The following is a 57504-nucleotide window of genomic DNA, read 5'->3' on the forward strand; positions in this document are numbered from 1 at the left end:
CAGACGGGATGTCGGTGGGCGCGGCCCAGGGGGGGGCGCCCCGGCCGGCACGGCGGACGACCGGCGCGCCGGGCCGCGGTGCGATCGTCGGCCGGCCGCCGGCCGCCAGCGTCTCCACCGCGCGATCGGCCTCCGCCTCCAGCCGCGGGTCGTCCACCACCGTGGCGCGCGGATCGGCTCCCGTGCACGCCTGCACCACGTGGGCCAGCTCGTGCGCGATGAGGCCGCGCCCGGCGGGAGTGTCGGGGCGGTACTCCCCGGTGCCGAAGACCAGGTGCTGTCCCAGGGAGAAGGCGCGGGCGTCGAGCGCGGCCGCCGCGAGGGCGGCCGACGGCCCGTCGTGGATGCGGACGTGGCCCAGGTCGCGGCCGAAACCGGCCTCCATCTGCCCGCGCACGGACGGGGGAAGAGGACACCCGGGCTGGGCGACCGCGGCACGTACGTACCGCGGGCCGTGGTGCGGGGGCGCGGTGGCCGCGGGGTGGGCCCGGGTCTCTGCCGACGGAACAAAGGCGGGTGCCGGCGGTGCCGCCGGGCCGATCCGCGGAGCCGGTGCCGACTCCGCGGAGTGCGGCGTGGTGAAGGCAGGCGACGGCGCCCGCCAGTTGTCCGCACGCGGCCCGGAGTCGCGCCGGGCACGCGCCGCGGGCCCGTGCCCCTCTGGCCGCACGGCCCGCGTCAGCGCCCTCATCGCGCCCCACCGCCGTTGAGCCGGTCCCGCACCGTCGCGATGACGGCCGCGGCTACCTCGTCCGCCCGGCGGTAAGCGGCGTCGGACCGCGGGCCCGGAACTGCCGGGGCGGCCGGCCACGACCGCCACGCGCGTTCCAGCGCCGCCGGGAGCGCGTCGGCGAGCCGCCGCGCCTCGATCGCCGAGCCGGCGGTCACTCGGAGGGCGCCGACCCGGAGCCGGACCGACGGCGGGAGCGCGCTCACGCGGTAGCCTCCCAGGCCACATGGGGAACTGGAAGGTTGTGCTTGCGCAGCTCCTCGGCGAGTTCGGCCTCGATCATCGTCCGGTCCACCGGACGCCCCACCTCCGCGGCGAGGAACGCGGCCCCCAGCGCGACGTTGCGGATCGAGCCGCCGGTGAGCGGAAGGGCGGCGAGGGCGTCCCAGCGCACCGCTTCGACCGGGGCCTGCGGCGGGAACGCCGAGCACCACAGACGGCGCCGCTCGTCCACCGACGGCAGGGGGAAGTCCACCACGAACCGGAAGCGGCGCATGAACGCGGGGTCGATGGCCTGCCGTAGGTTCGTGGTGATGACGGTGAACCCCGAGAAGGTCTCGATGCGCTGGAGGAGATCGCCCACTTCGGCGTTGACGTGCCGGTCCGTCGCGTTGGCCACACCGCCGCGGGTCCCCCAGACCGCGTCCCCCTCGTTCCAGACCATCATCGACCCGGAGCGCTCGGCCGCGTCGAAAACCGCCGCGACGTTCTTGGACGTCTCGCCCACCCACTTGGAGATGATCCGGCTCAGGTCGATCACCATGACCCGCACGTCGAGCGCCGACGCCAGCACCTCGGCCGCCATCGTCTTGCCCGTCCCGGACGGCCCGCAGAACAGCGCCGCCACCCCCCGCCCGCGCCAGCTGCCCCGCCCGCCCACCCGGGCCGCGAAACCCCAGTCGTCGAAGACCCGGGCCGCGTGGCGCACGTGCGACTCCACCCGCCGCAGCGCGGCCTCCGTGGCCGGCGGGAGCACGATGTCCTCCCAGCCGTAGGCGGGTTCCACCAGATGGACGCCGGGCAGCGGGGACGGAGTGAAGGACCGGGCGGCCACATGCCAGAGCGCGGCCGCCGCGCCCGCGGCGTCCGGGGCGGCGTCGACGGCCTCCGCGGCCTCGGCCGCCGCGGTGGCGATCCCCTTGGCGTCGAGCCGGAACTGCGCGGCCACCCGGTCCACTTCGCGCCCCAGCCGGGCGGCGCGGTTCGGGCCCAGCGCTGCGGCCCACCGACGGGCCGCGGCGGCGGGGCCGTCCCCCGGGGCCGGGACGACGTGGACGCCGCGCGCGATGCCGTCGGGGACCTGCTGTCCTGTCAGCAGGACGTGCCCCAGCACGCGGTCGGCGAAGGCCGCGACCGGCCCTTCCGACGGGCCGTCGACGGCGTCGATCACCAGGGCGGCGCTCTCCAGCATGGCGTCGCGGCTCCACCGCGCGGCCAGAAGGTCACGTGCCCCGGCGTCCTCGGGAACGTCGTTTCCCGACATGCGCCACGGAGTGAGCCCCAGCGCCGCCAGGGCCGTCGCGATCTCTTCCGGCGGAACGCCGGGCACGAGCACCAGCGGCGGCAGACCGAGCGGCCCCCGGGAGGCCAGGGAACGGCCCAGCGCGGCCGGCAAGTCCCCCTCCTCACTGGGACCGGCGGCTGGTACGGGCAGCGGAGCCATTCGGGCGGACACCAGCGGGTCGCGCACCGGCCGGCCGAGCAGGCGGTCCAGCACCGGCGCGGCCAGCGTCAGGCGGGCCTCGATCCGCGGCGACGCCGGTTCCGGCTCGACGATCCCGAACCGCACCAGCGGCAGGGCCGCCGCCAGCAGCGAAGGACACAGCCCGGCAACCGCCCGGCACGCCAGCCACACCGGTAGCCCGCCGCCCACCACACCGCCGTGCGCGCTCGTCGCCTCTGCCGCCGCCCGCGCGACCCGCTCCGACGTGTCCGTCGCCAACAGCAGGACGACCACCTCCAGTTCGGCGCGGGACAGGTTGAAGCCCTCGGCCATGCGCCGCAGCGGGGACGCTGGACCCGCCCCCTCCAGCCACTGCCTTAGCGGGGCGAACCCGTCGGCCGGCACCTCGCCCTGGGCGATTCCGGTCAGGACCGGCAGGGCCATCGACTCGGCGAGCACGGCGAGGTGCGCGCGGGCGTGGTCTCCCTGCGGCTCCGGGCCGGCCGTGGCCGTGGCGTCGGACGGCGGTGCCGACATCAGGCACCACCCCCGACTGTCACGGTGTCGTCCGCCGGCAGCGTGACGGCCGGCGAGGGATCCGGCCGCACACCGACCCGTGCCTTCTCCACTTTCCTGGCGGGCGGGTAGGTGTCGCCGACGTCGAGGAACACGGTCGTCACCAGGAAGTGCGCGCAGGGGCGAAGCGGGGACTGCAGGGCGGACCAGATCTTCGTCGACAGGTCGACGTCGACCGGTGCCTGCGACACGGTGATCTGCTCCGGCTGGTGGGCCGGGTCGTGGAGCGGCTCGGTGGTGAGCCGGTCGAGCATATGGGTGGGCGTGTCCGGCTCGTTGATCTCGTCGAGGATCGCCTTGATGAGCTTGCGCGGGACGATTCCGTGCCGGTTGAGCGCCGCGACGCCGAGGCCGAGCAGCACCTCGCGTTCGAGGTCGGCGCCCGTGGCCGCGAGCAGGTAGTGCAGATCGACGGCCAGCGGTGACGGGGCGACCCGCCGGCCGCTCGCATCCACGTGCGGCTCGTGCATGCTGCGCCAGGCCGGGTTGGGGCCCACGTGGTGGAGGAACAGGTACAGGCCTGCCGGTTCCGGCTGCCGCGGGGCCGCCGGCGTGGAGGGCGTCGACGGAGGACGCGGCGGGGGCTCCACGGAGACGGTCGGCGGAGTGAGGGGGTCGTACGCGATGTTGACGCGCCGCTGGAGGACCTGCTGCAGCACGTAGGTCGTCGCGGGGACGGCGAACTGCGCCGTCATGACGCCCCCTGGTGCGCCGCGCCGGTCGGGCCGGACTCCAGCAGGTACTGCCCCAGGGACGGGCCGGTCCCCGGCCGCGGCCGGCGCTCCCTCGGCGGAGCCGGTGCCCTGTCGGCGACGATCCGCACCTCGACCCGTCCGATCTCGACGACGACCGGGGCCGGTTCCGCCTCCGCCTCGACGGCCGGAGGCGCCCCGGAGTCCGGCTCCACCGGCAGGGGTTCGGCGCGCACCACCTCGGATACCGCCACCGGTTCGGCCGCGGGCACCGGGTGCGCGGGGGCCGCCGCCGCATGCGACGGCACGGCGTCACTACCGGCCACAACGGGTCCCGGGGCGGGGCCGGCGGGCGGCGCCTCGGGCGCGGGCGCCGGGCACGTGACCGGAGCGGCCGGCGGCGGGGCGGCGTCGGCCCGGGACGGCCCTTCCGCACCCTGCAGGGAGGCCGACGGGGCAAGTTCCGTACGGGCAGCGGGAAGGGGCCCCTCCCTCTCGTCCCGCGGCCGCCCGCCGTCGCCGGCGGGCGCGTCCGGGCGCCGCCGGCGCTCCTCCATGCCCCCGGGCAGGTCCTGCCCCGGCCGGGGCGGCCTGCCGGGAGCCGCGCGGACCGGTGACGGATCGTCGACGGACGTCTCATGCATCCACGGCCGGAGGACCGCGGGAGCCACGGGCGGCGGGACCGGAGCGTCGTCCACCGGGCGTGGGAGCGGACCGGGGAGCGCCTCGTCCTCTGTCTCCTCGAACAGGGAGCGCGGTCTCGGCTCGGCGGCCACGGCGGACGCGTCCTCGTCCCCGGCCGGGCCGCCCGTCATCCCGCCCGCGCGCCGGATCGCTTCCGCGTACGCCGACCGTCGCACCGTCATCGGCCCACCGCCGCACGCCGGGCCGGGGCGAGTCCCCCGGTGATGAGTTCCACGTAACGGCGGCGGCGCGGCGCCGGCAGCGCCAGGATGGCCTCCTCCGACCAGCCGTAGCCGCCCGCGATCACATCTACCTCGCGCATCAGCCCGTCGACGAGCACGTCGAGGTCCCGGGCCACGAAGTCGGCGGGATCGGCGTCCGCGGCGACGGCGTGCCCGCACTCCGCGCACGACAGGCCGACCCGCAGCGAACCGGCCGGGTCGAGGGCCTCCCACGCGTCGACGAGCCGGTCGAGATCGTCCGGGCCCAGCCGTGGGGCCTCGTCCAGGCAGGTGCGCGAGGCGAGCGCGCGCAGCCCGTCGGACGGGGACCGGCCCGCCACCGCCGTCAGGTCCGCCAGCAGCGGCAGCCTGAACGCCGGTTCCGCGTCGCCGACGACGAGATGCGCCACCGCATCCGCGTCGGCGCGGGGCAGCCCGGTCACGTCCTCCACGGGCAGCACGAACTCGTTGTCCGTGCCGCAGGCGGGACACCGGACGTGCGCCTCGACCGGCCGGCCGACCAGGCTCCGGTGCACCAGGAGCAGGCGCTGGTTGCGGGTGCCCAGCGGGTAGCCCAGGGCGTCCGGCCCGTCGACCGCGAGCAGGAGGTCGACGACACGGTCCCCGGCGGAGCCGCGCCGCGATAGCGGCCAGAGCCGGACGATGTCCTCCGGGCTCGGCATGGGGGCGGGGATGGGGGTGGGTGGGGAGTCCACGGTACGGATCACGGCTCGACGAAGCTCGGTTCTTTGGGCTCGGCCACGGACAGGTCGCGTTCCCAGCCCTCGTTCTCGAGCTTGAGCTTGGCGATGGCCACGGCGTTGGCGTTGGCGTCGAGGTCGGGGAGCGCCTGGTACTCCGACACCCAGCACCGGTGGACGACGTAGCCGAGCACGACCTGTCCGGCCTCGTTGAGAAGTTCGAGGATGACGTCCTTGCGGAAGTCGGCGAGCGACACCTCACCGCCCGCGGAAGCCTGGAAGTTCCACGTCTTATTCGCCCACTGCTCGAACTCGGCGTCGTGGGTGACTCCGCGTTCGAGTGTGATCGCGTCGTACTCGCTGCGGCCGGGTGACTTGTACGACGTGGAGGGGTCCCCGCCGGAACGGTGCTTGACGACCTCGGTCGTCCGCTTCAGCAGGGAGACCTTCGAGACGCCCGCCACGTAACGGCCGTCCCACTTCACCCGGAACTTGAAATTCTTGTAGGGGTCGAGCCGCTGGGCGTTGACCGAGAACTGTCCCACGATGTGCTCCTGTCTCAGACGGCCGGCTGCACGATCTGCTTGAGGCTGATCACCACGAACTCGGCCGGTTTGAGGGGCGCGAACCCGATCACGATGTTGACGATTCCCTGGTCGATGTCCTCGGGGGTGGTGGTCGACGCGTCACAGGCGACGAAGTAGGCGTCCCGCGCCGAGACGCCCTTGAAGGCGCCCTGCCGGAACAGCCCGTGCAGGAAGACCGTGCAGTTGACCCGCAGCTGGGACCAGAGCTCTTCGCCGTTCCGCTGGTGGACCGCCCAGCGCAGGGAGTCCGACAGGGAACGGAGGATGTGGTTCGCGGTCCGCCGCACGGGGATGTACTTCCACTGGCTGGCCAGCGCGTCCGCGCCGTCCACGGTGCGTGAGCCGAACGCGACGGTCTGGTACAGCGGGAAGCGCCGGATGACGTTCAGCCCCAAGGGGTTCAGGAGGCCCTGTTCCCCGTCGGACATCTCCACGGACGGACCGTAGACGCCCGCCAGGAAGGCGTCGGTGCCGGCCGGCGCCTGCCAGACGCCCACCTGGTTGTCGGTCCTGGCGATGACACCGGCGACGGCCCCCGACGGCGGGTGCGACACGATTGTTCCCGGGTGCAGCGGATCATCGACCCTGATGTTCGGGAACCAGGCACCGGCGTGCGTCGACCGGAGCCCCAGCTTGGTGGACTTCCACGACGACGCCGATTCGATGTCGACGGCGGACGGCGGCGGATCGACGATCAGGAACGCGAACTTGCGCGCGCACACCCGGGCCGCCTCGGCGTACACGGTCGACGCCCCCGCGTGGTGCGGCGACTTCGGATCGGAGAGCGAGGGGCGGACGAGGTCGGGCAGGCACAGGAGATTGAAGAACGGGTCGAGCGCGTCGAGCGCGGTGACCGCGCTCTTGAAGGTGTCCGTCGACGGCTGCCCGTCGGCGTCCCCGTCGAGGCCGGACCTGGTGTCCGAGACGAGGAACTGGTCGTTGTCAGCGAACACCACCTTCTCGTACGGGTGACCAAGCCGGTAGCGCGAGGGGTTGGCGGCCAGAACCGTCAGCTTGTACTCCTCCAGGAGCGAGGCGCCCGAGGCCGGGGCCTCGATCGTGACGGTCGCGTCGTGGACGCGCTCGGCGCCGGGCGCCTGGTCGGGGCGGCTGATGGTCAGGCGCAGGAACGCGCCGTCCTCGCAGAGCTCTCCCTCCACGGAGGCACCGGCGAGCTTGGCCAGTCGGTCGGGGTCGGCGCGGATGGCCCGGTTGAGCGCGACGACGAGCTGGTTCACCAGTTCTAGGCGGCTGGCCGGCCGCCTGGTGTCCTTGTTGAAGACGGTGACCGCCACGTCCTTGACCGAGGACGCGGCGTCCTCCTTGCCGTCGGCGGCCCTCCTGGTCACCGTCAGGTTGACGGCGTAGTCCTTGTCGAAGGTACCGGCCACGGCATCCTCCTCGATGCGGTAGACGGACCCGGTGGTCTGCGGGCCGTCGGCCCCCGCGCCCAGCAGCCTCACCTCAAGCAGCCGGGAACCGGTGTCCGGGTCGCCGAGCACGGTGTCGGCCGTCCGGGCGTTGCCCGCCTGGGTCGTGAGGTCCGCGAACCGCTCCACCGAGCCGGTCACCGGATCGACGACCGTGAGGTTGAAGCGCTTCGTGTCGTGCGGCGGCGTGGTCGAGTAGGGGTGCGCTCCGATGCCGAACGGATCGATCTCCAGGAAGAGCGATCCGCTCGCGGACCCCGAGCTCAGGGCGGTCACGGCAAGGGAGGGGTTGGCCGTGGTGACGCTCTGCCTGATCCGCGATTCGGCCTTCCTGGCGTTGTTCACGGGGAGCCGCATGACCTCGGCCCGGCCGCCGCCGTTGGCGAAGAAGTGCAGGACGGAGTACGACAGCGAACTCTTGCCGTACAGCCCGCCGAACTTCCGTTCGAAGTCGGCGAAACTCAGACACGTCGTCACCCGCTGGTCGACGCCCCGCAGGGTCGGCCCCATGAACAGGGCGATGGACGTGGGCGCTCCGGTGACGGTCCGGACTCCGGAGTCCAATTCGCGCGTGTAGACGCCGGGATAGGTGAGGTTGAGCATCTCATGGCCTCCGTGGGCCCGGGGTGTCCCGGCAGTGGCAGGGGGACGCGACAAGGCGCGCGGCCGGCGCGGACAGCGGACCGGCCGGTTCCAGGTTGGACGAGTACGTGCAGCATCATCGACGTCGGGCCGGTCGTACGGAGTGTCCGTCACCGCTGACACGCGGTAGACGTGGCAAATGGTTGATCCACAGGCGGCGGAATGGTCCGTACGGGATGCGGAGGGTGCGGTTCTCTGCACCGCACCGGCCAGCTCTACGGCTCCCCCGGGAAGGCGGCCAACATGTTCGCCGACGGCGCAGGCGGCCGGGCTCGGGCCGCCCTGCACCTCGCAGGCGAGCAGTTGGAGTACGACCGCCACGACGTCGGCGAACAGCAGCGCATCATCGCCGAACGGTTCGCCGGTGAGGGCTGGGAGATCCCATGGCTGTTGACGGAGATGCGGGCAGCCGAGGACTTCTTGTTCGACACCGACGCCCAAGTCGTGATGGACACCTGGGCCAACGGCAGGGTCGTCCTGCTCGGCGATGCGGGCTGCTGCGCGGCCCCGACGTCGGGACGTGGCACGTCCCAGGCGTTGGTCGGCGCGTACGTGCCGGCCGGTGAGCCGGCGCGGGCCGACAGCGACCACACCGCGGCGTTCATCGCCTACGAGCAGGCGATGCGACCCTTCGTCACCGAGCACCAGGCCGTGGGGCGCGAAGCCGCGCAGCGGTTCTTCATGCCCGCCGCCAGTCAGGAAGTGCTGGACATGCTCGCCGCCAACGCCCCGGAGAACACTGGCACAGAAGCGTCCGTCTCCCCGACTGCGCTCCACGCCGACCTGCTCGGCGGGCTCGCCCGTCGCGGGACTGGCGAAGCGAACCGCGACAGCGACCGGACGATCAGCACTCGCGTCACCCGGCTCGGGAATTGAGGATGTACATCGGTTGCGGGCCTGGGCCTCGGTCAGCCGTCGGCAGGCGGGGGTTTTTCGTCAGACGCGGTGCAGGGCGCTTGCGTAGGGGCTGGTCGCTGGTCGCCCCTGATCTGTTCCGCGGCGGTCCCAGGGGCCCGCAGCCGGCGTGCGCGGCGCGCGTTACAAACAGCCGCATCCACCATCATCGCTGCCTATTGGCAGGGAATCAGTTCAGCCCAGCGAGTCGAACCGCCGTCGTATGCGACGGTGCCGTGCCGGCTTGCGAGGGCGGCGACGATGTACATTCCGCGGCCGTGTTCCTCGTGCGGATCGGTCCGGGGCGGCTGGTGGGACTGTGGACCGCCGTCGGTGACTTCGATGCGGAGTGCGGGGCGAGGCGTGCATCGGATCCGAAGGGCTGCTGGTGGGAGGGCATGGGTGACAGCGTTGGTGACGAGTTCGGAGACGACGAGCAGGGCGTCCTCGCGCATCGATGGCGGCACGTGGTGGCGCGCGAGGAAATCGTGCGCCACCTGGCGTATCCGGCTCACGTCTTCGGAACCCGCGCACCCGACGGTGAGATGCCCGTCTGCCGCGTCACAGGGGCCGGCCCCCGGTCGGCTGCGGTCAGGCCGACAGGGATCCATGACCACGGCGCTACGGTCCGCCGCGAGCGGTTGTACCGGCCCGGTGGGTTCGGGGAGCGCCTCAGTGGTCATGGCAACCTCGCCTTGTCCGCGGATGCGCCGGGCGGTGCACCGACGCCTCTACTGGTAATAACCAGATATGACCAGTTTCGCGCCGTGTGCGGTGGCTTGTCAATGAAGTCCGACCAGGATCTGCGCTGAATGCACTGGGGGATCATCGGTTGGTGTGTCTGTTCCTTGCCCGGAAGGAACGACGGTGCTCCTTCTGGATTTGCTGGAGCGGGTCGCCGTCGAGTTCCCAAGGCCAACTGGTGGCGACTGCCGAGATCGCCTCGAAGACGGGCCATGCCTCGCGCGGGCGCGCGGCGTGCATCAGCACGTAGGCGAGGAGGTTGAGGTCGGCGAATGCGGCTGCGTGCCCGAGGAAGCCCGGTTCCAGCCAGGTCTCCAGGGCCTGGTCGACGAGCGCGAGCTCCTGCTGCATGCTCCAGTGCCGGCGCGCGGTCAACGCCGGGATCCCGCCCTCCGTAAGGACCCTGCGGTACCGGTCGAGGGAGGAGGTGAGGGCGAGCGCCGTCACGGGGCTCCCCAACGGCGCGGCGATGGTGACGGAGTCGAGGAATTGCACGGTCAGGGCGTTGGAGCCGCATTCCTCCGGAGAGACGTAGCGCAGCATCTGCCAGTGAGCTTCCCGGTTCCAGCGGTCTCGTTCCTTGGCCGCTTCCCACACCTGCTGCACAGCCCTCCCCGGCGCTCTCTGCAGCCGTTGGCAGCTGAGCAGGGCGACCCAGGGGGCAGGGTCCGCCGGTGCGAGCTCCGCCGCGTGCCGGCACAGGCTGACGGTGCCCTCGATGTCGAGGGCGGCTCCGGTCGAGCGGGCCCGGTGGATGTCGGCGAACACCTGAAGGAGCAGGGCGTCGGCGTTGGTGCGGTCCCGGTTTCGCCACTGCTCGGCGAGGACGGAGGCTTCGGACATGGCGCTGAGCACGACCAGGCGGTGCATGCGCCGGTCCCAGTCGTGGCCGGGGTCGCGCAGTGCCTGTTCGATGGGGTAGGTGAGGGCGCCTCGATCGTTGGCTTCGGCCAGGTTGTCGCCCTGGGCGGCGATCTGGGCCTCAAGGTGCGTCATGGTGCGGGCAAGCTGGCTGTCGTCCAGTGCCGGGCTCAGCCGGCGGGGCGGTCGTGGGCGCCTTCGGGGCCACATGGTCACCTGCTCCTTCCGTCCGGTCGTGTGGTGCGGGCGGCTGCGGGGCCGGATGGCCGCCTGCCGCACGGCGATGCTCCGGCCGTGTGTGGGCCTGGGGGCGTCCCCGCGAGGCTCAGTTCCCCCTGGCCGGGGCCGCCCCGATGGCTGTGGCTGCGTGCAGGGCCGCTCCGAGGAGCCCGGCGTCCGCGCCGAGGGGGGAGATCTCCACGGCTGGTGCGGTACGCCAGGCCAGTCCTCGTTGCAGGCTCTGTCGGACGGGCGTCGTGAGGTGTGCTCCGGCTGCTGTCATTCCGCCGGCCAGGACGATGCGTTGGTGGTCGAGCAGGAGGGTCGAAGTGGCCAGGGCCCGGCCGAGGGCGTCGGTCGCCTCGGCCCAGACGCGGTCGGCGGCGGGATCGATGTCCAGGCGGGCACTGATGTCGGCGGCGGTGTCCGCACGGTTGCCGGTGCGGCGGTAGCGGCGGAGAAGGGCGCCGGCCCCGGCGTATGCCTCGACGCATCCGCGCTGGCCGCAGGCGCACGGTTCACCGTCGGCGTGGACAGGGATGTGGCCGAACTCCCCGGCGATGCCGCTTCCGCCTCGTATCAGTCGGCCGTCGCTGACGATGCCGGCGGCCAGGCCGGTCCCGAGCACGACGACGAGCAGGTCGCTCACGTCGGTGCCGAGCCCGAGTCGCCGCTCGGCGAGGCAGGCGGCCCTCACATCGTGTTCGAGCGTTGCGGGCAGGCGCACGGCGTCGGCTACAGCCGCGGCGAGGGGCGTGTCGCGCAGGCCGAGATTGGCGGCGTAGCGGATGACGCCGGTCTGCGTGTCGACCAGCCCGGGCGCGCAGAGGCCGACGGCCCGCACACCGGGACGGATGAGTGCCGTCGCTGCCTGTACGACCGAGGCGACGACGGCGTCCTGTCCCTTCGAGGACGGCGTGGGCAGGCGCAGGGTTTCCGCGGCGATGCCGTGGGCGTCGTAGCGGGCTGCTTTGATCGTGGTGCCGCCGAGGTCGACGGCGACCACATGTGCGAGGCGTGTCATCAGTACCTTTGGCTGACGGGCTTGTGACGTGCGATGCAGCGGTAGTAGGCCTTCTGTTCGAGCCGGGAGGCGGCCAGTTCGTCGACCACGACGGTCACGTGGGGGTGCAGTTGGAGCACCGAGGCGGGGCAGGCCGCCGTGACGGGGCCTTCCACGGCTGCGGTCACCGCGCCGGCCTTGTGCGGACCGGTGGCGATCAGTACCAGGTGGGCCGCCTGGCCGATCGTGCCGAGCCCTTGGGTGATGACGTGGCGGGGAACACCGTCGATACCGCCGAAGAAGCGTGCGTTGTCGCGGCGGGTGTCGTCGGTGAGGGTCTTGAGCCGGGTACGGGAGGCGAGTGAAGAGCCTGGTTCGTTGAAGCCGATGTGGCCGTTGACGCCGATGTCCAGCAACTGCAGGCCGACCGGCCCCGCTTCGGTCAGGCGCTGCTCGAAGCGGCGTGCTTCGGCGTCGGGGTCGGGTGCCGTGCCGGAGGGCCGGTGGAGCCGTGCGGGGTCGAGGTCGACATGGTCGGCCAGCTCGCGCTGTACCACCTGGGCAAGGGTTCGAGGATCCGAGGCCGCAAGCCCTACGTACTCGTCGAGCAGGAAGGCGTCGACGCCGCTGAAGCCGAGCCCTTCGTGGCGGTGGCGGCGGGCCAGGTCGCGGTAGACCTGAAGGAGCGAGGAGCCGGTGGCCAGTCCCAGCGTGGTCACACCGTCGGCCAGCGACTGCTGGACGATGCCGGCGGCCGTGCGGCCGGCCGCGTAGGCGTCGGGGCGGATCACCACCTCCATGTCACAGTCCCTCCCGGTCGTGGGCGGCCTTGTGGAATGCCTCGCTCATGTCTCGGGTGGTGGCACGTGCGACGGCGGGCGTGGGGGCGTCGAGTGCGGCACCGGCGAGGCTGCGGCACTGCTGGAGTGTGAGCTGGGCCAGTGCGTCGCGGACGGCGGCGACGGCCGCGGCGGTCATCGACAGGCTGCTGACTCCGAGGCCGGCCAGCACGGGGGCGAGCAGCGGGTCCGCGGCTGCTTCTCCGCACACGCCCACCGGGCGCTCCAGCGCAGCGCCGGCGCGGCACACACCGGCCACGAGGGTGAGCAGAGCATGCTGCCACGGGTCCAGGAGGCCGCCCAGGGTGTGGGAGGTCCGGTCGGCGGCCAGGGTGTACTGGGAGAGGTCGTTGGTGCCGATGCTGGCGAAGTCGACGTGCTGCAGGAGGCGGTCGGCGTCGAGGGCGGCGGACGGCACTTCGATCATGATCCCTACGGACTCCACGCCGAGGCCGCGGGCGAGGTCGGCGAACTGGGCGGCTTCCTCGGCGGTGGAGACCATCGGCGCCATGACCCGCAGCCGTGCGCCGGTGCGGCGCTGGGCCGTGACGAGTGCCTGAAGTTGAGTGACCAGGATGTCGGGGCAATGCGCGGCCGTACGCAGTCCCCGGATTCCCAGAGCTGGGTTGTCCTCCCGCGGCAGCGACAGGAACGGCAGCGGTTTGTCGGATCCCGCGTCCAGGGTGCGCACAGTCACCGCGCGCCCTTCGAAGGCGGTGAAGACCTGCGCGTACGCCTGGATCTGTTCCTCGAGCGTGGGGGGCTCGCGGCGGTCAAGGAAAAGAAATTCGGTACGGAACAGTCCTACGCCTTCGTTGTCGGCCTGCGCCGCCCGGGCCGCGTCCGCGAGGGTGCCGATGTTGGAAAGGAGCGTCACGGCGTGCCGGTCGGCCGTACGGCCGGGCCCCCTGGCCTGCGGCTGCCTGCGAACGAGCGAGGCTTCGACGGCCTGCTGCCGGCGGTGGGCCGAGGGGTGCGGCTCGACGGTGCCGGCGCTGCCGTCGAGGAGGACGAGTGTGCCGTTCGGCAGGGTCCCGGCCTGGGGGCATCCGACCACGGCGGGCAGGCCGAGGCTGCGGGCGAGGATCGCGGTATGCCCGGTCGGGCCGCCCATCTCGGTCAGCAGGCCCATGACGTCGCGTCCGGCCAGTTGCGCGGTGTCGGCCGGGGAGAGGTCCTCGGCAGCGAGGATGAACGGATGCCCGGGCGTGGGGATGCCAGGCATGGGCACGTCCAGCAGGAGCGCGACGGCCCGGTTGCGGATGTCGCGCAGGTCGGCCGCGCGTTCGGCCATGTAGCCGCCGGATTCCTCGAGGAGGGTGCAGTAGGCGTCGATCGCGAGGGAGAGACTGTGGGCGGTGGGCATGCCCTCGCCGATGTGGTCGGCGGCAGCCTGGACGAGAGCGGGGTCGCGGGCCATGGTGGCGCCCGCCTCGAGGATCTCGCCTGCGGTTCCGCCGGTCGCGATGGTACTGAGCTGCGCTGCCACCTCGCTGAGCGCATCACGGACGCGCTGTACTTCGTGGGCGGGGTCGGCCCCCGGCTCTTCCTCGGGGTCGGTGACGGCGGGCGGCGTCATGCGGACCATGGGTGCGCATGCCAGTCCGGGGCTGACGCCGTAGCCGGTCAGGGTGACGGAAGCAGGGTTCACGCGTCGAGCTCCTTGCCCAGCAGGTCGGCCAGTTCGTCCAGGACGGCGTCGGCCTGTTCGCCCTCTGCGGTCAGGGTGACCTGGTCGCCGTGACGGGCGGCGAGTGTCAGGACGCCCAGCACGCTGTCGGCGGGCACCGGGTGCCTGCCTTCGACGGCGATCGTGACCGGCAGGGGCGCCCGGGAGGCGGCCTGGACGAAGGTGGCGGCGGGCCGTGCGTGCAGGCCGCTGCGGGAGCCGATGGAGACGACGCGCTGCGCCATGAGCGGTTCCTTTCGAAGGGGATGGGGGTGACGAGCGCAGCCGGTCAGGCCGCGGGCTGGGGCCGGAGGTCCTGATCGGTCTCCGGGTTGTCCTGGTTGTCGTCCTCGCGGCCGGGGGTGCGCAGGTTCCAGCGGCGGATGACGAAGCGGAACAGCACGTAGTAGAGGAGTGCGTAGCCCAGGCCGATCGGGATCAGCAGCAGTGGGTGGGTGGCCTTGCCCCAGTTGAGTACGTAGTCGATGAGTCCTGAGGAGAAGGTGAACCCGTGGTGGATGTCGAGGGCGTTGACCAGGGCGAGCGACGTTCCCGTCAGCACGGCGTGGGCCAGGTACAGGGGCCAGGCGACGAAGAGGAAGGCGAACTCGATGGGCTCGGTGATGCCGGTGAGGAAGCTGGTGAGTCCGGCGGAGAGCATGATCCCGCCGACCGCTTTGCGGTGTTCGGGGCGGGCCTCGCGCCAGATGGCCAGGGCGGCGGCGGGAAGGGCGAACATCATGATGGGGAAGAACCCGGTCATGAAGATGCCCGCCTCGGGATCGCCGGCGAAGAACCGGTTGAGGTCGCCGTGGGCGCCCTGGTAGTCGCCGATGATGAACCACACGACGGAGTTGAGGATGTGGTGCAGGCCGAGCGGGATCAGCAGTTTGTTCGCGGTGCCGTAGATGCCGCCACCGATGATGCTGTTCTCGTCGACGGCCTCGCCGACCGCGGTGAGGCCGCTGTTGAACAGGGGGTAGACCAGGCTCATCAGGACCCCGACCACCAGTGCGGTGACGGCGGTCAGGATGGGTACGAGCCGACGGCCGCTGAAGAAGCCGAGATAGGGCGGCAGCGCGGTGCGGTAGAAGCGCTGCCAGAGCATTGCGGCGAGCAGGCCGATGACGATGCCGCCCAGGACCCCGAAGTTGACGACGGCCTGCTCGCCCGCGAGGTCCTTCTCCCCCTCCAGGACGACCGGGGACATCGCGGTGAAGACGCCGTCGAGGACGAGGTAGCCGACCACCGCGGCCAGTGCTGTGGAACCGTCCGCCTTCTTGGCGAACCCGATCGCGATGCCGACGGCGAAGATCAGCGGCAGGTGTGTGAAAAGGGCTCCGCCGGCGGCGGAGATCACGTGTGCGGTGTCCTTCAGGGCGGAGAACCTGCCCAGGACATCGTCCTGCCCCAGCCGGAGCAGCAGCCCCGCGGCGGGCAGTGTGGCGATCGGCAGCATCAGGCTGCGGCCGAGTTTCTGCAGGCCGGCCAGGCCCGGACGGCGGCCTGCGGATGTGGACGTGTCGGTGCTCATGACGAACCTCGAAGGGTGAGCGGAGGGGCGCGGACAGCCGGGGAATGCGGCAGCTCGGACTGCTGGACGAGTCGAACCCCGGCCGGGATGACGCTGGTAGTGTCTGGTAATGACCAGTTGCCCCACAGGATGACCCCGGAGTCGGGGCATGTCAATGCCCTTCGGGAAGAGCAGTGCCAGCCGACACCGAGACCCGACCCACCTCCGGTCGCGGGAACCTGCCAGGGAAAGCAGGCAGCCGCGTGCTGCATACTGGTAATAACCAGCCAGGAGGCGCGCCAAGGCCTCGGAATCGAGAGTGGGGTCGCAGTGACTGCGAAGCAGATCGCCGGCAAGGGCATGCTGCCCAAACACGCGCAGCTGCGCGCGATCCTCGTCGACATGTGCACCAACCAGCTCTCCCCCGGCGATGCCCTGCCCAGCGAGCGGCAGCTGTGCACCGATCACGGGGTCAGCCGGGTGACGGTGCGTGAAGCCCTGGGCCAGCTCGTGGCGGAGGGCCTGGCCGTGCGGGTACACGGGCGCGGCACCTTCGTCGCCGAACGGACCCACCGCTCAGAACTGGGCCTGGCCTCCTTCCATGAGGACATGCGCCGGCTCGGCCTGGAGCCGGGCACCGTGGTGCTCTCCATCAACAAGGAGCCCCCGACAACGGCCGCCGCCGCAGCCCTGGGAATGGCCGAGGAAGAGCAGGCCTGGCACGTCCGCCGCCTCCGGCTGGCCGACGGGACCCCCATCTCCGTCGAGGACGCCTGGTACGACGCGGAGCTCCTACCCGAAATGGACTCGGTCGACTTCACGGCGTCGGTGTACGACACCCTCGACTCCCGCTTCGGGCATCCCGTCGACCGGGCGGAGCAGACCGTCGGAGCCGGCCCGGCCACCACTGAGACAGCGGCGCTGCTGGGCATCCCCAAGGGCACGGCCGTCATGACCTTCGACCGCATCGCCTACAGCGGCGAGCAGCCCGTCGAGCACGCATACTCCTGGTTCCGCGCCGACCGCTACCAGCTGCACATGACCCTCTCCGACCGCTGACCTACTCGCGCGCCTGATACAGGCCGAGGGACGACAACACCCCCTCCGCCCGCAGGCGACCTCAGCATCCGCCTCCCGGGCCACCGCGCATTCGCCCCTCACCGAGCGGCACCGAGCCCAGACTCTGCGCGGCCGTCGCCGACCGCATCGGCTTCAGCGGCCTTTCACTCACACGGGCACCGGCCCCTTCCGCTCCTCAGCCACCCAGAACGAGCGCGGCACCCGCGGACGACAGGGACGGGGGCCCGAGCACTCAGCAGAACGGCCGGCGCTCGTCTCTGCCGCACCCGACCCGCCCGGTATCTGCCGCTCGGCACCGTGCCCGGCGTCGCGATCATCGCCCTCGCCTCCAAGCCGGCGCTGCGAACACCGGCATGGAGGGACTCAAAAGAGCAGGTCGGGGACGCCCGCATCCCAAGTGACCACCCGGCCGGGCTCTCCACCGCTCGCCGATCGCCACAGCCCGTCCGGGCCATGCACCTCTCGAACAAATCACTGGCAAGCCCATGACTCATTTGCCACCAGACCTGCCAGCCGCTATCTTCTGGTCATTACTGGTAATGACCAGTAATGACTGAAAGCTCAGGCGCTCCGCGAAGCGCCGTTCGGCACGCTCGTCCATCGAGGAGCACACATGTCAACAAAAGCGCAGCTGATCATCGAAGGGCTCGGCGGTGCCGGGAACATCGCCGACATCGAGGCATGCATCACCAGGCTTCGCACCGAGGTGAACGACACGGATGCGGTCGACGCCGGCGTTCTCAAGAAGGCAGGAGCTCTCGGAGTGCTCGTCTCGGCCGGTGTCGTACAGGTGGTCGTGGGTCCCGAGGCGGACTCGCTGGCCGAGGACATCAAGGAGCTGCTGTGAGGCTCGCGGTCTACGCCCCGCTGTCCGGGACCCTCGCAGCGCTCGGCAAGGTCCCGGATCCTGTCTTCGCCGCTCAGATGGTGGGCTCGGGAATGGCCGTGGAGCCCACCGGCGACGCGGGGCCCATCGGTGTCGCAGCCCCGGTCTCCGGTCAGCTCGCCACGGTGCGCCCGCACGCGTTCGTCATCCGCACCGGCTGCGGTGCGGCCGTACTGGTGCACCTGGGCATCGACACCGTCCGACTGAACGGGGAGGGATTTTGCACCCATGTCGCCGAAGGGGAGCAGGTCGAGGTCGGCCAGAATGTGATCACGTTCGACCCGGGCGCCGTTCGCGCGCGGGGTCTGTCCGCGATCTGTCCCGTCGTCGTCCTCGACAGCGCGCCGGGATCCGCGCAGGCGCCGTCGGTCACCGGCCCGGTGGGGGCCGGGGCCCTGATGTTCAGCTGGGCGGCGTCGTGATGTCCGCCGGCCGCGGTTCTCCGCACCAGCAGGGCGCACAGAGTTCACGCTCCCGGGGCCCGTGCGAGGCGGTCCTGCTGGACCTGGACGGAACCCTCGTGCTCAGTGAAGAGGTTCACCGCCTCGCCTGGCAGGCGTTCTTCGACACATGGGGCGTCACAGTGACCGACGCCGACTACGAACAGCACTACATGGGGCGACGGCCCAGCGATGTCATCACCGGCGTTCCCGGGCCCTGGACGGGCACCGACGTCGCAGCCGTGCTGTCCACCATGACCACCTTCACCCTGGAAAACGCCGGCAGTGTCGAGGTCGTGCCCGGCGCGGCAGCGCTCATCCAGCAGATGCGTGTGAAGTACCCCGTGGCCGTCATCACCAGTGCCGGCGCCCCTTGGGCGCAGCACCTCCTCGACAAGGTCCTCGGTGTACGGCACCTGGTCGACGTGGTCGTCACCGCGGAGGACACGACTACGGGCAAGCCCTCCCCCGAGGGCTATCTGAAGGCCTGTGCTGCCCTGCGTGCCCGGCCCGAGCGGTGCCTGGCGTTCGAGGACTCGCCGTCCGGTGTGCGGGCTCTGGTCGCCGCAGGTGTGCGGGACATCGTCGGCGTCACCACCACCAGCGATGCGGCCGACCTCATCGACGCCGGAGCGTGCTGGACCGTTCCCGACCTCACCTCCGCCCGCGTGCGCAGCGTCGGTGGCGCCGTACGTGCACCCGGTGCGGCTGGACGAAACGACGATGAGGAGAACCGAGCATGAGCAGTCTCGATGTCGCCGTGATCGGTGCCGGGTTCATCGCCCGCACTCACGTACCGGCCTGGATCGCCCTCGGGGCACGTATCCGCATCTTCTCCACCGACGGCCAAGCAAGCCTGCTCGCCGAGGAGTTCGGCCTCACCGAAGCCGCCTCCCTGGGGGACGCCCTGGACGGGGCGGCGGTCGCCGACCTGTGCACCCCCACCACCACCCACCACGACATCGCCCTGGCCGCGTTCGAGGCGGGGGCTCACGTTCTGTGCGAGAAACCGCTCGCCCTGACACCGCAGAGCGCCCAGCACATGGCCGATGCCGCCCATAAGGCAGGACGCCTGCTATTCCCCGGACACGTCGTGCGGTTCTTCCCCGCCTACGTCCGCCTGCGTGACGCCGTCGTGTCCGGGGCGCTCGGGCGCGTGGCCGTGGCCCGCTTCACCCGCGCCGGCCGCTATCCCACATGGAGCAACTGGTTCGCCGACCCCGCCCTGTCCGGCGGCATCGTCACCGACCAGATGCTCCACGACATCGACATCGCCCGATGGCTCTTCGGCGACGTCGTCAGCATCCACGCCACCCAGCGCGGCAACCCCACCGCCCCCGACGGCCCCGTGGCCGCAGGAAGCGCCACTCTCACCCACCGATCCGGCGTGATCTCCCAGGTCCTGGGCGTCTGGGGCCCGCCTGCCACGCCGTTCCGGTACACCTTCCACGTCGCCGGCTCCGACGGCACCCTCACTCACGACTCACTCGCCCATCCCTCGCTGCGCGTGAGCGGCCACCCGGCCGCACAGGGCGACGGCGTACCGACGGGGGACTTCGGTGAAGACCCCTTCGCCACACAAATACGCGAGTTCGCGACCGCGTTCCAGGGCGGCCCGCTGCCTCGGGTCAGCGCCCGCGACGGCGTCGCGGCCGTCCGTATCGCCGCGGCAGCGCGGCAGTCCGCCGCCACCGGCCTGGCCGTCGCGGTCGACCACACCTACCCGCACCCGCTCGTGGAGGAAACCCACTCATGAAGGTCGCCGTCCTGTCCTTCGCCCATGTCCACGCAGCGACATACCTCCAACTGCTGCGCGAGCGCCCCGACATCGAACTCATCGCCGCCGACCCCGACGCCGAACCAGAAGACCCCACGCGCGGCAAGGCACTCGCCGACGAGCTGGGCATCCCCTATCGCTCCAGCTACGAAGCAGCCCTCGCCGAACAGCCCCGAGCCGTGATCGTCACCAGTGAGAACGCCCGGCACCGGCACCTCGTCGAACAGGCGGCAGCGGCAGGTGCCCACATCCTGTGCGAAAAGCCCCTGGCCACCACCGAGACCGACGCCCTCGCCATGATCGAAGCATGCGAAACGGCCGGCGTCAGTCTCATGACCGCCTATCCCGTACGCTTCCATCCGGCCTTCGCCTCACTGCGCCACGCCCTGACCGACGGCTCACTCGGCCGGCTTCTCAGCGTCCACGGCGTCAACAACTCCTCCCCGCCCTCCCTGGAGCGTTCCTGGTTCGCCGACCTGGCCCTCGCCGGAGGCGGCGCAGTCATGGACCACACCGTCCACATCGCCGACCTCCTCGACGTCCTCCTCGACGGCGAACAGCCCACCCACGTCTACGCCGTCGCCAACAACCGCCTCTCCCCCGCACCCGACACGGCAACGAAAGACGTCGAGACCGCCGGCCTGATCACGCTGACCTATCCGCGGGGCCTGACCGCCACCATCGACTGCAGCTGGAGCCACCCCGCCACCCACCCCACCTGGGGCGGCCTGAGCCTCACCTGCGTCACCGAACGCGCCCAGGCCGAATTCGACGCCTTCCCACCCCTCCTCACCGGCTACAACACCCCCGAGGCCTCACCCCGCTGGGAACCCTCCACCGTCGACCTCGACGCCGCCATGCTCAACAGCTTCCTCACTGCCGCCCGCACCGGCCAACGCGCCCACCCCGACGGACACACAGGACTACGCACCCTGCGCATCGTCCTCGCCGCCTACGAATCCCTCACCACCGGCCAACCCGCCACCATCCCCAACACCACCTGACCGACCCGCGACGGCCACCACCCCGGAATCCTGCACTTCATCAACCTTCCCCGCCCTTCGGCCCGTGAGGGCCGGGGGCGACTTGTCATCGACCTGGGTCGTCGCAGCAGACGAGGCCGACCCGGTCGGCCGGCCCACTGCACCGCAGCGTCAACATCACTGGCGTGGTGCCCGCCCACAAGGCGGACTTCCGCCGCGAGCCGAATCCGGCGAACGGGACGAGCCAAGGAGTGCCGGCCGGTCGGCCCGCCATGCTTGCCTGGTTCTCCAGCAGGGCCCCGCGCCAGCCTGCTTGTGGAACCCCGTGCGACGACCTCCCTCCTGAAACCGAGAACGGGAACGCGGGGCGAGCCAAACGGATATGCGTTCGCCCAGCCACTTGAGTCGAGTTGCCATCCAGAGAGCATCGAGAAGCCGACTTCGTAAGCAGAGCCAGGCCCCGAGCGCCGCCATGGCGCCTGCACCTGGGGGCCATGTCTCCTTCACCCAGCCAGTGACGGCTTCCTCGTCGCGCTCGATCTAGCGGCGGGGGGACCTGGTGGCTGAAGCCGTGCCGGTGGAGCGTCTGGGCGATGGCCGACAGTGTCATGGTCTTGTTGAACCGACGTCCGATCAGCGTCTTGGCTCGAGCCGGCGTCCAGGCCTGGTCCGGCCAGCCGTGCGCGACAGCTGAGCCAAATGAAACAGAATCAAACGCTCGCTACGAGGGCTGCATGCATCATGCGCCAGGCCGGCCTGGCCGGACTGCGGCTGCGCAGGAAGCACCGCACCACTATTGCTGATCCGGCCGCCTCGAAGGCCGCCGACCTCATCGGCCGCGACTTCACTGTCGCGGCGGTGAACACGAAGTACGCCTGCGACATCACCTATCTCCCGCTGGCCGGCGGAAAGTTCCTGTATCCGGCCACGCTCATCGACCTCGCCTCCCGGCGCCTGGCCGACTGGGCGATCGCCGACCACATGCGCGCCGAACTGGTCACCGACGCCCTGGCCGCCGCCCAGCGCTGCCGCGGCAGCATCGTCGGCGCCATGATGCACACCGACCACGGCGCCCAGTACACGAGCCGGGCCTTCGCCCGACGCCTGCCGACGAGCGGGCGTAATCCAGAGCATGAGCGCCGTCGGCAGCTCGGCCGACAACACACTCGCCGAGTCCTCAACTCCACCCGCAAGCGAGAGACGCTCCAGGCCCGCAGGGCCTGGGCCGACGAGCGGGAAGTCCGCCTCGACCTGTTCCGCCGGCTGGCTCCACCGCTGCAACACCCGTCGCCGCCACTCCGGTCTCGGACAACGCAGCCCCATCGCCTACGAGACAGCACTCGACACAACATCGACTACCTCGGCCCCAGCGCCGCACAGCCCGTGTCCGAGATTCCGGGTCAAGGCCCGTCAGTGACCGCCCCCTGCCCCGGTTCTCGACCCAAGCAGGGGGCGGATCCCTGTCGGGTGATTCCGGACTGCTCCGACTGGCGCCCACGACTGGTGGGCGTCCACCCGCCCGCGCAGGCTGATGTACGCCATGCCCGCCGAAGCCTCTGTGCCGGCGGGCGGCGCCGCGCGGCGTCGTCGACGTCGACGTGTCACGTGTCAGGGACGTCGGAGAAACGGGATCACATGGCGGAATGGGGCAGCAGGGCGGACCGCGTGCCGCCCGGTCACGGGAGCGGCGGGTCCGTACGAAGGCGGACACGGCACGGGCACGCGCGAAGGCGCGGACGGCAGGCGCGTACCGTAATGGGAGTGGGCGCGGCAGGGCTGGCCTTCCTGGCCGTGCTCGCCCCGGCACCCGGCGGTGCCGTCGCGGCGCCCCTCGGCGGGCCACGGCCGGTATCTCCCGCACGGTTCGTGCCGAGTCCCTGCCCGGCCGTGCCCGAGCCGATTCCGGGGCGGTGCGGGGTCCTCGAGGTCCCTGAGAACCGGGCACGGCACGGCGGACGGACGATCCGGCTGACCGTGGCGATCATCCCGGCCGCGTCGGCGAGGCCGGCCAAGGACCCGGTGGTGTTCATGACAGGGGGTCCCGGTGGCGACGCCATCGGGGACATCCCCTTCCTGATCGACTCGGGCCTGAACCGGAACCGCGACCTGATCGTCATGGCCCAGCGCGGGACGCTCCACGCACGGCCGAACCTCGCCTGCCCGGAGATCGACCGCTTCTACGCCGATGCCGTGGGCCTGCGCTACGACGCCCCGTCGACCGGACGGCTCCTGGTCCGCGCGACGAAGGAGTGCCGGCACCGCCTCACCCGCGTCACGGCCCGCGGAGTGGAGCTGAGCGCCTACAACACCACCGAGAACGCGGCGGACTTCGCCGACCTGCGCAGGGCGCTGCGCATCGACCGGTGGAACGTCTACGGCTACTCGTACGGCACCGACCTGGCCCTCACCTACCTGCGCCGGCATCCCCAGGGGATCCGCTCGGTCGCGATCGACTCGGTCGTGCCTCCGCAAATCGTCAGCCTGCCGTGGACGTGGGACAGCGCCAGTGAGGGGATCCGCGCGATCTTCGCGGCGTGCGCGGCTCAGCCACGATGCAAGCAGCGCTATCCGAACCTCCCGCGTGTGCTGACGCAGCAGGTCAGGCGGCTGGAGGCACGCCCCCTGACGGTGATGGCGCGACCACCGGCCGGAGGGACCCCGGTGAAGGTCGTCCTCGACGGGGGCGCCCTGGTCAACCTGCTGGTCGCCAACGCCGTCCCGGCCGTCGACGTCCCCGCGGCTCTCGACGAGCTCGCCCGCGGAAACCCGACCCGCTTCGCGCGGGCCCGCGCAGCCGGTGCCACGCCCGTGCTCGGCGAGTTCGCGCACGGCCTCACACAGTCTGTGGCGTGCAGCGAGTGGGTGCCGGGTTACACACGGGCCGATCTGCTGCGGGCGGGGCGGCGGGCCTTCCCCGGGTTCCCGGACACGGTCCTGGCGCAGGCGCCGCAGCTTCCCTTCGAGCACGACGTCTGCCGCGCCTGGAGCGTCCCGGACCGCACCGCCGTCCAGCGCGTGACGACCGTCAGCACGGTGCCGGCGCTCGTGCTGTCCGGCACCTTCGACGCGAAGACCGGGGCGCGCTGGGGTGCTTACGCGGCCCGCACGCTGGCCCGGTCGACCGTCGTGCGGATTCCCGGGATCGGCCACTGGGTGGTCCCCCAGTCGCCCTGCGCGCAGAAAGTCCTGGGCTCCTTCCTCGCCCGTCCGACCGCGCCCGACACCCGCTGTCTGTCGGGGCTCGCGCCTAAGCCGTTCACCATCACGCCCACCCCGGAGACCACATGATGTCCCCCCGTCAGCCTCACCACCGGCGCACGGCGCGACGGCTCCCGGCCACGCTCGCCGGAGCCACCGCCGGTCTCCTTCTCGCCGGTCTCGTCGCCGCGCCCGCCCGTGCCGAGAACGGCCCCGGCGCACCTCTCGGCACGGTTGCCCGCACGGTGGGCGACGCCCGCTTCGTGCCGGGCCGGTGCCCGCGGACCGCGGATCCGATCCCCGCCCTCGAGGGGGCTCGCTGCGGCACGCTGACCGTGCCCGAGAAGCATGACCGGCCCAAGGGGCGAAAGATCACTCTCGGTGTCGCCATCGTGGCGGCGGTGAAGAAGCGGGCGGCCGACCCGATCGTGTGGTTCGCCGGCGGACCGGGCGACGACGCCGTCTCCGAGGCCCAGTTGGCGATCGACGGCGGCCTGAACCGGGACCGGGACGTCATCTTCATGTCGCAGCGCGGCACGTACTCGGCCGATCCGGCTCTCCTGTGCCCGAACATCGACGAGTTCAACGCCAACGCCGTGGGCCTGGTCTACGGCGCCCCGTCCACCGGACGCCTGCACGTCCGGGCGACGCGGGTTTGCCGGGAGCAGTCGAAGCGCCAAGGGGCCGCACTCAGCGCCTACAACACCGGTGAGAGCGCCGCCGACTACGCCGCCCTGCGCGTCGCGCTCGGCATCAGACAGTGGAACGTGTTCGGCATCTCCTACGGCACCGACCTGGCCCTCACCTACATGCGCAAGTTTCCGCAGGGCGTCAGGTCGGTCGGCATCGACGGCGTCCTCCCGCCGTCCCTCGCCGGGGCGAGCCTGACCTGGAGTGCGGCACGGCAGGGCTTCGACGGCCTGTTCAGGGCCTGCGCCCAGCAGCGCTCCTGCAACCGGCGCTATCCGCACCTGTCGGACACCTTCGAGCGCCTCGTCCGTGAGCTCGAGGCCCGGCCCATCACCACGACCGTGACGGTCCCGGACCGTCCGGCGCCGGTGAAGGTCGTACTGGACGGCGGAGTCCTGGTGAACTGGCTGACCTCCGCCACCCACCTGGCTGCCGGAGTACCCCGCTCCATCGACGAACTGGCCCACGGCAACCCGCAGCGCATCGCCGAGCAGTGGGCCGGAGGAAAACTCAGCCCCCAGGCCATCGGCAGACTCGCCCACGGCCTCGCCTACGGCGTCTTCTGCTCCGAGTGGACCCCCTTCGAGACCGAGGCCGACGTGATCCGGGCTGGACGGCGCGCCTTCCCGTCGTTCCCCCGCTCGGTTCTTGCCAACGCACCACAGCTCCCCTTCCTCCACGCGGACTGCCGTGCCTGGAGCGTCCCGCCAGCCCCGCGCTCGATCAGGAACGTGACGCGCAGCAGCATCCCGACGCTCGTCATGTCGGCCGGGTTCGACGCCCAGACCGGGGCGAGCAACGGCGCCTACGTCGCCCGCACACTGAGCCGGTCGACCGTCGTCACGGTCCCCTATGTCGCCCATGTCGCGTTCGCCGAATCACCGTGCGCGCGCTCGATCACCGTCTCCTTCTTCAACTCTCCGACGGCGCCGAACAAGTCGTGCCTGGCGGGGCTCCAGCCGCCTCGGTTCGAGATCGCGCCGTAGGACGACCCGGGCGGGTCGGCGCCCGGACCCGTGTGAGGCCCTGGGCCGCGGGGATGCGCGGGGAGCTGATCGCGCAGCTCCTCACGCTCCTCGGCTCGTGCGGTGGGTGGCGATTTCTCATCACCGCCCAGATCCGGCGCCGAACCATCGACGAGCCCCGGATCAGCTCAACCCGGCGCTCGTCGCACATCAGGAACAGGAGTCGACCTCACCCTCCGTACATGGAGGTCTCAGGCGAGCGGCGGCCCGGCTCGAAGCTCGGCACCGGCTCCGGTCCCGACGGGATCGGTGACGGGGAGAGGTCTGAGGGCTGGGGCGGAGGCGGAGTCGAGGGTGCCGGCAGGGGGCGATCCCGCGCCCTCGACCACCCCCACGACCTCGCCCTCGCCCTCGCCCTCCCCCGGCGAGTTGGCCGTATGTGTCCCCGCACCGCAGGTGGGCAAGCACAAGCAGAGCCCGCCGGCCGACGGGAAGCCGCCGTCAACGCGTCCCGATCTCGTTTCGCCGAGCCGCAATTGCTCGCTCAAATAGCGCAGGGCGCGGCTGGACAGATCGATCGACGACGGAGAGGCCAGCAAACGCAGCTCCTGGCCAGCATGGGTGATCTTGATCGTGACCCCAACCACCAGGAGCTTCGTCGCGTTGTCCAGCCGGCCAACCCGCCCACGGCGCTAGCAGGTTGGAAAACGCCCTGAGATGTCGAGGCCTGTTTGTCGATGCTCGCCCGGCTCAACCAGCCGCCCGCAGCGGGCATCCGGTGCCAACACGTGCGTCGAGCTCGGCCCGCAGGGCGGCAAGCTGCGTCATACGCGCATCGATAACCTTGATCTTCTCCTCGAACAGCGCGGACAACACCTCGGCGGAGTCTGGCGCGTTCCGCAGTTCCTCGCCGGTCTGTGCGATCTCGGCCAGCGAGAAGCCGAGGGTCTGTGCGGTGCGGACGTACTGCAGCCAGGGCACTGCCTCCGGCGGGAAGTCGCGATAACCGTTGGCCAGACGCCGCCCCGTGACGAGACCGATCTTCTCGTAGAAACGGATGGTGTCCCTGGTCAGTCCCGCTTGCGCGGCCAGCTCCCCGATACGCACGATTCTCCCTGAACTGCGGACTTGACCTTGGACACTACTCCACTGTTTACCGTCGTGGCGTCCGTGCAGAAGACCAGCAGGAGCCTCGCAGTGATCCGTCCCTTCGCCCCTTCCCACCCCGCCTATCTGAGCGTCGTACGCACAAGTGCTTGGTACGACCTCGTGGTCACAGCCGGATTTGCCATGCCGTGGACCTACGCCATGGTGCACGACGCGCTGTCGAAGCTCGGTGACGCGGTCGGGCTGGGCACCCTGCCTGCCCTCGACCCGATAGAGATCCTTTACGCGAATCTGATGGGTTCGGTGGTGGTCGTCTGGGCGCTCCTCCGGATCATCAACCCGCTGCCAGTACACGGGCTGTTCGACGGCATCGTGCGCGCACTTTTCGCCGCGTGGCAGGCGTATGCGCTGGCACACGGTGCCCCGCGCTGGCTGTGGCTGTTCTTCGTTGCCGAGGTGGCGTTCGGCGTCGTCCAGCTTGTGCCGTGGTGGCGGGCTCGGCGCACCGACCTTATGGACCCCTCTGCCGGACAACCGCTCGGCAACGCGGGCCGGTAATACCCAGAGGAGTCTCTTGGTCGAAAACCCATTCGCCAGCGGCCTCGTCACTCCATTGGGAGCAAGTGCTGTGCCGGCGCACCAGGTTGGAAAAAGGCTCAGTGAATACTTGGTTGGTTTCTCGGCAAGTACTACTGGAACCTCAGAAAGTTCGCGGACACGATCATACGCTCTTACAGCGGCTAACAGAATGGGCGCTGGGACCTGCGCTTACAGGTATCCCGGATCGCCGTCGGCGTTGAACCTTGTCAGGGAGCGCTCCAGCGACTTCAGAAACTGTCGTAGGTCATCGGCCACCTTGTCGACCTCCGGTTCGTCCAGCGACGCCGTCCGCGTCCGGTAAACGACCCCATCAGGCCCCGCGACATAGATCAGGCCGCCGCCGTTCGAGCCGATGACCAGGCCATGGGCCTTTGGTTCGTGCCGACGTCGACAACGCCGTACTCCTGGCGCCGCAGCAGGACGTCACCGGCCGGATCGAGGAAGTAGCGTTGCCGACGTCCGCCCAGGTGACATCGCCGATGCTGTCGTAGAAGGTGACCAGGTCAGTTGGTGTAGGGGTGACTTGGGCGAGCGTGCGCGCCGCGGCTTGATCGTCGTGGCCGGCCGGCCGCACCTGGTTGGCCCCAGGTGGGAAGCCGTGCCGCTGCTCGAACTCGCCTGTCTTGGCCGTGAGAGTCCCGGAAACTCTGTCTGTCCACGAGGCCAGCCAGGCAGGCGCAAGCGATCGGTCACTCATGAGGCCGGATCATGGCTTGAGCCACGGACATCCATGGAGTGCCCGGCGTTTCCGGCGTCAGCGCAACGCCCTGAGCTGCCGATGGGTGATGAGGCAGCAGGCGAGTTCGAGGAACGCTTCGTGGATGTCAGCTCGCCGTTCCCACCGGATGCGCAGACGCCGGAAGCCGTGCAGCCACGCGAAACTTTTCTCCACAACCCAGCGGTAGGTGCCCAGTCCAGTGCCGTGCAGGGTGCCGCGGCGGGCGATCGCGGCCACGATGGCGCGAGTGCGGACCTGGTCGCGGTAGATGTCGTGGTCGTAGCCGCGGTCGGCGAACAGCGAGTCCGGCTTGCGGCGGGGATGACCGACCCGGCCGCGGACCGGCGGGATCGCGTCGAGCAGGGGAAGGAGCTGGGTGACGTCGTTGCGGTTGCCGCCGGTCAGCAGGACCGCGAGCGGGGTGCCGTGCCCGTCGGTGATCAGGTGATGCTTGGAGCCGGCCCGGCCCCTGTCGACCGGCGACGGGCCCCCGTGGCTCCCCCTTTTTTGCGCCCTGACATGCGAGGAGTCGACCACGCAGCGGGACCAGTACAGCTGCGAGCCCGCGTTCAGTTCGGCCAGCAGGACTTCGTGCAGCCGCTGCCAGACGCCGGCCTCGTTCCAGTCCCGCAGCCTGCGCCAGCACGTCATGCCCGACCCGTAGCCCAGGTCCTTGGGCAGGTACTCCCACCGGATCCCAGTGTGCAGCACATACAAGATCCCGCACAGCACCGCCCGGTCCGGCAACGGCTTGCGGCCCGGGTACCGGAACCTGCGCTCACGCTGCGGCAGCAGCGGCTCCACACGGTCCCGCAGCTCATCCGACACGATCCACGGCGACGTCCCCACAACCGGACCGAACGCTCAACTCCCGTCCCGGGCACGGCAACCAGGACTGATCCACCTCATTGTGTTAGCCGCTGTAAGAGCCGCGAGCAAGGGCCGCCCTCCCAGAGGGGTGGCAGGCGGGCCTCCAGGAGCCTCGCTGAGCGGTCCAGCTGTGACTCCTCGTCAGAGTTCCTTGAAGCCACACCAGACGGATCCGGCAGCGAGCCCGGCAGCTATCCCGACCACTCCGCCTCTTCCGGCAACCTTGAGCCCGCGCTTGGCCGCCTGCTTCGTGAGATACTGGGCGGCATCACGGAAGTGCCTCTTCTTGAGCTTGCTGATGAATGCCTGCGAAGCGTTTCCAAGCCCGCCGAAACCCACCGCCTCCATCAGGCACTTGCCGTAGCTCTTCCAGCTCCTCTTAACCCTGGGACGCTCGCTCGAAGTGGGGGACTGCGAGCTCAGGCTCTCGAGCTCCGACGCCACGGCGTCGGCGAACGCGCCGCCGAACTTGTCGGTCGTGCCCTGGTGGTCGAACTTCCCTTCGCTGTCGACCAGCTCTCCGTCGTAGATCCCTTCCAGGTACTTCGCAAGCTCGTCGATCTGCTGCTCGGACAGCTCTTGCGTCGCAGCCGGTGCGGAATCAGCTGAGGGGGCAGGGCCGTCCAAGTCGGCGTATGCCGTGCTGACGCCGCCCAAGCCGACGGCGGCTGCGCAGACGGCGGCTATGAGGGTCTTGCGGTTGAGCAACCTCGCGTGAATCCCTTCTCAGGTGGCGAACTTTGCTGCACCGCCGAAGCAGCGCGCACCCGAAATCAGAGATCCGAGGCGCATAGCCATCCCGGCCAACGCAAAACTTGCACCTGGGGCTCAGCCCTCTCAGCCGAGTTGATCACCTGCACATTAGAATCGGCGCCGCCCAGCGGGGTTGTGGAGTCCCGAGCTACGAGGGGTTTGTCTGCGCAGGCGGCTGGCTCAGCCGGGCAGGCGTCCGTAGTCGCGTGCCCGCGGCGGGCGTTCATGCACCAGCCAATCCTGCGCTCGACTTTGGCCCGCCACTTGACGGCTCGAGCCCGTGAGACGTCTAGGAAGCCGGCAAGGCGAGGCGGCTGGCTGAGCGGGGCTGGCCGACGGCGGGCCGGCGGGCCGGGTCACGCAGCGACAGCCCACCTGAAACCCGCCCGGCCCGGCGCCCAGAAGCGAGCCGGGGCGAGACGACAGTTGAGGAGCATGGCCCGCGAGAAGTAGATGAACGCCTTGCTGGAGGCGGGCAGTGTTGAGTAGTCCCGTACCAGGCCGACGCGAGCACATCAGCCATCAAGACTCCACTCCACTAGCCACGGTCTCGGGAGCGCCACTAACCCTGACATGTCGTCCCCTGCCCGCTGGCGGGCGATGTTCGAGCAGGTCATGGCCTGGATCGCGGGCCGCTTTGGCCGAGTTGAGCCGAGGGCGAGTGCCCGTGCCTATCTGCTTGGGCTGCTGTCGCAAGCAGAGCGGAGGAACTGCCCGCAACTGGTCGAACAGACCGGTCACATCCGGCCGGGGCCGATGTAACGGCTGCTGCACTACGCCCGCTGGGACGCCGATACCGTCCACGACGATGTCCACGCCGACGCCGTCGATCACCTCGGCACCGACGGCGGTGTGCTGATCGAGGACGAGACCGGCTTCGTGAAGAAGGGCCGGGCTTCGGCGGGCGTCCAGCGACAGTGCACCGGCACCGCCGGGCGCATCGAGAACTCCCCGGTCGGCGCCTTCCTCGCCTACGCCACCAGCCGGGTACGGGCATTGTTCGATCGCCGGCTCTACCTGCCCGGGCGCTCCTGGTGCGCCGATCTGGAGCGCCGCCAGGCGGCCGGGATACCCGAGACTGTGCAGTTCGCGACCAAGCCCCGCCTGCCCTGGGACATGATCGCCGCCGCACTGGACGCCGGCGTGCAGGCACCGTGGGTGACCGGCGACGAAGCCTACGCCCAGGACCCGCAGCTGCGCGCCGACCTGTAGACACGCGGGGACCGGCTACGTTCTCCCGGTCGCCTGCTCGACCAGGGTGCGGATCAACCAGGGCCGAACCCCCGTCCGTGCAGACACCGTTGCCGACCGCTTGCCCGGCACCGCCTGGCAGCGGCAGGGTGCAGGCCCTGGCGCGAAGGGCCCCCGCTGCTACGACTGGGTCCGGCTACACATCGGCGTCGACGAACACCGCCACCTGCTCGTCCGCAGCAACCGCACCAGCGGTGAACTGCCCTTCTACCTGTGCTGGTCACCCACCACGGTCACGCTCGCGGCAACTCCCTCGTCGCCTCGGCCTGCACGGCGAGCTCTCGTTCCAGCTCCTCCAGTCGCGCGGGCACAGGCCCTCCCGTCCGGTGTCGGCGGACCCTGGCAGATCTTCCGTTCCGTTCACCGAAAGCCCAGGTCAGCGACGCCTCCGGCGATGCGTCAGGTGGCGCAACACTTCCGCAACACAACTATCCCTACCGGATCGGTATGGTTCCGAGCATGCCACCCACCGACCGCATCCGAGACCACGCCGGCCAGGGCGCCCCCACCGTCGCTGCCCAGCGCACACGGCGTCGGCTGCGCGCGGACCAGGCACGCCAGCTCGCCGACCTCCTGCGTCACCAGCTCCTCACGGGCGGCTTCCCGGCCGGCACCCTCCCGCACGAGTCGACTCTCGCCACCGACTATCGGGCCTCCCGCAACACCGTCCGTCAGGCCCTCGACCTCCTGCGCGCCGAGGGCCTGGTGGAGCGCCTCCCCGGCGTCGGCACGGTGGTCGTCGCCCAGAAGTACCCTCATGGGCTCGACCGGCTGATGGGCCTCGCGGAGACCCTGCACGAGCACGGCCGCGTCGCCAACGAGGTCCGCACCATGGGCCCGGTCCCGGCCCCCGCCCTGGTCGCCGAGCGCCTCCGCGTCCCACCCGGCACCGACGTCCTCTACATCGAACGCCTGCGCCGCCTGAACGGCCTCCCCCTGTCCCTGGACCTCACCTACATCCCCCTGGACATCGGCACGGCCCTGCTCGGCTGCGACCTGGAGAACACCGACGTCTTCCGCCTCCTGGAGTCCCTCACCGGCCAGCGCCTCGGACGCGCCGACATCACGCTGGAGGCGGTCAACGCGGACGCCCACTCCGCCGCCGTGCTGCAGGCCCCGCGCGGTGCGGCCGTCCTGATGCTGGAACGCCTCACGCACCTCGCCGACGGGCGCCCCGTAGACCTGGAGTTCATCCGCTTCCGCGGCGACCGCATCACGATGAGCGGCCTGCTGCACCGCTCCCTCTGACACCGCCCTCTCCCCCACAACAAGACCCACAGCGCGACTTTCCAGGAGACAGCCATGCCCTTGGTGCCCCAGCGGGCCGACGTGCCCGTGACCATCGACGAGTCGAAGTGCATCGACGGATGCACGCTCTGCGTGGACATGTGCCCGCTGGACTCCCTCGCCATCGACACCGACAGCGGCAAGGCGTACATGCACGTCGACGAGTGCTGGTACTGCGGTCCGTGCGCGGCCCGCTGTCCCACCGGAGCCGTCACGGTCAACATGCCCTATTTGCTCCGCTGATCCCCTTGACCTGCTCCGGTGAAAGGCCGAACCACCATGAAACGCACAGCAGTCGCAGCATCCGCAGTCGTCCTGCTGCTCCCGCTCAGCGCCTGCGGCGGTGACGCCGAGGCCGGCGACGGCTCCACGGTCACCGTCACCGTCGGCTACCAGTCCAAGACCATCAACACGGTCACGGCCGGCACCCTGCTCCGCTCCCTCGGCTACTTCGAGAAGCAGCTGAACGCGCTCGGCGAGGGCGTCACCTACAACGTCGTCTGGCAGGACTACGCCACCGGCGCCCCCATCACCGCCCAGATGACCGCCGGGAAGATCGACATCGGCTCGATGGGCGACTTCCCGCTGCTCATCAACGCCGCCCGCGGCAAGCAACTGAACCGCCCCACCCGTCTGGTCTCGGTCACCGGATACAACCTGCGCGGTGGCCTCAACACCATCGTCACCGCACCCGACTCCAAGCTCACCTCCCTGAAGGACCTGAAGGGAGAGAAGGTCTCCACCAGCGTCGGCTCCGCCGCCGACGGCACCCTCGTACGGGCCCTGCAACGCGCCGGCATCGACCCGAACGACGGCATCGAGAAACTCAACCAGCAGCCCGCGGTGGGCGCTTCGGCTCTGGCCTCGGGCAGTGCGGACGCGCTGTCGCAGTTCGTCGCCTGGCCCGGCCTGCTCACCTACCAGGGCAAGGCGAAGGCCCTGTACGACGGGGCACAGCTGAACCTGCCCACCTTCCACGGGGTCACCGCCCGCGAGGACTTCGCCAAGGACCGCCCGGCCGTCCTGGAGGCCTTCCTCAAGGCCCAGGCCGAGGCCACCGACTACCTCAACACCCACCCCGTCGCCGCCGCCGAGAAGGTCGCGAAGGCCACCGGTCTGCCCGCCGAGGTCGTCTACCTCTACAACGGCGCCCATGGCATCTCCACCTTCGACCCGGCCGTCAAGCCGCAGCTCGTCTCCGCGCTGAAGCAGGACGTGTCGGTCCTGAAGGCGGCGAAGCTGACCGGCGACGTGGACGTGGACTCGTTCGTCGACGACCAGTACCTGAAGAAGGCGCTCGGGGCGTCGTACGGGAAGCGGCTCGCGGCCACGCCGCCCGCCGCCGCGAGCGAGGTGTGGCCGAAGGGCGCCCAGGAGACCAGGACCTTCAAGTCCCCGGCGGAGCTGCTCGGTTACGTGGCCGCGCACTCCGACGGCATCCGCGCCGCCTACGTCCCCGACGCCACCACCGGCACCCTCTGGTTCGCCGACAAGGCGGTGTGGGTCGCCGACGGTGAGCAGCTGTTGCCGTTCGTCGCCCCCGCGACCGCGCAGGCCTACGTGGACGGACACGACGGAGCACAGGCCGTCACATATGCCGACGCCCTGGAGCGTGCCGCGTGAGCGGGCCCGCACCACGAGCCGCCCGGTACGCACTGCGGGCAGCCGCCCTCGCCGCCGCCGTCTGCCTGTGGCAGCTCCTGACCAGTCTGGACGTCGACCTGTGGCTGCGCTTCTCGCAGTTCCCCACGGTCGCCGACGTCGCCCACGCCTTCGCCGGCCGTCTCGCCGGGGCCGACTACTGGACGGACCTCACCGACAGCCTGACCCGCATCCTCACCGGATTCCTGCTGGCGGCGGTGCTGGGTGTGGCAGGGGGCGTGCTCGTGGCACGCTCCCGACTGGCCGAGGACCTGCTGGGCCCACTGCTGGAGGTGGTCCGTCCGATCCCGGCGATCGCCCTGGTTCCCGTCGCGATCCTGCTGTTCCCCTCCAACGAACAGGGCATCGTCTTCATCACCTTCACCGCCGCCTTCTTTCCGGTCCTGGTCTCCACCCGGCACGCCGTCCGTGCGCTGACGCCCGTGTGGGAGGAGGCCGTGCTGACGATGGGCGGCGGCCGGTGGCGGATCCTCGGCTCGGTCGTCCTGCCGGGCGCCCTGCCCGGCGTCTTCGGCGGCCTGTCGGTCGGCATCGGTGTCTCGTGGATCTGCGTGATCTCCGCCGAGATGATCTCCGGCCAGTACGGCGTGGGTTACCGCACATGGCAGGACTACACGATCGTCGACTACCCCGGTGTCTTCGTCGGGATGGTCACGATCGGCGTCCTCGGCTGGCTCACCTCCACGGCCGTGGAGCTGCTGGGCCGCCGCCTGACCCGCTGGCTGCCGCGCACGTCGTACGTCCCCGGCGCGCGCCTTCCGCGGCGGACGCGCGAAGCCCCTTCCCCCGCACCGGTCGGCCCCAGGCCCAAGGAGGACGTGTCTCATGACCAGCTCGTCTGACGTCCGTTCACCGTCGCGCACCGGCACCCGCCTCGCCCTGCACGACGCCGCTCTCGGACGCCGCGGCGCGCCCGTGCTGGACAAGGTGGACCTTGATGTGGCCCCCGGAGAGATCCTGACCGTCGTCGGCTCCTCCGGCTGTGGCAAGTCGACCCTCCTGCGCACGCTGGCCGGACTTCTGCCCCTGCTCTCCGGAGGGATCATGCAGGACGGACGCCCCCTGACCGCCCCGTCCGCCGAACGCGCCCTCGTGTTCCAGGAGGACGCCCTGCTCCCCTGGCGCACCCTGCGCGCGAACGTCGAACTTCCCCTCGCCATCAAGGGCTTGCCCCGCGCCGAATGCCGTACCCAGGCAGAGGCATGGCTCACCCGCGTCGGGCTGACGGAGCAGTCCCGGCACCTGCCGCACCGCGTCTCCGGTGGCCAGCGTCAGCGCGCCCAACTGGCCCGGGCCCTCGCGGGGGCGCCCCGTGCCGTCCTCATGGACGAACCGTTCGGCGCCCTCGACGCCCAGACCCGCGCCGGCATGCAGGACCTGTTGGTGGAGGTGCTGCGCGGCACGGGCGCCACCGTCGTCTTCGTCACCCACGACGTGGACGAGGCCCTGTTCCTCGGCGACCGCGTGGCCCTGCTGGGCGCGGGCCGCCTCATCGCCGTACGGGACGTACCGCGCCCGCGTGAGCGCGCCGCCCGCGACCATCCCGCCCGTATCGCCCTGCGGCACGAAGTCCTCACGTCACTCGGTTCTTGAAAGGCACCCTGGTGGACACCCCCCTGCAGATCCCGGCCCTCACCGACGCCGAGGAGATCAGCTGCGACGTCCTCGTCATCGGCGGCGGCACCGCCGGCACCATGGCGGCCCTGACCGCCGCCGAGCACGGCGCGGACGTGCTGCTCCTGGAGAAGGCCCACGTCCGCCACTCGGGCGCGCTCGCGATGGGCATGGACGGCGTCAACAACGCGGTCATCCCCGGCCGCGCGGAACCCGACGACTACGTCGCCGAGATCACCCGCGCCAACGACGGCATCGTCGACCAGTCCACCGTCCGCCAGACCGCTACCCGCGGCTTCGCCATGGTGCAGCGGCTGGAGTCGTACGGCGTGAAGTTCGAGAAGGACGAGCACGGCGAGTACGCCGTCCGCCAGGTGCACCGCTCGGGCTCCTACGTGCTGCCGATGCCGGAGGGCAAGGACGTCAAGAAGGTCCTGTACCGGCAGCTGCGGCGCCGGGAGATGCGGGAGCGGATCCGCATCGAGAACCGTGTGATGCCGGTGCGGGTGCTGACGGCAGAAGGGAAGGCCGTCGGAGCGGTGGGCTTTCACACCCGTACGGGCGCGTTCGTCACCATCCGCGCGGGTGCCGTGATCCTGGCGACGGGCGCCTGCGGCCGGCTCGGTCTGCCTGCCTCGGGCTACCTGTACGGCACGTACGAGAACCCGACCAACGCGGGCGACGGCTATGCCATGGCCTACCACGCCGGCGCGGAACTCACCGGCATCGAGTGCTTCCAGATCAACCCGCTGATCAAGGACTACAACGGCCCCGCGTGCGCCTATGTCGCCAATCCCTTCGGCGGCTACCAGGTCAACCGGCACGGTGAGCGCTTCGTCGACTCCGACTACTGGTCGGGCCAGATGATGGCGGAGTTCGCGGAGGAGGTCGCGAGCGGCCGGGGCCCGGTCTACCTGAAGCTGAGCCACCTCCCGGAGGAGTCGATCTCGGCCCTGGAGTCGATCCTTCACTCCACGGAGCGCCCGACACGAGGCACCTTCCACTCCGGCCGGGGCCACGACTACCGCACCCACGACGTGGAGATGCACATCTCCGAGATCGGCCTGTGCGGCGGCCACTCGGCCTCGGGAGTACGGGTCGACGACCACGCCCGTACGACCGTCCCCCGCCTGTACGCCGCCGGGGACCTGGCCTGCGTCCCGCACAACTACATGATCGGCGCCTTCGTCTTCGGGGACCTGGCGGGCGCGGACGCGTCCCAGTACACGCCGTACGAAGGGGAGTTGCCCCTCGACCAGCTGAAGCAGGCGCACCAGCTGATCTACCGCCCGCTGCGCAACCCCGACGGCCCGCCGCAGCCCCAGGTCGAGTACAAGCTGCGCCGCTTCGTAAACGACTACGTGGCACCGCCGAAGTCCGGTGCCCGGCTGTCGCTGGCCCTGGAGGCGTTCGAGCGGATGCACGACGACATCGCCACGATGGGCGCCCGCACCCCGCACGAGCTGATGCGCTGCGCGGAGGTGAGCTTCATCCGCGACTGCGCGGAGATGGCCGCGCGGGCCTCCCTGGCCCGCACGGAGTCCCGCTGGGGCCTCTACCACGACCGTCTCGACCACCCCCACCGTGACGACGCGTCCTGGTTCCACCACCTCGATCTGCGCAAGTCCCCCACCGGTGCGATGGAGTTCACGGCGCGTCCCGTGGCTCCCTATCTGGTCCCGGTCGACGGTCTCACCGCGATCGGCGGGCCCTCCCGCCGCCTCGGCGAGGTCCACCCGGAACAGGTGGCGACCGCTGGGGCCCGGGAGGCGGCGCCGGCGGCGATACGGCAAAAGCCCGCCCTGGCCGATTCGACCGCCCGCCCCGGTTCCGGCACGGACACGCCGGCCACACCGCGCCTGCTCGAACTGCTCTCCCTCGCGGAGGACGAGCCCCGGCTCTGCGCCCTCGCCCCTTACCTGACAGACCCCGAGCCCACCGTTCGCCGAACGGCGGTCACCGTGCTGACGGAGACGGTGCCGCCGGGCACCGGACCGGCACTGGCCGCCACGCTCGCCGACCCCGACGCCGGCGTCCGCGCTGCCGCGGCCGCCTCACTGCGCGAACTGGTCGAGACGCTGGACCCTGAACCAGCCCTGCGCGACGGCCTCGTCGCCGCCCTGTCCGAAGCCGATCCCGTCGCCCGTGCCGCCGCCCTCGACGTCCTGCGTACCCTGCGCCTCGGTGACACCGGGCTGTTCGCGGGCTCCCTTTCGGACGCGGACATCGCCGTGCGTGTCGCGGCCGTGCGAGCACTCGTGTCGGTCGACGCCGCCGGAGAGCTGGCCCGCGCGGCGACCTGCGAGCCGTCCCGCGAGGTCCGCGTCACCATCGCCAAGGCCCTGGCCACTGTGACCGCGGGCCAGTTCGACGACAGCACGTCGGGCGGCCCCGGACCCGACATGGTCCTTGCGGCCCTCACCGAACTCATCGCCGATCCCGACGCCCTGGTGCGTGCGGCCGCCTACGAAGCACTGGGCACGACCGGCTGCCCGGCGCCCCTGGCCGCACGCGCGGACGCGGCCCTGTCCGACCCGGCCTGGCAAGTGCGGGCCGGCGCGGCCACCGCCCTCTGCCTCGCGGCCCCCGGCCTCGCCGTACCCGCCCTCGCCAAGGCCCTCGCCGACTCCAACGCCGATGTCCGCAAGGCCGCCGTGGCGGCACTGACCCGGCACCGTGCCACCGAGGACGCCCGGGCGGCCTTGGCCACGGCGACGACGGACACGGACGCGGACGTCAGGGCCTATGCGGCCCGGGCCTTGTGAGCGAACCGCTGCGACGCAGACGACAGCTCCGGAGCGCGGGCAGCGACGTGGGCCGTACGGACAAGGGCCCGCATAAGCCATACGGAGGTTGACCGAGCTGCCGCGGCTGTGCGCCGAGGCCGAGGGAAGCCGGTGGTGCTCGATCCGGACTTCGACGGCGTCACCGAGCAGATCAAAGAGGTCCGCGCCGCCGCCGTGCGGCGAACCGCAGCCCCCGCGCGCCCGCGGCCTCGGCGCTCTGGCCGCCGCTGCTGCCCAGGATCCACACCTCGACGTCGGCGCCCTCGCCCGGCACGGTGTGTGCCTCGATGCCCTCCGGGGTCCGGTAGGTGGCGGCCAGCAGGGCGAGGATGTCGTCGATCTGCTGGGCGTAGTCCTGCGACTGGGCACCGGGCAGCAGGAGCAGCTTGCGCTGCAGGGCGATGCGGGGTGAGCCGAGAGGCGTTTGAAGGAGAAGAGGGGCGGGATCAGCAGGCCGTTCGGGGCCCGGCCGTCCACGACGGGGGTCACGGTCGCGGGGGCTGCGGTCGGTTGTGCCGGCGGGCGGCCTCCCGAGCGGCCCAGGCCGAGGTCGAGGAACGCTGGTGCGATCGTGTCCGGGCCTGCGAACGCTTGCGACGAGCCGGCAGTCCCTGAATGTGTACGGCGCGACGATCTTGCAGGTCCCACCCCTGCCCATGCCCGATCCGGACCACGGCTACGCGCCCGAGACTCAGCTCCCTGGGCTGAGGGTTTGCGGTGGCGTGTTGGCTTTGCCTGAACGGACCGCGGGGAGCGGCATGATGTGAGGAATCCGGGAGAGCAGACGGCCGCCGTGTACCGGCCGTCGCGGCGGCACAACGCTCGGGAGCGGGCACAGTGCCGTCGTCAGGGGCTCGAGCGAGTGCTGCTGACCCCGTCCCATGCCTACGCGTGAGGCAGCTGCGCGTTTCTTGCTCAGGGCAAAGAAGGGCTCCACGAAACACGCGGCTGTCCCCCCGTTGGGTCTCCCAGCGCCCGGTACACAGGCGGGTCACCACCGTCGGGTATTGCGCCGCCGTCGCAGTGCTGTGCGTGCGAGGTTGACGGACGAAGCCGTTCGGCGGTTCTGGCGCGCCGGGTCGCCCCGGTGGCCTCCCACGACGCGTGGCCGACGGACCACTACCCGCCGTTCCGGCTCGACATGGGCGGGCAGGAGTCCCCGCCGACGGACTCCCCGCCGACCGACATCCCGCAGCGTCCGGTGCCGTAGGACCGCCTGCCCGCCCATACCGGGTGGACCACCTCAGACACGCCAGGCAGAGGCAGGCGAGCCCGTCGGCCCGCGGCCTGGCCGCAACCGCCCATGACCGGTATCACCTGGGCACCAATAAGGTGACCCCATGTCTGTCACATTGAGTCCCACGAGAGCCAGAGCCGCGCTCCGTACATCGGCGCGTATCTCCGTGGAGCTGCTACTGGTCCTCGTGATGCTCGCAGCGGCGCTGTGGCTTCTGGGCCGAATATGGTCGGTGGTCTGGCCGCTCGTCATCGGTCTGCTCCTCACCACACTGACCTGGCCCCCGGCTCGTTTCCTCCGTCGTCACGGGTGGTCGCCCGCCCTGGCCGCGTCGGCCGTGACCGCACTGTTCCTCCTGGTCTGCGTGGGCGTCGTGGCGCTGATCGCGGTGCCGGTGGCGTCCCAGTCCGGCGAGCTGACCGATGGAGTGGTCGAGGGTCTTCAGAGGCTGCGCGAGTGGGCCGCCGGGCCGCCGTTGAACGTCGGCGACGATCAGATCACCAAGGCCATGGACACGGCGGTCGCCCGCGCACAGGACGGCCTCGGCAGCATGGTCACCGCGGTCGTCACGGGAGTGAGCACCGTGGTCAACGGCTTGATCACCGCCGTCCTCGCGCTTTTCCTGATGTTCTTCTTCCTGAAGGACGGACCGCGGTTCCTGCCGTGGCTGGCTCGCCAGTTGCCCGGCAGGCTCGCCACCGACGTCCCGACCGTGGCCGCACGATCCTGGGACACCCTGGGCTCGTTCGTACGATCCCAAGCGGCCGTCGGGCTGCTCGACGCCGTCCTGATCGGGCTCGGCCTGTGGATCATAGGGGTACCGCTGGTGCTGCCGCTGGCGGTGCTGACCTTCGTCTCCGCGTTCGTGCCGATCATCGGCGCCCTGTTCGCCGGTCTCGTCGCGGTTCTCATCGCCCTGGTCTCCAACGGCCTGACCGACGCGCTGATCGTGCTGGGCATCATCGTCGTGGTACAGCAACTAGAGGGCAACGTGTTCCAGCCGGTGATCCAAAGCCGTGGGCTCGGTTTGCACGCGGCAGTGGTCCTTTTGGCCGTGACGCTTGGCGGCAGCCTGGCCGGCATCGTGGGCAGTCTCCTTGCCGTACCCGTCGCCGCGCTGATCGCGGTCGTCTGGAACTACCTGCGCGACCAACTGAGCGAGCCCAACGAGGAGTCGGACGAGGAACCGATGGGCGTCCCGGCGTAGCGAAACTCGGTCGCCGCGCACCGGCCGGCCCCACGCCGCGAAGCATGCAACAGCCGCAACGCGGGAACCGTGCGGCCAGCGAGGCCGAGGGAACTTGGATGTACGTTGCTCGCGGGAGGTCCAACCAACTCGGCAGGCAGAACGGTGTCCTTGTCGTCGATGGCGAAGGCCCTCACCCGACGGTGCCGACGGCATCCGCGTCGGCGGGCTGAGCGGTGGCCTGGGCCTCCAGCGCGGCGATCCGGGCCTCGATCCGCTGCTCCTTGTCGACCAGGCGGCCGTAGCTCAGCACGTATACCCCGCGGCGTTCGCTGCGAGCTGGGTGCCACCCAGGGCGACGGGCCCATCTTGAACGTGCCGACCTTCTGCGCGAGGTCCAGCGGCTGGGTGCACACGTGCGCGGGGCGTCCAGGCAGCGGCGGAACCGCGAGACCGCCCGCTGGAACTCGAGGCGTACGCATCCCCACGAGTCCGAGGCCGCTGCCCGGTCGGAGCGGCGGGACGAGCGACCGCCGCGGGTCTCCACGGTGACGACGCGGAGCCTGCCGTCGAGCTCCCGCACTTCCCCCGTGGCCGTCCCCTCTCCATACCGGTAGGCATTTCGTGAGTGCTTCTTCAACGACCCGGTAGATGCCACACCGACGTTGGGCTCCACGAAACCGGCGAGGGAGGTCGATCGAGGGTCGGATGTCGAGGCCGATGCTTTCAAAAGAGGCGACACGTCCTTGCAGGCCACTGAGCACCGCGATGGGCCGTGGCCTCGTCGCCGGAGACCTCGTCCCCGAGGCGGAGGAGCGCGAGGATGCGCGTTTCGACGACGACGGTGCGGGCGCTGGCCGTGGCGGAAGGAGGCCCTGCCGGGAGGACTCGGCGTCTTCGGGCAGTCCGATTTCCGCGGCGCCGAGATGCATGCTCAGCATCGCGACCTGGTGGCGGATGACCTCGTGGAGGTCCCGGGTTATGCCGAGTCGTTCTTCGGTCGCTCGACAGCACGAGCACCGCCATGATCCACACCGACGAGGGGTCGTGGCCCACCACTATGACAGCGACGGAGGCCGCGCTCGTCACGACCAGTCCTGCCCACGGGTGGAGAGGGCGACACCGCTGTCGGCGAGGACACGTCCGCGGGTCTCCCTCGCTGCCCGCTCCGGCTGCCGACGGCCCAGGAAGAGGGTGCTTCCCTCTCCTTGGGCTTCGTGGCTCGGCCGTTCCATGTCGTCGGCGACCGTGCGGTCGAGGGCCGTGTGGAGGCGGGCGACTTCTACGCGGGCAAGGACCGTCACACCGTCTACTTCACGGCGACCTTCGACAGACCGTTCACCCCGCACGGCACCTGGCGCGCGACCACGCCGGCTCCGAGTGAGCGCAACGCGGCCGGCGAGGGCGGCAACGGCGCCTGGGTGACCTTCGAAGCCGGATCCGACCGCGACGTCGTCGTCAGGGTGGGGCTCTTTCCACGGGTGCCGAGGGTGGCCGCAAGAACCTCAAAGCGGAGAGGGACAGCTCCTACACACCGGGGCACTCTGCGGACGCCCGCGTCTTCGCGGCACGCGGCCAGTGGTACCGCCGGTGGAACTGGTGCGGTACGGGCCTGCTCTGTCAGCCCGCGACTGATTGAGCGTTCTCTTGTACTCCCCCTCAGACGCTGCTCGTCCATCTCCTGAGCCGCACGCTCCTCGTTGGGACGGGCAGCGCGGCGACGGGGCTCGGCTCGGGGAACGGGCCGCTCTCAGCCGGAGGCAACATGGCTCACCGGCTCGGGTTGCGGTTCTGATTGCCGCGCCGGTGCGGCGTTCTTCTCCCAGAACCGGGTGGTTTGCACGTAGCCGTAGATGACCGAGGCCAGGGCCAGAATCAGAACCGGTCCGAATATTCGGGGCTGTTCGGCCATCTCCATCGGCACATAGCGATAGCACGCCAAGAGCGATACGAAAACGACCGTGCCATAGGTGACCAGCCGAATTCCCGACCGATCCCAGTCGCGTTCCTGCGCACGCAGCGCTGCCTCGATCGTGAGCGCGAAGACCACACCGACGATGAGATCGACGCCGTAGTGGTAGCCGAAGCCGAGTGTTGCGGCGAGCGTGGCGATCAGCCAGAACGTGCCGGCGTATCGCAGAAGCCGTGGGCCCTTGCGGGTATGGATGAAGATCGCGGTGGCCCACGCTGTGTGCAGGCTGGGCATGCAGTTGCGCGGGGTGATCCCGTCGTACGGCATGGGCTGCGGGATAGTGAGCGGTGGCGGTGTGTGGGGCCATAGGTCGGCCAGCGCCCACTGCACGCCTCCGGTTCCGGAAGCGCCCGGGCCGTAGGCGAAGACGGGCCCGACCACCGGGAAGATCATGTAGCAGGCCGGTCCGAGGAGGCCGATCACCAGGAAGGTGCGCACCAGATGGTGGCGCGGGAAGCGGCCCTCGGCCCTCACGTTGCGCAACTGGTACAGCGCGACGACGACCGCGGCTACCGCGAGCTGAGCGTAGACGAGTTGCAGGACATGGGTGCCGATGGGGCTGGTGGCCGCGACGATCCGGCCCGCCAGCCATGACGGGTCACCCAGTGCGTGATCGGCCATGGCCACATAGGGATCGAGCACCATGGGGCGGGTCTTCGCCGTGATGAGCAGCCAGGTGTCGCCGGTTTTGCGGCCGGCGACCAGCAGCAGACCCAGCCCCACGCCCTTCAGCAGCAACACACGTTCCTGCCCAGTACGGCGCGTGACAGCGATGACGCCGCACCCCAACATCACCCACAATGCGCCACTGCCGAAAAAGTACCCGTCCGGCACGTCGGAGTCGATCGCCCAACGCGCCAGCGCGAAGGCGACGTCGATGCCTACCGCGACACCGGCCGCGAGAAGCCGCTGCCGCCAAGTGAGCACAACCATCATCAAGGCCATACCCGCGTACAGCGGGCCCGGCTTGGCGGCGAATATCAGGTCCCTCGCCTGATTGGTCAACGGCCCCTGTACGCCGCAGCGACGCGCGACGATCTCCAGTGTGACGAGGAAGCCAAGTGCCGCCAGGGCAGCCGTGGTCCACAGCATCACCCGCGCCCGACGCCATGCGGCAGCGGCCATTACGCCGTTTATTCGCGACAAAACCCGCGATGATATAGATGTCAAGTGCCTGTCAGATTTTTATTAGGTGAACCAGGCAACCTGTTGCACTGGAGGGCACGGTTTCCTGGCAGGGAACGGAAGTGGATCGTCGATGGTGCGAACATGCTATCGGAGCGTTCAGGGCGGCCTTCCCTGACCACCGGCTCCACACCCCGCGGCCGTCCGGGAGGCGCGTGCCGGCCCGCCTCGGACGAGCAGGGTCGCGGCTGCCGGACGTTCATGGTGGCGCACCCTGCTCATTGCTGCCGAGCGTGCGGTCCCCGCGAGAGGGTCCAGTAAGGCGACGTGGGGGCCATTCGGTGATCGGCCGAGACAGTCGAAAGCGCTGCCCGGCAGCCGGGTCGTACGGCTCCACCCTGCCCCCAGATCGGCGCCCGGCCGTTCCGAGGCGCTGTTCGAGATGCGCCCCCAAAGCCATCGAGTCATCGTAAAAGGGATATAGCAGACCCGGCATGAGGAAAATAACATGAAGTCCGAGTACGATCTCACAGACGAGCAGAAGAAGGCCTACGCAGATAACGAAGCCGAACTCGGCAACATCGAGACGCAGATGCGCAGCATCCAGGACGCCGCCAACACACGACTTGCCGCGGCCCAACTGCGCTTCGACCCGGACGGCACGTACTGCTTGCAGTGCCCCTGCGACGAATACGTAGGGCCCAATCACACCTGTGGGAGGCGCACCTGCACTCATTCGAGACTCAGCCACAACGGCTTCGTCTGAGGGTCATCGCACCCCCCGGCGTCAGCCCAGAGAACACTTGGACGACCTCACCCGCTCGCGACGTCTCAGCGGCCTCCGATCCTCCGCGTTCAGACGGGCTGTGGTTCGGCGTCCAGTGACTCGTTCCGTCCCAGGACCCACGGCCCGGGGACGGTCTCGCAGACAGCCTCCAAGTCGGCGCGGGTCCGGCCCCGGATGTGCAGCCGGCTCTGGGCGCCCAAGCCGTCGGGCGTAGCACCTGCCCCGGGGCGGAGTACCAACGTACTGGAGAGTCCTCCGGCCCCATCCACATTGGGCAATCGGGTAGGGCGACCCGATAGAAGCGCTCGCGCACAGCACCAACCAGGTTCGCCGGAAGCTCGCACACGTTGTACAGCCGGCCTCCACCGCTGAACGGTGACTCGCCCAGTACGAGCTCTACGCAGGCCAGGCACACCCGGTCCATGAACGGCACCCAGCCATGCCGCGCCCCGACGAGCACCGGGGATCGTCGACGGGTTTAGCGATAGGGAGGTCACGTTCTCGGTCTCTCCTGCACCCGCTGGACCACCACCCACTGGCGCCAGTTCTTTCCCGGCTGCCCGCCGAACCGGCTGTAGAGCTCTGCTTCCTTGTTCACGAGCGCGTCGGCGGCCAGCCAGTACAGCTCGCTCCACCCGGCGATCACCTGGGTTTGTCGCTGAACGTCCGAGGAACCGGCTTCGCCAGCGCCGGCTGCTGTTCGCCGGTGGTCTGATTCCCTCGGTTGAAAAACTGCCGGAGCAGATCGGGATGTTCGTCGGACTTGGGACGCGTACGACTTCCGCGCGACACCTGATGGACATGGAGACCAGCGGAAGACTGTCCCTCACCGCGTTACGGCTCGCGGTCGACGTCATGTCCCACCAGCCCACCGGCCGCACGAGGGCTCCGCCGCCCCCACGGCGTTGCGCGCAGAGTTGGCGCGCCAGGTACGCGCCGTGAGCGGGCCTCGCGAGCAACGAGTACGGAGAAGCCGGCGGTGGGAGCACCCACCGCCGGCTTCTCATCGGCCTGTCAGTCGCAGTCCTGCCCGCTGTTGATGCACTGGACCACTTGGTTCATCAGGTCCTCGTCCATGACGTTGATGAAGTCGTTGTGGTCGGTGATCGGCTTGTGCAGCTGCTCCGGGAAGCCGTCCACCGCGTACGGGTTCTGCACCTGACCGTTCTCGACGGTCGGGGCCGGCACGTCGTACACCAGGCGGGCCTGGAGCTGTGGGATGGCCTGGAAGCCGTTCGGGCAGCTGCCGTCGGCCTGGACGAACGCCACGTGATCACGATGGTTGGCGCTGTCGGTGTTCTGTCCGTCCCAGCAGCTCTGGAAGTTGGACGTGCGCACCACCGAGCTGCCCTCGGGGCAGATCACGTACTTGTCCGTCACCTGCCGGTCCTCAAAGCCGGTGCAGCTGAACGAGGTGTTGGCGTTGGCGAGGCCGTTGGTGAAGGCCTTGGCGTCACCGGTGATGATGCGCAGGAACTGCGGCATGGCGACGACATCGCTCTTCTTGTTGCCGACGAACTTGAGCTCGGCCTGTTCGGCCTTCAGGATCTTGCCGACGTTGCCCTCGGCGCCGCCGCCCGCATCGGCGGCGTCGAACTCGTCGGTGCCGTCCTGGAGACGGAGCACCGGCCAGTAGTAGGTGGACTTGTCGCCCTGGTTCTGGCACGAGGTTTCCGCGTGGGCCAGGTCGTCGTCGCTGGAGAAGGCGTCGTTCCCCTGGTTGCCGACGTAGTCGTGGGTGTGGTGCGCGCCATTGTCGACGCCGGGGGCCACGATCAGGTTGTCGGAGTTGAACAGGTCGTTCTCGTTCACACCGCAGCTCGTGGTGAAGGAGCCGGTGGAACCGGCGTCCCCGTTGGCGGGCAGGCCGTTCGGCAGGTTGCGGGAGCCCGGCTGGACGTCCTCGATGTTGACGAAGTCCGCGGCCACCGGGCCGTTCCCGGCCTGACCACCGTTGCCCTCGGGCACCGGGTCCAGATCATTTCCCTGGCCCTGGCCCTCACCACCGCCGTTGCCCTGGCCCTGGCCCTCGCCACCGCCGTTGTCCTGGCCCTGGCCTTCGCCACCGCCGTTGTCCTGGCCCTGGCCTTCGCCACCGCCGTTGTCCTGGCCCTGACCACCCTGACCCTGGCCGTTGCCGTTGACGTCGGCCGGCATGCCCTTGCAGTCGGCCAACTGGGCGAGTGTGTCAGGGGTTTGGCCGCCGACCCGCCGGATGTTGATGCCGATGCGGTCGATGGCCGCGGTCCGCTTCGACTTCAGCGGGCCGAGGATGGCATTGTCGACGTAGCGCGGGTCACCGGCCTGGGCCTGACGCGTGGAGGCGAGCCGGGTGTAGGCCTCGCTGATCTGCTCGTCGAGGTTCGCCAGCTCCTTGTCCACACCTTGACGGGCACCGTCCGGTACGTCGGTGAGCTGCTGTCCCACGTCCGGGCACTGGATCGTGCTGATCGGCGTGCCCGCGGCCTTCGTCTGGTTGGCCGAGTTCTCCTCGTGTGCCGAGGCGTAGAAATTGGCCCAGAGCAGCCCGCCCCCACCGAGTGCTAGGGCCGCCGATGCGGCTATGGCTTTGGTGGCCAGCGGCGTACGACGTTTTCGTGTGTTGCGTCCCATGGAACTCCTCTGACTTTCATTTCGAGGGCATCGAGGTGCCCGGCAGGAGTGAATCGACTCCCTTCCACTTGAAGGGCTTCTGGGGGGTGTTCAAAAGTCCCCGGAAATTGATGCCAGATACGTGAGGATTCTTTTCCCTCAACGTCGCCTCGAATACCGAGAGTTGTTGATGCATGATGGATTCGGCCCGCCCGGTACCTCCCTGTTCCGGGCCCTGCGATGGAAGCGCCACGCCACCCCTGAACGAGCAATTATGCTGAGCATTACCCGTTCCCGCCCGTGGCGGCGACTCGGCGCGAATGACGCAGTCAATGACTGTGGAGTCGTATTGCGCAGTAAAGCTGCGCAGTTTCCCTTCCTTCCTGTGAATTCGATTGCATGCCTGACAAGTGAGACGCTGTCTCAGAGCACGTGAGACGCTGTCTCAGACCGCGGCTATGCCCTCCATGCCGGACTCGCCGAAGGCCGGCAGGTCCTCGACCGTCGTCACCTTGGTGAGAGCACCGTCGGACTCGACGCGGAACCCGTCGACGGTGCCCGAGGTGGCGTTCTGGACGTAGACGAACTTCTCGTCCTCGGTCACGGCGAGGTCGATCACTCCCTGTGACCTTCCGGAGGGCGGGGTGGCGATCCCCACCTTGTTGGTCAGGGAGAGCTTGCCGTGCTTGTCCATGCGGTACCCGGTGACAGTGGAGTTGCCGGTGTTGCCGCCGTAGAAGTACCTACCCGCCCGCTCCAACCAGCACAGGACTTCCTGCCCGCTGGCCAGAGGCTTCTGCAGGACCTTCAGCCTGCCGTAGCGTGTCACCTTGTACGTGGTGACCGTGGACTTCTCGGCCTCGGCGACGAGCATTCGCTTGCCGGTCCCGTCGAAGGTGATCGCGAACGGGACACCCCCGGCCGACTTGTTGACGACCGGCCGGGCGACGGCCGGGAGGCCGTTCCGCTTCAACGGGAACACATCGACGGAGTTGTTGCCCTTGGTGGTGACCACCAGGTTGCGTCCGTCGGGGGTGAACGCCACATCGCCTGGTGAGGTGTCGAAGCTGGGAATATCCTTGTTCTTCAGGCCCAGTGAGCGGTGGGACCCGACGAGCGGTTTGAGCCCCTCGCCCGTGATTCTGAAGCCCTGGACACTGCCCGCGCCGCCCGCGTTCATCACGTACGCGACCTTGCCGTGCACCGCGATGCTCGACGGGAACTTCCCACCGGAGCGGACGATCTGGCGGTCTGTCAGTCGCTGCCCTTCGACGCGGAACGAGGTGACCGTGCCGCTGCCGGCGTTGACCGCCAGCAGCAGCCCCGAACGGTCGTCGTAGACGAGTGAGCCCTGGGAGGCGAGTGAGTCGGTCGGGGCATCGACCTGATGGCCGCCCTTGCCGCCGGTCTCGTAGGTGGACGCGGGGCCGAGCCGCCCGTCGTCTCCTCGTGCGAACACATGGATGATGTTGCCGTCCAGTTCGTTGCCCTGCACGAAGAGGGCGTGATCGGCGCCCGCGGAACTGCTGGAATCCTGGCGGGCCGAGGCCGCGGTCACGGCCACGGTGGTCGCCGCCGTGACGGCGAGGGCCCCGCCGACCAGGACGATGCGCCGTGACCTGGGCTTCGCCCGGTGACCGCCGCGCGTGCCCGAGGCCCGGCGCGTACGGCCGCGCTCGCTGTCGATGTCGGTACCCATGGATAAGTCCCCTTCGCCGTGCCCGCTGTGGTGCCGTCCGCGATCTGCGGTACGGCACCACAGTGGCCACAAGGAGAGGGGTGCCGGTGCGAAATCACGGCCGCGTCAGGGTCTCGTAAGGTTTCGGTACGGCCGTGGGGCTCGGCCCCGTGACGGTCGCCGTGGGTCCAGCGCGGGGGCCCATGACCCCTACACACCGCACGATGAACCGGCCCAGGACCGCGTCCCGGCGTCGGCCGGTCCCTGCTCGGGCCCCATCACAGGACCTGTCGGGCACGTCGGCGGTTAACTCCAGTTCCAGCCAGCGGTGTTGGCATCAGACCACTCGCGTGTTGCAGCCTGCCCCCGGAGCAGCCGGCTGACTTGGCCGGGTTGATCTTCGCCATCCCGTGTCCCGCATTTACACCTGCCTAATGGGCGAGTATCTGGTCGCAGCGGCGCGCGAGCTGCTCCGCCGGGCGGTCAACCGTGGCCCACCCCAGCACGTTGCCGTCGGTTTGCCCTTCCGACGCAATCCGACATCTCGAGGCGCACATGCTTCGCTGCCTTCATGATCACGAGGCCGTAAATACGATGCCTGACATGCACTCCCAACCTCGAGTGGCTCCTCGCTCCACCGGAACCAACGAAGCATCGAGCCACCGTGACCTCTGAGGGCAGGCGAGGCAGACGACGAGTCAGCACAGTGATGGCTGCCCCCGTGATGAGGCCCTCGCTGTGCTGCGGGGAGGCGCACGTAGTGGCGGACCAACCCGACACGCGTGCGTGGTGCATCCCCAGCTCCGCTCCACGACCCAACACCCGAGAACGGGCCGCGAACCCGGCCGCGTCCTTCGGCTGGTCGCGGTGCATCTGCGCTCCGAGCGCGCGGGCCTACCTTGGAGGCGAGCGACCGGCAGCGAGAACACCAGTCCCCCGCCCTCAAGGACGGTGCCGTGTAGGCGTGCACGTAGAGCCGCTGCGTGCATGTGCTGGATGCGGAGAAGGGGGATCCGGCACGGCCCGTACGAGGTGAGTTGGGCTGCCGCTCGACACCCCTCAGGGCGGGTGGGACGCCTGACCGTGAGTAAGGTGGCGGCATGTACATGCGCAGGCGAAGAGTCAAGTTCACAGCGATGTCGGCTGTGGTCGTGCTGACCCTGACCGGGTTCTCGTCTGGTTGTGGTCATGCGAGCCGCGACGACTCCAGTTCGTCCAAAGGCTCGTCTGGCAGCGACGCGAAGAGCTCCGCAACGAGCACCGGTCGCGGCGGCGATACACACCGCTCGCAGCCCACCCACAGTGTCACCCCCACCACGCCCCCCCTCCGCCAGTGAAACCGCCCCGCCCCTCAAGGACGGCACCGCGACACTCATCAGCTGCGCGAGCCCGGACGACCCGTACGCGACCGTCGAGATCAGAAATCCGAACGCCCGCGACGCCGTCTTCACCGTGAAGATCGACGTCAAGGACAGGCACGGACTCACCATGATCGACACCGGCAATCAGGTATCGGTGCCCGCGAAAGACAAAGCGACCTACCGTGTAGCCATGGCCAGCACGGGGCGCCTGGACGAGATCGCTCGCTGCGAGGTCAACCCACGGGCCACTGCCGACCGGTGACGGCGCGAGGGCTCTCCGTGTCCGGAAGTCCGCATGGCACCGCACGACCGGCTCCGCTTGCCGGTGCCCCTGCGTGGGTGATGTCAGATCCGGCGAGGTCGTCCGATCGGTCTCTGCCCCGGTCTCTGGGCCGTTTGTGGATGCGGCCGGTCACGGCTCGCTTCCCCGCGTCACCTCTGCCGCGCCAGGTCGGCGGACACCTCCCTCGCGGCGCGCGCACCCGACGCCAGGGCGCCCTGCACTGAGCCGGTCGCTCGGTAGTCCCCGCAGGCGTACCTGCCTGGGCGGAGGCGAGTGGTGCGACTCAGCGGCCAGGGGGGAAGCATCGCCGGCAGCGCACCCTCGACCGTGTAGGCGGCGATCTGCTGCCAACCGCTGGTGTCGGCGCCATACAGCTCGGCCAGCCGCCGGAGCACCGCCGATGACCTGCCGGGCAGGTCCGTTCCCAGTACGGAGGTGGAGATCAGCGCGGCGCCGGGGGGTGCGTAGGTGGGAGCGACTTCGCTGAGTACGCAGGTGTTCAGGATCGCTCCAGTGCTGTCCACCATCAGAGTCGGTCCGGCCATCGGTGTGCTGTCGGTGGCGTGGTAGTAGGTGGTGACGGTGCGTGCGTCCGGCACAGTCACTTCCGGTAGTAGGCGGGTGGCGGTCCCCGGGTCCGTCGCCACCACGACAGTCCTGGCCGGCACCTCGCTCCCGTTGCTCAGCAGCACTCCGGCATCGGTGACCTCCGCGACGCGTGTGCCGAGTTGCAGGGCGTCGTCGGGCAGTCCAGCGGCGAGCTGGGCCGGCACGGCGCCGATGCCCTCCGCCGGCAGGCACAGGGAGCCGCGCACCATGCTCCGCCAGACCAGGTGGAAGAACCGCGCGGAGGTCTCCAGCTTGTCCTCCAGGAACACACCTGACAGAAACGGCCGCAGGATGTCGGCAATCACGGCATCCGACACTCCAGCCCGGGACAGGGCCGCCGAGGTGGAGACATCCCTGCGCCGTCTCGCGGCGGAAGCGGGAAGAACGGCGTCTCGCATCGTGAGTGCCGCCAGCGCGGCCACATCGCGGGCCGAGAAGACCCGCCCAGGCAGCCAGGCCCCGGCCGCACCGTGCTCTCGCGTCGGGTCGGCGAGACGGACCGGCCCTTTCGGCGTGTGCGCGATGAAGCCCGCGGTGAACGGCCGCAGTCGCAGGCTCCTCAGATCCAGGCGTCGCCTCACCTGCGGATAGGAGGTGTTGAACACCTGGAATCCACGGTCCAGCAGGAACCCCTCCCGCCGGTCCGTGCGCATCCGGCCGCCCACACCGTCGGACGCCTCCAGCAATGCCACCCGCCATCCGGCGCGGCACAGATCCAGCGCGCACGCCAATCCGGCCAGACCCGCCCCGACGACCACGATCGGTGCCCGGCGGTGTTCGTCGCTCATGCTGCTCCTCGGTCGACGCGGTACACGTGGCGCGCGGAAGACGGGGCCGCTCGCAGGGCCCTTCGTCCCGGCCAGTACCGGGAACACGCCGACACAGGCCCTACCCGCACGTGGCACCCAGCAGCGCCCGATCCACACCTGGGTGACGCAGCCGCGGCCTCCGGTCCAGCGGACCATGTTCGGTCGGCCGATGCCAGGCGCCACCACGACCAAGTGCCCCTGATGCGGAGACGTCAGTGAGCGACCACTGCCTCCAGGGCAGCGACCGCCTCGGCGAGGCCTGCCGGACGCGCCAGGCCGGGCACCGCCTGACCTGCCCAGCCCGGTCCGAGGGTCAGAACAAACGGCCTGCGGCGCGCTCCTCGTACGCCCCACTCCATGCCGGCCACGAACTGGGCCAGCGGCCTGCTGGCGATGGTACGCGACTGCGCCCACAGCCCCACGGCGGCCGGTCCGGTCCTGCGCACCGCGGCGACGAGCGACTCGGCGGGCAGGGCACCACCGAACATACGCACCGGAACATCCCTCTCCGTCAGCGCGGCGAACAGCACTTCCAGCGGCAGAGTGTGGTTCTCCCCCGGCACGCATGCGAGCACCGTGGTGGCGCCCGCACGGCCGGCGACCGTGTTGGGCGTACTTCGCCGCAGCGCGCCGGAGACGTGCCAGGAAAGGAAGTGCTCGACCTCGACGTACCTGTCCCCCGACGTCTCCCACTTACGACCGACCGCCTGGAGCGTCGGCATGATCACCTCCGTCCAGGCGGGCACGAGCCCGTGCTCGGCGATCGCGGTGAGCAGCAGTGCGTCCAGTGCGGCGCCGTCAAGACGCAAGGCGGCACGCGCGATGCCCCTGCATTCCTGACGTTCGTCACCGAGCAGCAGCCCGCTCCCCGCCCGGCTACGGCCGGGGGCCGACGGCGCCCCCTCCGCCGTCTGTCCGGGCGGGTCCGCCATCAATGGCTCTCCCGCGCGTGCCAGGCGCGCGGCCTCGGCCGGCGGCAATCCGGTCGCCGTCCATGCGCACATCCGCTCCAGCCGCGCCACGTCCCGTGCGGTCCAGCGCCGGTGCCGGCCACCGGTGTGCGCCTCGGGGCCGAGCCCGTACCGGCGGTCCCACGTACGGACCGTGGTGGGGGCCACCCCCAGGCGCCGGGCCACCTCGCCGGTGGTCAGCCTGCCCTCCTGCGGACCGAGCTCGCTGTCCCGGTTTTCACCGGCTCCGGAATCCGCGCTCATGCTGGCACTGTACGACGCATAAACGATGCATGTTGCTTGCGTCGCTTTTGCGTCCAAGACTGGCGACGTGCCCACGGCAGACGGCGAAGCAGCCGTCTCCCCCGCCTCAGGGAAGCACTACGAGGAGGACCTGGCCCTGGGGCCGCGTCGCCACCGTCGCCTCCTGAATAAAGCGATCTGAGGAGGGCGCATCCATGGCACCACGCACCGGCGAAACACAACTAAGACTTCGCACCGCGTAGAGACTCCTATCGAAGAGATGATTCTCATGATCTCCCGGACCCCCATCGCCATCGCCGCCTCGGCCTGCGCTTGCGCGCTGGCCCTCGGTGCGACCGCACCCGTCATGGCGGCTCCCGCGCAGACGCAGGACGAAGCCATGGTGTCCGTCTTTCACGGCATCCCCGGCATGACGGTCGACGTCTACGCCAACGGCGACGAACTGCTCAGCGACTTCAAACCCGGTACGGTGACCGCCCCGCAGTCCCTCGACGCCGGGACGTACGACATCCAGATCTTCCAGGCGGGTCAGAGCCCCGACGGCACACCGGCCCTTGAGAAGGAAGTGAAGGTATCCGAGGGCGGCAACGCCACGATCGCCGCACACCTCACCGCCGACGGCAAACCCCAGCTCACGGCGTTCACCAACGACGTATCGAAGGTCGACGCCGGCAAGGCACGCCTGACGGTCCGCCATGTTGCGGCCGCGCCCGCCGTGGACGTAAGGGCCAGTGGGCAGTCCGTCTTCACCGACCTGACGAACCCCAACGAGGACAGCACCACAGTCGATGCGGGCACCGTGAACACCGACGTCGTCCTCGCCGGCACGGACACCGTGGCCATCGGACCGGCCGACCTGGACCTCAAGGAAGGGACGTGCAACGTCGTCTACGCCTGGGGCAGCGCTCAGGACAAGAACCTGGCCCTGGCCACCCAGACGCTCAGCGGCATGGAATGAATGCCCAACACCGTTCACATGGGCGGCAGCCACTCCGCCATCACACTGAACGCCTCCACCTAGTCGCTGGCCTGGGCCGCCGCGGCCGGAGTGATCACGGTAAGCGGCGCCCCCGTTGTCCCTGCCGAGACCCCAACCGGTGTGACTGACACCCAGCGACGCTGACCGGATGCAAGGGGCGTACCGCTCGATGAGATCTTCGTGAACGACGCGCCTTCGGTCGCCGCTCAGAAGACACTCGGCGAGCACTTCCCCGGCGGGTCCGGCAACCCCGCCGTCATCATCGCCGACGCCGACCGCACCAGCGAGGTGACCGCCGCCGCCCAGGACACCGAGGGTGTGGCATCGGCCGACGCGATCTCTGCCTCCCGGCGGCCCGGGGCGGGGTCACCTGTCGTCGTCGACGGACGTGTGCGGATCGACGCCACGCTGGAGGCCGCCGCGGACAGCGACGCGGCGAAGGCAACGATCGAACGGCTGCGCGAAAACATGCACGCGGTCTCCGGGGCCGGTGCTCTGGTCGGTGGATACACGGCGCAGCAGTACGACACCCAGCAGACCGCGGCCCGGGACCGGGCGGTCATCGTGCCGGTCGTGCTCGCGATCATCCTGCTGATCCTGATGCTGCTGCTGCGCTCCCTGCTCGTACCCGTGCTGCTGGTCGCGACCGTCGCGCTCAACTTCCTGGCGACGCTGGGGGTGTCGGCGCTGGTCTTCGGGCACCTCCTCGGATTCAGCGGCACGGACGCGTCGGTGCCGTTGTACGGCTTCGTCTTCCTGGTGGCACTCGGTGTCGACTACAATATCTTCCTGATGTCCCGGGTACGGGAGGAGGCACTCGTGCACGGCAGCCGGCAGGGAGTGCTGCGGGGGCTGACCACCACCGGCGGAGTGATCACCTCAGCGGGTGTGGTGCTCGCAGCGACCTTCGCGGCCCTGACGGTGATCCCCCTGGCTTTCCTGGTACAGATCGCGTTCATCGTCGCATTCGGCGTTCTCTTGGACACCCTCGTGGTCCGCTCACTGCTGGTGCCCGCACTGGTCATCGACATCGGGCGCCGGGCGTGGTGGCCCAGCGGCCTGGCGCGACGCGGCGTCAGGCCTGATGAGGCGCAGGCGAGGCATCCCGTGTAGTCGGGGCCGGAGTCACGCCGAGCCCAAGTGGACCGTCCAGCAAGCGAGGAAGCGGTCCACGACGGGTAGCCCAGGCAGCCACTGCAGACTCCGCTCGGGTTTACGGAACCGAGCATCCTTCGAGCGCGGCGAGTCCCACCTGTCGAGGATGGCCACGCCCGACACACCGGCCACCATGCCGGCCGCGCCACGGGGGACCGCACGGACCGGCCACAGCGGGCTTGCATACGATCACCGGGTTGCCCGCGCTACGAGGAGCCCGCCCAGTGACCGTCATCCCGCCGCCCCGCACCACGGCCGGTCTGCTCTCGCTGCATCTGCTGCCTCGCCTCGAGGACGGCGAGCAGTTGCACGCGCTCATGTGGCGGGCTGGCTCCGGCTGGCGAATGATCAGCAGCGCCGTCCTGGGTGGCGGAATCGGAGAGCGGACGTGGGTGATGAACGCCCAGGTCCCACACGGCTACTGTCGTTCCGACCCCGAACGTCACATCGCCGCCTTGGCCCAGGATGCCGGCGCGCACGGATCGGGAGTCGGCCTCATGACGGCCGCCGACGTCCAGGCATATGGCCATGCGAGCGACGGCGGCGTCGAAGCCGTCGCCACTGCGGGGCTCGGCGTACGCGGCTGGGCTGCCTCCCCGTCGGTCGGCACGGCCGTGCCGCCAACGCCGGGCACCGTCAACATCATCGCCGCTCTCCCGGTGGCGCTTACCGACGCGGCTCTCGTCAACGCGGTCGCCACAGCCACCGAGGCCAAGGTGCAGGCACTGCTCGATCAGGGGTACGACTGCTCCGGCACCCCCACCGACGCCGTCTGCATCGCAGCGCGCCTCCCGTCTCCCAGTCAGGACCCCCATGCGTTCGCCGGGCCTCGCTCGCTGTGGGGCGCTCGACTGGCCCGGGCCGTACACGAGGCCGTCCGCGCAGCGGCCACGCCCGTAGCGGCATCCGGGCGAGCAAGCAGACGTCCGGCAGCCGGGGCAGGCGCCCTGAGGGGCACGGCCACTACCGCCTAGCCTCGCGATCAGCGCTTCCTGGAGAGCCTGGCGGACAGGCGGATCAGGATGGGAACCCGCGTGACATCGGACCAGGGGTGGGCGGTGTGCAGGCGAAGCCACTGGTAGCCATCGCCGGAGAGGCTGGCTGCTGGACACCTGCGATCCAGCGTCGCGCAGCGTAGATCTGGCGCCCTTCGGACGTAACCCAGCCGCGCCTGTCCGCGCGAACCAGCAGCCGCCGCCGGCCCATCCGGGGGCCAGGCCGAGCGCCGTACTGTCTGTGCAGTGCAGGAAGGCGCGCCAAAGCGTGCCAGCCACGTCCTCCTGTGTTCAGGGGGTGCCGGGGATGGCGGCCAGGACCAGAACGAAGAACGGACCGCGGCCACCAGCACCAACTCCCAGACTGTGGGGGCCGGCAGGGCAGCAGCCGCCACCCCGCCCCGATGCTGAGCACGAGCCCGATTCCCAGCAGCCGGCCTGGCAGTGCACCGCCGCGGCGCAGGTCGTCGACGCGCACGGACGCCGCATCCGACATGGATCCCCATCGCTGCCCGCACGGGCCGTGCCCCGACCCTGCTGCATCATGCGGCGGCGCATCGCGAACGACATGTGCGCAATCCGTGTGAACCGGGTGCCAGGCTGCCGCTGGGAGCAGTGACCGGGGCGTAAGACTCGCCTGGTGCGGTTGCCCCGGTGAGGGACCGCCAAGGGCAGCATCCGGTGCACCGGAGGAGCGAGAGAACGGGAGGCTGCAGGTGGACGCCCCGCCGATCGGGCCGTTCGGCCCCCGCCAGGCAGCCGAGCGCGTGGTGCGACCGCGACGACGACTGCGGTCGGGAGTCACGCAGGCGTCGTCGTTGATTCTCGGCGCCGCGCTCGGACTGGCGCTTCCCCGGATCGAGGGTGGGCCGGCGGTCGCCTCGACGCGCACGGTCGAGGTGCTGGGCGCGGTCGGCGTGTCCGTGCTGGGTGTGACCTCGCTGGTCTTCTCGGTGCTGTTCCTCGTCGTGCAGTGGGCCGCGAGCACCTTCACCCCGCGCCTGGCCCTATTCCGTACCAACCCGCTGGTCTGGCGGGTCCTGGCGTTCGCGATCGGACTGCTCGCCTACACCGTCACCGCGACACTCGCCATCGGGGCGCGCACCACCGTCTCGGTATGGGTGCCCACCGTCGCGCTCGTCCTTGCCGTGCTCGCGATCGTGCTCGTACGCAGGCTGCAGCTCACC

Annotated in this window: 51 protein-coding genes and 3 pseudogenes (1 of these 54 only partly in view); 26 read left to right on the forward strand and 28 right to left on the reverse strand. The window is 70.2% G+C overall.

The features are described 5' to 3' along the window. The 8 genes from ACHBTE_RS15360 to ACHBTE_RS15395 form a co-directional block, all read right to left on the reverse strand. Positions 1-397: DUF4157 domain-containing protein (locus ACHBTE_RS15360; protein ID WP_394724371.1), on the reverse strand; the 397-nt coding region annotated here is incomplete at its 3' end. Positions 398-687: 290 nt separating this feature from the next. After that, positions 688-936: a hypothetical protein gene (locus tag ACHBTE_RS15365; protein WP_394724372.1), complete on the reverse strand. Its 249-nt coding sequence runs from the start codon at positions 934-936 to the stop codon at positions 688-690. Then, positions 933-2930, reverse strand: coding sequence for an ATP-binding protein (locus tag ACHBTE_RS15370; protein WP_394724373.1), 1998 nt, complete (start codon positions 2928-2930; stop codon positions 933-935). The genes ACHBTE_RS15365 and ACHBTE_RS15370 overlap by 4 nt, the downstream gene beginning before the upstream one ends. Then, entirely contained in the window at positions 2930-3664 is a 735-nt protein-coding gene (locus ACHBTE_RS15375) for a DUF4255 domain-containing protein (RefSeq protein WP_394724374.1), read from the reverse strand. The genes ACHBTE_RS15370 and ACHBTE_RS15375 overlap by 1 nt, the downstream gene beginning before the upstream one ends. After that, positions 3661-4527: a hypothetical protein gene (locus tag ACHBTE_RS15380; RefSeq protein WP_394724375.1), complete on the reverse strand. Its 867-nt coding sequence runs from the start codon at positions 4525-4527 to the stop codon at positions 3661-3663. The genes ACHBTE_RS15375 and ACHBTE_RS15380 overlap by 4 nt, the downstream gene beginning before the upstream one ends. Further along, the gene (locus ACHBTE_RS15385) at positions 4524-5294 is read right to left on the reverse strand and encodes a hypothetical protein (protein WP_394724376.1); all 771 of its coding nucleotides are present in this window, start codon (positions 5292-5294) and stop codon (positions 4524-4526) included. Before ACHBTE_RS15385 ends, ACHBTE_RS15380 begins: the two co-directional genes overlap by 4 nt. Next, the gene (locus ACHBTE_RS15390; RefSeq protein WP_328884780.1) at positions 5291-5812 is read right to left on the reverse strand and encodes a phage tail protein; all 522 of its coding nucleotides are present in this window, start codon (positions 5810-5812) and stop codon (positions 5291-5293) included. The genes ACHBTE_RS15385 and ACHBTE_RS15390 overlap by 4 nt, the downstream gene beginning before the upstream one ends. 14 nt (positions 5813-5826) lie before the next feature. Continuing rightward, on the reverse strand, positions 5827-7887 hold the full coding sequence (locus tag ACHBTE_RS15395; RefSeq protein WP_394724377.1) for a phage tail sheath family protein: 2061 nt from the start codon (positions 7885-7887) through the stop codon (positions 5827-5829). A 201-nt stretch (positions 7888-8088) separates the two neighbouring features. On the opposite strand from ACHBTE_RS15395, the gene ACHBTE_RS15400 reads away from it, so the two are divergent. Beyond that, the gene (locus ACHBTE_RS15400) at positions 8089-8802 is read left to right on the forward strand and encodes a hypothetical protein (RefSeq protein WP_394724378.1); all 714 of its coding nucleotides are present in this window, start codon (positions 8089-8091) and stop codon (positions 8800-8802) included. 194 nt (positions 8803-8996) lie between these two features. On the opposite strand, the gene ACHBTE_RS15405 is transcribed toward ACHBTE_RS15400, so the two are convergent. The 7 genes from ACHBTE_RS15405 to ACHBTE_RS15435 form a co-directional block, all read right to left on the reverse strand. Continuing rightward, complete coding sequence (locus ACHBTE_RS15405) at positions 8997-9503, reverse strand: ATP-binding protein (protein ID WP_394724379.1); 507 nt, start codon at positions 9501-9503, stop codon at positions 8997-8999. Between the two features lie 142 nt (positions 9504-9645). Further along, positions 9646-10560 (reverse strand): hypothetical protein, encoded by a 915-nt coding sequence (locus tag ACHBTE_RS15410; protein ID WP_394724380.1) that lies wholly within the window; start codon positions 10558-10560, stop codon positions 9646-9648. A gap of 190 nt (positions 10561-10750) precedes the next feature. Then, a complete protein-coding gene (locus ACHBTE_RS15415; protein ID WP_394724381.1) occupies positions 10751-11668 on the reverse strand; it encodes an ROK family protein in 918 nt (305 codons plus the stop codon). After that, positions 11668-12447 (reverse strand): glucosamine-6-phosphate deaminase, encoded by a 780-nt coding sequence (locus ACHBTE_RS15420; RefSeq protein ID WP_394724382.1) that lies wholly within the window; start codon positions 12445-12447, stop codon positions 11668-11670. Before ACHBTE_RS15420 ends, ACHBTE_RS15415 begins: the two co-directional genes overlap by 1 nt. Before the next feature lies 1 nt (position 12448). Beyond that, positions 12449-14137, reverse strand: a complete 1689-nt coding sequence (ptsP, locus tag ACHBTE_RS15425; protein WP_394724383.1) for a phosphoenolpyruvate--protein phosphotransferase — start codon at positions 14135-14137, stop codon at positions 12449-12451. After that, positions 14134-14400: an HPr family phosphocarrier protein gene (locus ACHBTE_RS15430; protein WP_394724384.1), complete on the reverse strand. Its 267-nt coding sequence runs from the start codon at positions 14398-14400 to the stop codon at positions 14134-14136. The genes ptsP and ACHBTE_RS15430 overlap by 4 nt, the downstream gene beginning before the upstream one ends. Positions 14401-14444: 44 nt before the next feature. After that, a complete protein-coding gene (locus ACHBTE_RS15435) occupies positions 14445-15689 on the reverse strand; it encodes a PTS transporter subunit EIIC (RefSeq protein ID WP_394724385.1) in 1245 nt (414 codons plus the stop codon). A gap of 309 nt (positions 15690-15998) precedes the next feature. Between ACHBTE_RS15435 and ACHBTE_RS15440 the strand changes: the two genes are divergently transcribed. The 6 genes from ACHBTE_RS15440 to ACHBTE_RS15465 all read left to right on the forward strand — a co-directional run bounded on the left by ACHBTE_RS15440 (position 15999) and on the right by ACHBTE_RS15465 (position 20855). Continuing rightward, positions 15999-16727 (forward strand): GntR family transcriptional regulator, encoded by a 729-nt coding sequence (locus ACHBTE_RS15440; protein WP_394724386.1) that lies wholly within the window; start codon positions 15999-16001, stop codon positions 16725-16727. A 634-nt stretch (positions 16728-17361) separates the two neighbouring features. Further along, positions 17362-17595 carry a glucose PTS transporter subunit EIIB gene (locus ACHBTE_RS15445; protein WP_394724387.1) on the forward strand — a complete coding sequence of 78 codons (234 nt, stop codon included), beginning with the start codon at positions 17362-17364 and terminating at the stop codon, positions 17593-17595. Then, complete coding sequence (locus ACHBTE_RS15450; protein ID WP_394724388.1) at positions 17592-18056, forward strand: PTS glucose transporter subunit IIA; 465 nt, start codon at positions 17592-17594, stop codon at positions 18054-18056. Before ACHBTE_RS15445 ends, ACHBTE_RS15450 begins: the two co-directional genes overlap by 4 nt. Then, the gene (locus ACHBTE_RS15455) at positions 18056-18817 is read left to right on the forward strand and encodes an HAD family hydrolase (RefSeq protein WP_394724389.1); all 762 of its coding nucleotides are present in this window, start codon (positions 18056-18058) and stop codon (positions 18815-18817) included. The genes ACHBTE_RS15450 and ACHBTE_RS15455 overlap by 1 nt, the downstream gene beginning before the upstream one ends. Then, positions 18814-19830: a Gfo/Idh/MocA family protein gene (locus ACHBTE_RS15460; RefSeq protein ID WP_394724390.1), complete on the forward strand. Its 1017-nt coding sequence runs from the start codon at positions 18814-18816 to the stop codon at positions 19828-19830. Before ACHBTE_RS15455 ends, ACHBTE_RS15460 begins: the two co-directional genes overlap by 4 nt. Continuing rightward, positions 19827-20855 carry a Gfo/Idh/MocA family protein gene (locus ACHBTE_RS15465; RefSeq protein WP_394724391.1) on the forward strand — a complete coding sequence of 343 codons (1029 nt, stop codon included), beginning with the start codon at positions 19827-19829 and terminating at the stop codon, positions 20853-20855. Before ACHBTE_RS15460 ends, ACHBTE_RS15465 begins: the two co-directional genes overlap by 4 nt. A gap of 85 nt (positions 20856-20940) precedes the next feature. Here ACHBTE_RS15465 and ACHBTE_RS15470 read toward each other — a convergent pair whose 3' ends face one another. Further along, positions 20941-21471, reverse strand: coding sequence for a hypothetical protein (locus ACHBTE_RS15470; protein WP_394724549.1), 531 nt, complete (start codon positions 21469-21471; stop codon positions 20941-20943). A gap of 104 nt (positions 21472-21575) precedes the next feature. On the opposite strand from ACHBTE_RS15470, the gene ACHBTE_RS15475 reads away from it, so the two are divergent. After that, entirely contained in the window at positions 21576-24122 is a 2547-nt protein-coding gene (locus tag ACHBTE_RS15475) for an alpha/beta fold hydrolase (RefSeq protein ID WP_394724392.1), read from the forward strand. Then, positions 24122-25708, forward strand: a complete 1587-nt coding sequence (locus tag ACHBTE_RS15480; RefSeq protein WP_394724550.1) for an alpha/beta fold hydrolase — start codon at positions 24122-24124, stop codon at positions 25706-25708. Before ACHBTE_RS15475 ends, ACHBTE_RS15480 begins: the two co-directional genes overlap by 1 nt. 396 nt (positions 25709-26104) lie before the next feature. Here the strand turns inward: ACHBTE_RS15480 and ACHBTE_RS15485 are convergent. Next, positions 26105-26286, reverse strand: a pseudogene (locus ACHBTE_RS15485) (IS5/IS1182 family transposase); the annotation flags it as partial. Positions 26287-26437: 151 nt separating this feature from the next. Then, the gene (locus tag ACHBTE_RS15490) at positions 26438-26794 is read right to left on the reverse strand and encodes a MerR family transcriptional regulator (RefSeq protein ID WP_394724393.1); all 357 of its coding nucleotides are present in this window, start codon (positions 26792-26794) and stop codon (positions 26438-26440) included. Between the two features lie 90 nt (positions 26795-26884). On the opposite strand from ACHBTE_RS15490, the gene ACHBTE_RS15495 reads away from it, so the two are divergent. Continuing rightward, on the forward strand, positions 26885-27352 hold the full coding sequence (locus ACHBTE_RS15495) for a hypothetical protein (protein WP_394724551.1): 468 nt from the start codon (positions 26885-26887) through the stop codon (positions 27350-27352). A gap of 796 nt (positions 27353-28148) precedes the next feature. On the opposite strand, the gene ACHBTE_RS15500 is transcribed toward ACHBTE_RS15495, so the two are convergent. Continuing rightward, positions 28149-29001, reverse strand: a protein-coding gene (locus tag ACHBTE_RS15500) for an IS5 family transposase (protein ID WP_394724552.1) whose coding sequence is annotated in 2 segments (ribosomal slippage) — positions 28149-28961 and positions 28963-29001 — 852 coding nt in all. Because the reading frame shifts where the segments join, the coding sequence is not laid out codon by codon here. 122 nt (positions 29002-29123) lie between these two features. Beyond that, positions 29124-29690: a hypothetical protein gene (locus ACHBTE_RS15505; protein ID WP_394724394.1), complete on the reverse strand. Its 567-nt coding sequence runs from the start codon at positions 29688-29690 to the stop codon at positions 29124-29126. Positions 29691-30503: 813 nt separating this feature from the next. On the opposite strand from ACHBTE_RS15505, the gene ACHBTE_RS15510 reads away from it, so the two are divergent. The 7 genes from ACHBTE_RS15510 (at position 30504) to ACHBTE_RS15540 (ending at position 38314) form a co-directional block, all read left to right on the forward strand. Continuing rightward, a complete protein-coding gene (locus ACHBTE_RS15510; RefSeq protein ID WP_394724553.1) occupies positions 30504-30947 on the forward strand; it encodes a transposase in 444 nt (147 codons plus the stop codon). A gap of 498 nt (positions 30948-31445) precedes the next feature. After that, positions 31446-32234 (forward strand): GntR family transcriptional regulator, encoded by a 789-nt coding sequence (locus ACHBTE_RS15515; RefSeq protein ID WP_394724395.1) that lies wholly within the window; start codon positions 31446-31448, stop codon positions 32232-32234. A gap of 54 nt (positions 32235-32288) precedes the next feature. Further along, positions 32289-32516, forward strand: a complete 228-nt coding sequence (locus ACHBTE_RS15520; protein ID WP_067240494.1) for a ferredoxin family protein — start codon at positions 32289-32291, stop codon at positions 32514-32516. A gap of 36 nt (positions 32517-32552) precedes the next feature. After that, positions 32553-33896 carry an ABC transporter substrate-binding protein gene (locus ACHBTE_RS15525; protein WP_394724396.1) on the forward strand — a complete coding sequence of 448 codons (1344 nt, stop codon included), beginning with the start codon at positions 32553-32555 and terminating at the stop codon, positions 33894-33896. Further along, positions 33893-34777: an ABC transporter permease gene (locus ACHBTE_RS15530; protein ID WP_394724397.1), complete on the forward strand. Its 885-nt coding sequence runs from the start codon at positions 33893-33895 to the stop codon at positions 34775-34777. Before ACHBTE_RS15525 ends, ACHBTE_RS15530 begins: the two co-directional genes overlap by 4 nt. After that, positions 34761-35528 carry an ABC transporter ATP-binding protein gene (locus ACHBTE_RS15535; protein WP_394724398.1) on the forward strand — a complete coding sequence of 256 codons (768 nt, stop codon included), beginning with the start codon at positions 34761-34763 and terminating at the stop codon, positions 35526-35528. The genes ACHBTE_RS15530 and ACHBTE_RS15535 overlap by 17 nt, the downstream gene beginning before the upstream one ends. 11 nt (positions 35529-35539) lie before the next feature. Beyond that, positions 35540-38314, forward strand: coding sequence for a fumarate reductase/succinate dehydrogenase flavoprotein subunit (locus ACHBTE_RS15540; RefSeq protein WP_394724399.1), 2775 nt, complete (start codon positions 35540-35542; stop codon positions 38312-38314). A 178-nt stretch (positions 38315-38492) separates the two neighbouring features. On the opposite strand, the pseudogene ACHBTE_RS15545 reads toward ACHBTE_RS15540, so the two are convergent. After that, positions 38493-38905, reverse strand: a pseudogene (locus tag ACHBTE_RS15545) (LLM class flavin-dependent oxidoreductase); the annotation flags it as partial. 517 nt (positions 38906-39422) lie between these two features. Here ACHBTE_RS15545 and ACHBTE_RS15550 point away from each other — a divergent pair. Both ACHBTE_RS15550 and ACHBTE_RS15555 read left to right on the forward strand, forming a co-directional pair. Continuing rightward, positions 39423-39545: a hypothetical protein gene (locus ACHBTE_RS15550; protein ID WP_394724400.1), complete on the forward strand. Its 123-nt coding sequence runs from the start codon at positions 39423-39425 to the stop codon at positions 39543-39545. 130 nt (positions 39546-39675) lie between these two features. Continuing rightward, positions 39676-40779, forward strand: coding sequence for an AI-2E family transporter (locus ACHBTE_RS15555; RefSeq protein WP_394724401.1), 1104 nt, complete (start codon positions 39676-39678; stop codon positions 40777-40779). 1064 nt (positions 40780-41843) lie between these two features. Here ACHBTE_RS15555 and ACHBTE_RS15560 read toward each other — a convergent pair. Then, the gene (locus tag ACHBTE_RS15560; protein ID WP_394724560.1) at positions 41844-42062 is read right to left on the reverse strand and encodes a hypothetical protein; all 219 of its coding nucleotides are present in this window, start codon (positions 42060-42062) and stop codon (positions 41844-41846) included. Between ACHBTE_RS15560 and ACHBTE_RS15565 the strand changes: the two genes are divergently transcribed. Then, complete coding sequence (locus ACHBTE_RS15565; RefSeq protein WP_394724554.1) at positions 42024-42443, forward strand: hypothetical protein; 420 nt, start codon at positions 42024-42026, stop codon at positions 42441-42443. The two genes, ACHBTE_RS15560 and ACHBTE_RS15565, sit on opposite strands and share 39 nt — an antisense overlap. Before the next feature lie 65 nt (positions 42444-42508). Here ACHBTE_RS15565 and ACHBTE_RS15570 read toward each other — a convergent pair whose 3' ends face one another. Next, a complete protein-coding gene (locus ACHBTE_RS15570; RefSeq protein ID WP_394724402.1) occupies positions 42509-43855 on the reverse strand; it encodes a phosphatase PAP2 family protein in 1347 nt (448 codons plus the stop codon). Between the two features lie 508 nt (positions 43856-44363). On the opposite strand from ACHBTE_RS15570, the gene ACHBTE_RS15575 reads away from it, so the two are divergent. After that, positions 44364-44621, forward strand: a complete 258-nt coding sequence (locus tag ACHBTE_RS15575; RefSeq protein WP_394724403.1) for a hypothetical protein — start codon at positions 44364-44366, stop codon at positions 44619-44621. A 514-nt stretch (positions 44622-45135) separates the two neighbouring features. Here the strand turns inward: ACHBTE_RS15575 and ACHBTE_RS15580 are convergent. From ACHBTE_RS15580 to ACHBTE_RS15590, 3 genes are all read right to left on the reverse strand, one after another. Then, on the reverse strand, positions 45136-45288 hold the full coding sequence (locus tag ACHBTE_RS15580) for a hypothetical protein (protein ID WP_394724404.1): 153 nt from the start codon (positions 45286-45288) through the stop codon (positions 45136-45138). 368 nt (positions 45289-45656) lie between these two features. Further along, complete coding sequence (locus ACHBTE_RS15585) at positions 45657-47255, reverse strand: DUF1996 domain-containing protein (protein ID WP_394724405.1); 1599 nt, start codon at positions 47253-47255, stop codon at positions 45657-45659. Between the two features lie 424 nt (positions 47256-47679). Beyond that, positions 47680-48933, reverse strand: coding sequence for a lactonase family protein (locus tag ACHBTE_RS15590; RefSeq protein WP_394724406.1), 1254 nt, complete (start codon positions 48931-48933; stop codon positions 47680-47682). Positions 48934-50364: 1431 nt separating this feature from the next. Between ACHBTE_RS15590 and ACHBTE_RS15595 the strand changes: the two genes are divergently transcribed. Next, positions 50365-50535: a hypothetical protein gene (locus ACHBTE_RS15595; RefSeq protein WP_394724407.1), complete on the forward strand. Its 171-nt coding sequence runs from the start codon at positions 50365-50367 to the stop codon at positions 50533-50535. Between the two features lie 170 nt (positions 50536-50705). On the opposite strand, the gene ACHBTE_RS15600 is transcribed toward ACHBTE_RS15595, so the two are convergent. Both ACHBTE_RS15600 and ACHBTE_RS15605 read right to left on the reverse strand, forming a co-directional pair. Beyond that, on the reverse strand, positions 50706-51953 hold the full coding sequence (locus tag ACHBTE_RS15600) for an NAD(P)/FAD-dependent oxidoreductase (protein ID WP_394724408.1): 1248 nt from the start codon (positions 51951-51953) through the stop codon (positions 50706-50708). A gap of 233 nt (positions 51954-52186) precedes the next feature. After that, on the reverse strand, positions 52187-53188 hold the full coding sequence (locus tag ACHBTE_RS15605) for a MerR family transcriptional regulator (protein ID WP_394724409.1): 1002 nt from the start codon (positions 53186-53188) through the stop codon (positions 52187-52189). A 268-nt stretch (positions 53189-53456) separates the two neighbouring features. Between ACHBTE_RS15605 and ACHBTE_RS15610 the strand changes: the two genes are divergently transcribed. The 4 genes and pseudogenes from ACHBTE_RS15610 to ACHBTE_RS15625 all read left to right on the forward strand — a co-directional run. Further along, complete coding sequence (locus ACHBTE_RS15610) at positions 53457-54146, forward strand: DUF4397 domain-containing protein (RefSeq protein WP_394724410.1); 690 nt, start codon at positions 53457-53459, stop codon at positions 54144-54146. A gap of 171 nt (positions 54147-54317) precedes the next feature. After that, positions 54318-55280: pseudogene (locus ACHBTE_RS15615) on the forward strand (MMPL family transporter); the annotation flags it as partial. 266 nt (positions 55281-55546) lie between these two features. Beyond that, on the forward strand, positions 55547-56296 hold the full coding sequence (locus ACHBTE_RS15620) for an adenosylcobinamide amidohydrolase (protein ID WP_394724411.1): 750 nt from the start codon (positions 55547-55549) through the stop codon (positions 56294-56296). 737 nt (positions 56297-57033) lie between these two features. Next, positions 57034-57504: the 5' end (the start) of a DUF2254 family protein gene (locus ACHBTE_RS15625; protein ID WP_394724412.1), read on the forward strand. The gene runs 783 nt beyond the window's last position; 471 of the gene's 1254 nt are visible here — the first part of the coding sequence; its start codon is at positions 57034-57036; its stop codon lies off the right edge, out of view.

Source organism: Streptomyces sp. M41 (assembly GCF_043673425.1).
Taxonomy (GTDB): domain Bacteria; phylum Actinomycetota; class Actinomycetes; order Streptomycetales; family Streptomycetaceae; genus Streptomyces.

Bases quoted from the DNA above. Each gene is read 5' to 3' on its own strand.
- ACHBTE_RS15370 (WP_394724373.1), bottom strand. From the start codon at position 2,930: ATGTCGGCACCGCCGTCCGACGCCACGGCCACGGCCGGCCCGGAGCCG.
- ACHBTE_RS15375 (WP_394724374.1), bottom strand. From the start codon at position 3,664: ATGACGGCGCAGTTCGCCGTCCCCGCGACGACCTACGTGCTGCAGCAG.
- ACHBTE_RS15380 (WP_394724375.1), bottom strand. From the start codon at position 4,527: ATGACGGTGCGACGGTCGGCGTACGCGGAAGCGATCCGGCGCGCGGGC.
- ACHBTE_RS15395 (WP_394724377.1), bottom strand. From the start codon at position 7,887: ATGCTCAACCTCACCTATCCCGGCGTCTACACGCGCGAATTGGACTCC.
- ACHBTE_RS15400 (WP_394724378.1), top strand. From the start codon at position 8,089: ATGGTCCGTACGGGATGCGGAGGGTGCGGTTCTCTGCACCGCACCGGC.
- ACHBTE_RS15405 (WP_394724379.1), bottom strand. From the start codon at position 9,503: ATGACCACTGAGGCGCTCCCCGAACCCACCGGGCCGGTACAACCGCTC.
- ACHBTE_RS15410 (WP_394724380.1), bottom strand. From the start codon at position 10,560: ATGACGCACCTTGAGGCCCAGATCGCCGCCCAGGGCGACAACCTGGCC.
- ACHBTE_RS15415 (WP_394724381.1), bottom strand. From the start codon at position 11,668: ATGACACGCCTCGCACATGTGGTCGCCGTCGACCTCGGCGGCACCACG.
- ACHBTE_RS15420 (WP_394724382.1), bottom strand. From the start codon at position 12,447: ATGGAGGTGGTGATCCGCCCCGACGCCTACGCGGCCGGCCGCACGGCC.
- ACHBTE_RS15430 (WP_394724384.1), bottom strand. From the start codon at position 14,400: ATGGCGCAGCGCGTCGTCTCCATCGGCTCCCGCAGCGGCCTGCACGCA.
- ACHBTE_RS15435 (WP_394724385.1), bottom strand. From the start codon at position 15,689: ATGAGCACCGACACGTCCACATCCGCAGGCCGCCGTCCGGGCCTGGCC.
- ACHBTE_RS15445 (WP_394724387.1), top strand. From the start codon at position 17,362: ATGTCAACAAAAGCGCAGCTGATCATCGAAGGGCTCGGCGGTGCCGGG.
- ACHBTE_RS15455 (WP_394724389.1), top strand. From the start codon at position 18,056: ATGTCCGCCGGCCGCGGTTCTCCGCACCAGCAGGGCGCACAGAGTTCA.
- ACHBTE_RS15460 (WP_394724390.1), top strand. From the start codon at position 18,814: ATGAGCAGTCTCGATGTCGCCGTGATCGGTGCCGGGTTCATCGCCCGC.
- ACHBTE_RS15465 (WP_394724391.1), top strand. From the start codon at position 19,827: ATGAAGGTCGCCGTCCTGTCCTTCGCCCATGTCCACGCAGCGACATAC.
- ACHBTE_RS15475 (WP_394724392.1), top strand. From the start codon at position 21,576: ATGCGCCAGGCCGGCCTGGCCGGACTGCGGCTGCGCAGGAAGCACCGC.
- ACHBTE_RS15480 (WP_394724550.1), top strand. From the start codon at position 24,122: ATGTCCCCCCGTCAGCCTCACCACCGGCGCACGGCGCGACGGCTCCCG.
- ACHBTE_RS15515 (WP_394724395.1), top strand. From the start codon at position 31,446: ATGCCACCCACCGACCGCATCCGAGACCACGCCGGCCAGGGCGCCCCC.
- ACHBTE_RS15520 (WP_067240494.1), top strand. From the start codon at position 32,289: ATGCCCTTGGTGCCCCAGCGGGCCGACGTGCCCGTGACCATCGACGAG.
- ACHBTE_RS15525 (WP_394724396.1), top strand. From the start codon at position 32,553: ATGAAACGCACAGCAGTCGCAGCATCCGCAGTCGTCCTGCTGCTCCCG.
- ACHBTE_RS15535 (WP_394724398.1), top strand. From the start codon at position 34,761: ATGACCAGCTCGTCTGACGTCCGTTCACCGTCGCGCACCGGCACCCGC.
- ACHBTE_RS15555 (WP_394724401.1), top strand. From the start codon at position 39,676: ATGTCTGTCACATTGAGTCCCACGAGAGCCAGAGCCGCGCTCCGTACA.
- ACHBTE_RS15570 (WP_394724402.1), bottom strand. From the start codon at position 43,855: ATGGCCGCTGCCGCATGGCGTCGGGCGCGGGTGATGCTGTGGACCACG.
- ACHBTE_RS15575 (WP_394724403.1), top strand. From the start codon at position 44,364: ATGAAGTCCGAGTACGATCTCACAGACGAGCAGAAGAAGGCCTACGCA.
- ACHBTE_RS15585 (WP_394724405.1), bottom strand. From the start codon at position 47,255: ATGGGACGCAACACACGAAAACGTCGTACGCCGCTGGCCACCAAAGCC.
- ACHBTE_RS15590 (WP_394724406.1), bottom strand. From the start codon at position 48,933: ATGGGTACCGACATCGACAGCGAGCGCGGCCGTACGCGCCGGGCCTCG.
- ACHBTE_RS15600 (WP_394724408.1), bottom strand. From the start codon at position 51,953: ATGAGCGACGAACACCGCCGGGCACCGATCGTGGTCGTCGGGGCGGGT.
- ACHBTE_RS15605 (WP_394724409.1), bottom strand. From the start codon at position 53,188: ATGAGCGCGGATTCCGGAGCCGGTGAAAACCGGGACAGCGAGCTCGGT.
- ACHBTE_RS15610 (WP_394724410.1), top strand. From the start codon at position 53,457: ATGATCTCCCGGACCCCCATCGCCATCGCCGCCTCGGCCTGCGCTTGC.